General features: G+C 59.8%; 58 protein-coding genes (2 of these 58 only partly in view). 19 read left to right on the top strand and 39 right to left on the bottom strand.

The genetic code is table 11. The features are described 5' to 3' along the window. Positions 1-1043: the 3' portion of a TraB/GumN family protein gene (locus EM858_RS09735; RefSeq protein WP_127756561.1), read on the top strand. It extends 55 nt beyond the left edge of the window; only the last 1043 of its 1098 coding nucleotides appear in the window; its start codon lies off the left edge, out of view; it ends in the stop codon at positions 1041-1043. On the opposite strand, the gene EM858_RS09730 is transcribed toward EM858_RS09735, so the two are convergent. From EM858_RS09730 to sdhC, 16 genes are all read right to left on the bottom strand, one after another. After that, positions 1027-1515, bottom strand: coding sequence for a DUF2867 domain-containing protein (locus EM858_RS09730; protein WP_127756560.1), 489 nt, complete (start codon positions 1513-1515; stop codon positions 1027-1029). The two genes, EM858_RS09735 and EM858_RS09730, sit on opposite strands and share 17 nt — an antisense overlap. A gap of 79 nt (positions 1516-1594) precedes the next feature. Beyond that, positions 1595-2095, bottom strand: a complete 501-nt coding sequence (locus tag EM858_RS09725) for a cytochrome b (RefSeq protein WP_078052379.1) — start codon at positions 2093-2095, stop codon at positions 1595-1597. A gap of 127 nt (positions 2096-2222) precedes the next feature. Then, the gene (gene lpdA / locus EM858_RS09720) at positions 2223-3629 is read right to left on the bottom strand and encodes a dihydrolipoyl dehydrogenase (RefSeq protein ID WP_127756559.1); all 1407 of its coding nucleotides are present in this window, start codon (positions 3627-3629) and stop codon (positions 2223-2225) included. 66 nt (positions 3630-3695) lie between these two features. Continuing rightward, positions 3696-4337: a LysE family translocator gene (locus EM858_RS09715; RefSeq protein ID WP_120947543.1), complete on the bottom strand. Its 642-nt coding sequence runs from the start codon at positions 4335-4337 to the stop codon at positions 3696-3698. Positions 4338-4347: 10 nt separating this feature from the next. Next, positions 4348-4758, bottom strand: a complete 411-nt coding sequence (locus EM858_RS09710) for an MAPEG family protein (protein WP_127756558.1) — start codon at positions 4756-4758, stop codon at positions 4348-4350. A 23-nt stretch (positions 4759-4781) separates the two neighbouring features. Further along, on the bottom strand, positions 4782-6014 hold the full coding sequence (gene odhB / locus EM858_RS09705; RefSeq protein ID WP_035263525.1) for a 2-oxoglutarate dehydrogenase complex dihydrolipoyllysine-residue succinyltransferase: 1233 nt from the start codon (positions 6012-6014) through the stop codon (positions 4782-4784). Positions 6015-6067: 53 nt separating this feature from the next. Then, the gene (locus EM858_RS09700) at positions 6068-9064 is read right to left on the bottom strand and encodes a 2-oxoglutarate dehydrogenase E1 component (protein ID WP_080815669.1); all 2997 of its coding nucleotides are present in this window, start codon (positions 9062-9064) and stop codon (positions 6068-6070) included. A gap of 178 nt (positions 9065-9242) precedes the next feature. Then, positions 9243-10145 carry a succinate--CoA ligase subunit alpha gene (gene sucD / locus EM858_RS09695; RefSeq protein ID WP_127756557.1) on the bottom strand — a complete coding sequence of 301 codons (903 nt, stop codon included), beginning with the start codon at positions 10143-10145 and terminating at the stop codon, positions 9243-9245. A gap of 17 nt (positions 10146-10162) precedes the next feature. Further along, the gene (sucC, locus tag EM858_RS09690) at positions 10163-11356 is read right to left on the bottom strand and encodes an ADP-forming succinate--CoA ligase subunit beta (protein WP_127756556.1); all 1194 of its coding nucleotides are present in this window, start codon (positions 11354-11356) and stop codon (positions 10163-10165) included. A 31-nt stretch (positions 11357-11387) separates the two neighbouring features. After that, positions 11388-12350: a malate dehydrogenase gene (gene mdh, locus EM858_RS09685; RefSeq protein ID WP_003523512.1), complete on the bottom strand. Its 963-nt coding sequence runs from the start codon at positions 12348-12350 to the stop codon at positions 11388-11390. A 178-nt stretch (positions 12351-12528) separates the two neighbouring features. After that, entirely contained in the window at positions 12529-13692 is a 1164-nt protein-coding gene (gene zapE / locus EM858_RS09680; RefSeq protein ID WP_127756555.1) for a cell division protein ZapE, read from the bottom strand. Between the two features lie 92 nt (positions 13693-13784). Continuing rightward, positions 13785-14327 carry a protease inhibitor Inh/omp19 family protein gene (locus EM858_RS09675; RefSeq protein ID WP_080815662.1) on the bottom strand — a complete coding sequence of 181 codons (543 nt, stop codon included), beginning with the start codon at positions 14325-14327 and terminating at the stop codon, positions 13785-13787. Positions 14328-14532: 205 nt separating this feature from the next. Then, the gene (locus tag EM858_RS09670) at positions 14533-15312 is read right to left on the bottom strand and encodes a succinate dehydrogenase iron-sulfur subunit (RefSeq protein ID WP_080815660.1); all 780 of its coding nucleotides are present in this window, start codon (positions 15310-15312) and stop codon (positions 14533-14535) included. 15 nt (positions 15313-15327) lie between these two features. Further along, positions 15328-17169, bottom strand: a complete 1842-nt coding sequence (sdhA, locus tag EM858_RS09665) for a succinate dehydrogenase flavoprotein subunit (protein WP_127756554.1) — start codon at positions 17167-17169, stop codon at positions 15328-15330. A gap of 7 nt (positions 17170-17176) precedes the next feature. After that, a complete protein-coding gene (gene sdhD / locus EM858_RS09660) occupies positions 17177-17557 on the bottom strand; it encodes a succinate dehydrogenase, hydrophobic membrane anchor protein (RefSeq protein ID WP_020010869.1) in 381 nt (126 codons plus the stop codon). A gap of 11 nt (positions 17558-17568) precedes the next feature. Beyond that, positions 17569-17961, bottom strand: a complete 393-nt coding sequence (gene sdhC, locus EM858_RS09655) for a succinate dehydrogenase, cytochrome b556 subunit (RefSeq protein WP_080815656.1) — start codon at positions 17959-17961, stop codon at positions 17569-17571. Between the two features lie 306 nt (positions 17962-18267). Between sdhC and EM858_RS09650 the strand changes: the two genes are divergently transcribed. Continuing rightward, on the top strand, positions 18268-18648 hold the full coding sequence (locus EM858_RS09650) for a hypothetical protein (RefSeq protein ID WP_164865391.1): 381 nt from the start codon (positions 18268-18270) through the stop codon (positions 18646-18648). A 48-nt stretch (positions 18649-18696) separates the two neighbouring features. Here EM858_RS09650 and EM858_RS09645 read toward each other — a convergent pair whose 3' ends face one another. The 5 genes from EM858_RS09645 to tsaD all read right to left on the bottom strand — a co-directional run bounded on the left by EM858_RS09645 (position 18697) and on the right by tsaD (position 22236). Continuing rightward, entirely contained in the window at positions 18697-19341 is a 645-nt protein-coding gene (locus EM858_RS09645; protein WP_127756553.1) for a methyltransferase, read from the bottom strand. A gap of 7 nt (positions 19342-19348) precedes the next feature. Continuing rightward, a complete protein-coding gene (locus EM858_RS09640) occupies positions 19349-19792 on the bottom strand; it encodes an EVE domain-containing protein (protein WP_127756552.1) in 444 nt (147 codons plus the stop codon). A gap of 6 nt (positions 19793-19798) precedes the next feature. Next, a complete protein-coding gene (locus EM858_RS09635; RefSeq protein WP_003523501.1) occupies positions 19799-20092 on the bottom strand; it encodes a YciI-like protein in 294 nt (97 codons plus the stop codon). A 63-nt stretch (positions 20093-20155) separates the two neighbouring features. Then, positions 20156-21139, bottom strand: coding sequence for an NAD(P)H-dependent glycerol-3-phosphate dehydrogenase (locus EM858_RS09630; RefSeq protein WP_127756551.1), 984 nt, complete (start codon positions 21137-21139; stop codon positions 20156-20158). Beyond that, positions 21139-22236 carry a tRNA (adenosine(37)-N6)-threonylcarbamoyltransferase complex transferase subunit TsaD gene (tsaD, locus tag EM858_RS09625; RefSeq protein WP_127756550.1) on the bottom strand — a complete coding sequence of 366 codons (1098 nt, stop codon included), beginning with the start codon at positions 22234-22236 and terminating at the stop codon, positions 21139-21141. Before tsaD ends, EM858_RS09630 begins: the two co-directional genes overlap by 1 nt. Positions 22237-22309: 73 nt before the next feature. On the opposite strand from tsaD, the gene hemC reads away from it, so the two are divergent. From hemC to EM858_RS09595, 6 genes are all read left to right on the top strand, one after another. Continuing rightward, positions 22310-23239: a hydroxymethylbilane synthase gene (gene hemC, locus EM858_RS09620; protein ID WP_127756549.1), complete on the top strand. Its 930-nt coding sequence runs from the start codon at positions 22310-22312 to the stop codon at positions 23237-23239. Positions 23240-23243: 4 nt separating this feature from the next. Then, complete coding sequence (locus tag EM858_RS09615) at positions 23244-23984, top strand: uroporphyrinogen-III synthase (protein WP_127756548.1); 741 nt, start codon at positions 23244-23246, stop codon at positions 23982-23984. 73 nt (positions 23985-24057) lie between these two features. After that, a complete protein-coding gene (locus EM858_RS09610; RefSeq protein ID WP_127756547.1) occupies positions 24058-25524 on the top strand; it encodes a COG4223 family protein in 1467 nt (488 codons plus the stop codon). Positions 25525-25528: 4 nt separating this feature from the next. Next, on the top strand, positions 25529-27145 hold the full coding sequence (locus tag EM858_RS09605; RefSeq protein ID WP_127756546.1) for a heme biosynthesis protein HemY: 1617 nt from the start codon (positions 25529-25531) through the stop codon (positions 27143-27145). Between the two features lie 14 nt (positions 27146-27159). After that, the gene (locus tag EM858_RS09600; RefSeq protein WP_020813557.1) at positions 27160-27648 is read left to right on the top strand and encodes a TerB family tellurite resistance protein; all 489 of its coding nucleotides are present in this window, start codon (positions 27160-27162) and stop codon (positions 27646-27648) included. Next, complete coding sequence (locus EM858_RS09595; protein WP_003523491.1) at positions 27638-28369, top strand: glutamine amidotransferase; 732 nt, start codon at positions 27638-27640, stop codon at positions 28367-28369. Before EM858_RS09600 ends, EM858_RS09595 begins: the two co-directional genes overlap by 11 nt. Positions 28370-28483: 114 nt before the next feature. Here the strand turns inward: EM858_RS09595 and EM858_RS09590 are convergent, their stop codons facing one another. Further along, on the bottom strand, positions 28484-29716 hold the full coding sequence (locus EM858_RS09590) for an MFS transporter (RefSeq protein ID WP_127756545.1): 1233 nt from the start codon (positions 29714-29716) through the stop codon (positions 28484-28486). Positions 29717-29961: 245 nt separating this feature from the next. Here EM858_RS09590 and EM858_RS27095 point away from each other — a divergent pair, with 245 nt between their 5' ends. Beyond that, the gene (locus EM858_RS27095) at positions 29962-30252 is read left to right on the top strand and encodes a YggT family protein (RefSeq protein WP_003523487.1); all 291 of its coding nucleotides are present in this window, start codon (positions 29962-29964) and stop codon (positions 30250-30252) included. Beyond that, positions 30249-30560 (top strand): DUF167 domain-containing protein, encoded by a 312-nt coding sequence (locus EM858_RS27090; protein ID WP_164865381.1) that lies wholly within the window; start codon positions 30249-30251, stop codon positions 30558-30560. Before EM858_RS27095 ends, EM858_RS27090 begins: the two co-directional genes overlap by 4 nt. A gap of 105 nt (positions 30561-30665) precedes the next feature. Here EM858_RS27090 and ppa read toward each other — a convergent pair whose 3' ends face one another. The 4 genes from ppa to EM858_RS09565 form a co-directional block, all read right to left on the bottom strand. Further along, the gene (gene ppa, locus EM858_RS09580) at positions 30666-31199 is read right to left on the bottom strand and encodes an inorganic diphosphatase (RefSeq protein ID WP_003523485.1); all 534 of its coding nucleotides are present in this window, start codon (positions 31197-31199) and stop codon (positions 30666-30668) included. A 168-nt stretch (positions 31200-31367) separates the two neighbouring features. Next, on the bottom strand, positions 31368-31874 hold the full coding sequence (locus EM858_RS09575) for a GNAT family N-acetyltransferase (protein ID WP_127756543.1): 507 nt from the start codon (positions 31872-31874) through the stop codon (positions 31368-31370). A 216-nt stretch (positions 31875-32090) separates the two neighbouring features. Continuing rightward, the gene (gene typA, locus EM858_RS09570; RefSeq protein ID WP_003523483.1) at positions 32091-33911 is read right to left on the bottom strand and encodes a translational GTPase TypA; all 1821 of its coding nucleotides are present in this window, start codon (positions 33909-33911) and stop codon (positions 32091-32093) included. Between the two features lie 163 nt (positions 33912-34074). Next, a complete protein-coding gene (locus tag EM858_RS09565) occupies positions 34075-36135 on the bottom strand; it encodes a M3 family metallopeptidase (RefSeq protein ID WP_127756542.1) in 2061 nt (686 codons plus the stop codon). Positions 36136-36327: 192 nt separating this feature from the next. On the opposite strand from EM858_RS09565, the gene EM858_RS09560 reads away from it, so the two are divergent. From EM858_RS09560 to EM858_RS09550, 3 genes are read left to right on the top strand one after another with little or no spacing between them, the layout of a single operon-like run. After that, entirely contained in the window at positions 36328-36555 is a 228-nt protein-coding gene (locus EM858_RS09560; RefSeq protein ID WP_127756541.1) for a hypothetical protein, read from the top strand. Next, complete coding sequence (locus tag EM858_RS09555; protein WP_020813564.1) at positions 36513-36971, top strand: MarR family winged helix-turn-helix transcriptional regulator; 459 nt, start codon at positions 36513-36515, stop codon at positions 36969-36971. The genes EM858_RS09560 and EM858_RS09555 overlap by 43 nt, the downstream gene beginning before the upstream one ends. 5 nt (positions 36972-36976) lie before the next feature. Continuing rightward, positions 36977-38173 carry a multidrug effflux MFS transporter gene (locus EM858_RS09550; RefSeq protein ID WP_183232596.1) on the top strand — a complete coding sequence of 399 codons (1197 nt, stop codon included), beginning with the start codon at positions 36977-36979 and terminating at the stop codon, positions 38171-38173. A gap of 54 nt (positions 38174-38227) precedes the next feature. Here EM858_RS09550 and EM858_RS09545 read toward each other — a convergent pair whose 3' ends face one another. Beyond that, complete coding sequence (locus tag EM858_RS09545) at positions 38228-39451, bottom strand: argininosuccinate synthase (protein WP_003523477.1); 1224 nt, start codon at positions 39449-39451, stop codon at positions 38228-38230. A gap of 314 nt (positions 39452-39765) precedes the next feature. Here EM858_RS09545 and EM858_RS09540 point away from each other — a divergent pair, with 314 nt between their 5' ends. Next, a complete protein-coding gene (locus EM858_RS09540; RefSeq protein ID WP_031234585.1) occupies positions 39766-40620 on the top strand; it encodes an SDR family NAD(P)-dependent oxidoreductase in 855 nt (284 codons plus the stop codon). 129 nt (positions 40621-40749) lie between these two features. Beyond that, the gene (locus EM858_RS09535) at positions 40750-41397 is read left to right on the top strand and encodes a LysE family translocator (protein ID WP_127756539.1); all 648 of its coding nucleotides are present in this window, start codon (positions 40750-40752) and stop codon (positions 41395-41397) included. A gap of 40 nt (positions 41398-41437) precedes the next feature. On the opposite strand, the gene EM858_RS09530 is transcribed toward EM858_RS09535, so the two are convergent. From EM858_RS09530 to EM858_RS09500, 7 genes are all read right to left on the bottom strand, one after another. Beyond that, positions 41438-42232: an ABC transporter ATP-binding protein gene (locus EM858_RS09530; RefSeq protein ID WP_127756538.1), complete on the bottom strand. Its 795-nt coding sequence runs from the start codon at positions 42230-42232 to the stop codon at positions 41438-41440. Further along, entirely contained in the window at positions 42229-43110 is an 882-nt protein-coding gene (locus tag EM858_RS09525) for an ABC transporter permease (protein ID WP_080792418.1), read from the bottom strand. Before EM858_RS09525 ends, EM858_RS09530 begins: the two co-directional genes overlap by 4 nt. Positions 43111-43217: 107 nt before the next feature. Continuing rightward, positions 43218-44171 (bottom strand): ABC transporter substrate-binding protein, encoded by a 954-nt coding sequence (locus EM858_RS09520; protein ID WP_003523186.1) that lies wholly within the window; start codon positions 44169-44171, stop codon positions 43218-43220. 109 nt (positions 44172-44280) lie between these two features. Beyond that, entirely contained in the window at positions 44281-45453 is a 1173-nt protein-coding gene (gene rlmN / locus EM858_RS09515; RefSeq protein ID WP_127756621.1) for a 23S rRNA (adenine(2503)-C(2))-methyltransferase RlmN, read from the bottom strand. Between the two features lie 266 nt (positions 45454-45719). Continuing rightward, positions 45720-46223, bottom strand: a complete 504-nt coding sequence (locus EM858_RS09510) for an invasion associated locus B family protein (RefSeq protein ID WP_003523183.1) — start codon at positions 46221-46223, stop codon at positions 45720-45722. Between the two features lie 296 nt (positions 46224-46519). Next, on the bottom strand, positions 46520-46900 hold the full coding sequence (locus EM858_RS09505; protein ID WP_003523181.1) for a YkvA family protein: 381 nt from the start codon (positions 46898-46900) through the stop codon (positions 46520-46522). Positions 46901-46951: 51 nt separating this feature from the next. Next, a complete protein-coding gene (locus EM858_RS09500) occupies positions 46952-47257 on the bottom strand; it encodes a 4a-hydroxytetrahydrobiopterin dehydratase (RefSeq protein ID WP_003505045.1) in 306 nt (101 codons plus the stop codon). Between the two features lie 58 nt (positions 47258-47315). On the opposite strand from EM858_RS09500, the gene EM858_RS09495 reads away from it, so the two are divergent. Then, entirely contained in the window at positions 47316-47795 is a 480-nt protein-coding gene (locus EM858_RS09495) for a low molecular weight protein-tyrosine-phosphatase (protein WP_080815627.1), read from the top strand. On the opposite strand, the gene thpR is transcribed toward EM858_RS09495, so the two are convergent. Next, positions 47729-48322 (bottom strand): RNA 2',3'-cyclic phosphodiesterase, encoded by a 594-nt coding sequence (gene thpR, locus EM858_RS09490; protein WP_127756537.1) that lies wholly within the window; start codon positions 48320-48322, stop codon positions 47729-47731. The two genes, EM858_RS09495 and thpR, sit on opposite strands and share 67 nt — an antisense overlap. Positions 48323-48390: 68 nt before the next feature. After that, complete coding sequence (locus EM858_RS09485) at positions 48391-49041, bottom strand: arylesterase (protein WP_127756536.1); 651 nt, start codon at positions 49039-49041, stop codon at positions 48391-48393. A 91-nt stretch (positions 49042-49132) separates the two neighbouring features. Here EM858_RS09485 and EM858_RS09480 point away from each other — a divergent pair, with 91 nt between their 5' ends. From EM858_RS09480 to EM858_RS09470, 3 genes are all read left to right on the top strand, one after another. Further along, a complete protein-coding gene (locus EM858_RS09480) occupies positions 49133-49843 on the top strand; it encodes an ABC transporter ATP-binding protein (RefSeq protein WP_035263238.1) in 711 nt (236 codons plus the stop codon). Further along, positions 49840-52401, top strand: a complete 2562-nt coding sequence (locus EM858_RS09475) for an ABC transporter permease (protein ID WP_127756535.1) — start codon at positions 49840-49842, stop codon at positions 52399-52401. The genes EM858_RS09480 and EM858_RS09475 overlap by 4 nt, the downstream gene beginning before the upstream one ends. A gap of 218 nt (positions 52402-52619) precedes the next feature. After that, complete coding sequence (locus EM858_RS09470; RefSeq protein WP_127756534.1) at positions 52620-53357, top strand: Bax inhibitor-1/YccA family protein; 738 nt, start codon at positions 52620-52622, stop codon at positions 53355-53357. 113 nt (positions 53358-53470) lie between these two features. Here EM858_RS09470 and EM858_RS09465 read toward each other — a convergent pair whose 3' ends face one another. The 3 genes from EM858_RS09465 to acnA all read right to left on the bottom strand — a co-directional run. Next, positions 53471-53863 (bottom strand): DUF2794 domain-containing protein, encoded by a 393-nt coding sequence (locus EM858_RS09465; protein ID WP_003523170.1) that lies wholly within the window; start codon positions 53861-53863, stop codon positions 53471-53473. 400 nt (positions 53864-54263) lie between these two features. Then, positions 54264-55004 (bottom strand): thioredoxin family protein, encoded by a 741-nt coding sequence (locus EM858_RS09460; protein WP_127756533.1) that lies wholly within the window; start codon positions 55002-55004, stop codon positions 54264-54266. Between the two features lie 190 nt (positions 55005-55194). Further along, positions 55195-55797 carry the final stretch of an aconitate hydratase AcnA gene (gene acnA / locus EM858_RS09455; protein WP_127756532.1) on the bottom strand. The gene runs 2091 nt beyond the window's last position, so 603 of the gene's 2694 nt are visible here — the last part of the coding sequence; the start codon falls outside the window, past its right edge — the gene reads right to left on this strand; the stop codon is at positions 55195-55197.

The following is a 55797-nucleotide window of genomic DNA, read 5'->3' as shown; positions in this document are numbered from 1 at the left end:
GCGACGCCCTGCTGTGGCTGCTTGCCGCCCTGCATGTCACCGCCGTCGCAATCCTGCTCATGACCTTGCTTTCGCTGGGGCAAGCGGAAGCCGCGCAGCAGCAGATCACCTGCACCGGCAGCGACATTCTCGTGGAAATGCGCAAGACCGATCCGCAGACCTTCGCAAAGATCGAGCAGGAAGCGGCGGCGATCCCGAACGGCAAGGGCAATTTCTGGCGCATCGAAAAGGCCGGAACGCCCACATCCTATCTTCTCGGCACCATGCATGTCACCGATCCGCGTGTTCTGGAAATGCCTGCCGCCGCCAGCCCCGCCTTTGAAAAAGCCGCGACGGTAATCGTGGAATCGGACGAAATCGTCGACGACAAGAAGGTCGCGGCCTCGCTGCTGAGCAAGCCCGAACTCACCATGTTTCTGGATGGCAAATCGATCACCGACGTCCTGTCGCCGGAAAATGTCGCGCGTCTGGAAAAGGGTCTCAAGGAACGCGGCATTCCGCTGAACGCCGTTTCGCGCATGAAGCCGTGGATGCTTTCGAGCTTCGTCGCCCTTCCCGCCTGTGAATTCGCCCGCAAGGCCACCGGCCTCTCCTTTCTCGACAAGAAGCTGGCCGAAGATGCCATCGCGGACGGAAAACACCTTGTCGGGCTGGAGACCATGGTGGAGCAGCTGACGGCCATGTCCGAGCTGCCGATGGAATTTCATCTTCAGGCGCTGATCGAAACGCTCGAACTGGGCGACCGCATGGATGACATCATGACAACCATGACCGATCTCTATGTCGCCGGCGATATTGGCATGACCATGCCCATGCTGAAAAGCCTGGACACCAAGAAGGCGGCGGCTGAAAACGAACAGGGCTATGCCGCCTTCGAGCAGCGCATCATCACCGACCGCAACCATGTCATGGCGGAACGGGCGGCCCCCGAGCTTGCCAGGGGCAATGTTTTCATGGCCGTCGGCGCACTGCATCTGCCGGGCGAGGAAGGCCTTGTCGAACTGCTGCGCGCGGAAGGCTTTACCCTCACGCGGGTCGATTGACCCGCTCACTCCCGATGCTGACTGGACGGACATTGGCGCAGAACGGCCGCATCGTCGCCGGCACGATCCGACGGTGAAACGGTCCGACGACAAAAAGATAGAGCCGCCCAAACAGGTTCTTGCGCCTGACGATGGTGGTGATACTCACCATCTGGCGGCTCCCCTTCTCTTCGAGATCGACGACGATCCGGAAATCGAGATGGCGGTCATCGAAACCCAGCACAGTCCGCTGGGGCGTGGAGGACAGGACTGGAAAACCGCCCGCCGACGTCCCAGCTACCATTTCGACCGTTCTTAAACCGAAAAGCGCCACCACGCGGTTTCGAAGCGCCATGAGGCTGCGGATCCATGCCGGAGGATGATCGAGAAGGAGCCTGCTGACATCGAGTGAGGACGGCTCCGGCGTCACCATCTCTCCCTGATAGCGATCCCGCCAGTCGGCGCCCGGCAATATGTCTTCGATATCCTGCATTCCCGAACCCCGGCCGCACCATGCGGCAAGGGTAACCTTCCTCTTTTTCCGAGGAACCGGAAACGCGACAAACCGCCGCTTAGCCGTGCGTCATGCGCTTCAGGACATTGGTGCGCCAGTAGAACTGGTGAACCAGAACAGCGACGACGTGGCCGGCGATCAACACCCACATCAGCGCCTTGAAGGGACCGGAATGCAGCTGCCCGGCCGGCTGAGCGCCGAAGTAATAAGCGGCAATACCGGACAGGGGCAGGACGAGGAACAGGGCATAAAAGGTGAAATGCGCCACCTTCGCCGCAATCTGAAACGGCCTCGGTTCTTCGGCGGGATGCGGCGGCACGCCCTGGAAGAAGCGTAGACAGAGGCGCAGCACTGCAAGCAACAGAATGGTGAAGCCGACATAGGCGTGAATATTGGCCGAAGATACCTGTTCCGGCGTCAGTGTTTCGCCCCGCCGCATCAGTCGGTAGGCATGTTCCATCCCATCGGGAAACAACAGGTTGAAGAAGATCAGAAGCGCCATCGCCCAATGAATGATGCGCTGCGGAACGGTGAAGGAAACTTGACTTGGAAACGCCATTTTATTGCCTTTTATCAAAAGGTTAGACAGGCTGTGGCGCGAGTATGGAAAACCCCGGCCTGCATGGCAAGCCGGGGTTTGGCAGATGACTGAAATTTAATATTGGAGCAGCGGGCTCCAACACCGATTACATGTGGATCGGCTTGAAGAAGGTCGCGAGCGCCGCTTCCTTCACGGCTTCCGACATGGTGGGATGCGCATGGCACGTACGGCCGAGATCTTCCGAAGAGCCGCCGAATTCCATCAGCACGGTGATTTCGTGGATCATTTCGCCAGCGCCGAAGCCGACGATGTGGCCGCCGAGAACCCGGTCGGTTTCCTTGTCGGCAAGGATCTTCACGAAACCATCCGTCACCTGCATGGCGCGGGCGCGGCCATTGGCGGTGAAGGGGAACTTGCCGACCTTGTAGGCGACGCCAGCGGCCTTCAGTTCTTCCTCGGTCTTGCCGACGGAAGCGATTTCAGGCTGCGTATAGACCACGGCCGGAATGACGTCGTAATTTACGTGGCCGCGCTGGCCGGCGAGGATTTCCGCGAGAGCAACGCCCTCGTCTTCCGCCTTGTGCGCCAGCATCGGGCCCTTCACCACGTCGCCGATCGCATAGATGCCATCGACATTGGTCTTGTAGTGGCCGTCGATTTCAACGCGGCCGCGGCTGTCCAGTACGACACCGGCTTCCGCAAGGCCGAGACCTTCGGTGTAGGGCTTGCGGCCGGTGGAGATCAGCACGACGTTTGCTTCCAGCGTCTCGGCAGCGCCGCCCTTGACCGGCTCGAACACGACCTTTGCACCGGCGGCGGTCTTTTCAACAGCCGTCACCTTGGCGCCGAGCTTGAAATCGAGACCCTGTTTGGCCAGCAGACGCTGGGACTGCTTGGAAACTTCACCATCCATGCCGCCGAGAATATTGTCGAGATATTCGACGACGGTAACCTTGGCGCCGAGACGCGACCAGACCGAACCAAGCTCGAGGCCGATGACACCGCCGCCGACGACGATCAGCTTTTCCGGAACCTTGGAAAGAGCGATCGCGCCGGTGGAGGAAACGATGACGGTTTCATCGATATCGACCTGAACGCCCGGAATGCCGGCAACATCAGAACCGGTGGCGATGATGATGTTTTTCGCTTCGATTTCTTGGCTCTCACCCTTGTCGTTGGTGACGGAAACCTTGCCGGCGGAAACAACCTTGCCCGTGCCCTGGAAGGCATCGATCTTGTTCTTCTTGAACAGGAAGGCGACGCCATCGACATTGGCCTTCACCACGCCGTCCTTATGGCCCATCATCTTTTCAAGGTTCAGCTTCGGCGCGGCGACTTCGATACCGAGCGAATCGACGCCATGGGCAACATGGGCAAAGGTTTCGGACGCGTGCAGCAGCGCCTTCGAAGGGATGCAGCCGACATTGAGGCAGGTGCCGCCATAGGTCGCGCGCTTTTCGATGACAGCGACCTTGAGGCCCAGCTGTGCCGCCTTGACCGCGCAAACATAACCGCCGGGGCCCGTGCCGATTACAACTACATCATATGCCATGTTCGTTTTCCTGATTGATGTCGGGCAAGATACCGATCATTGCCCTGCTTGCGTTTGACCTGAAATTCAGGCCGCTTTTTCCGTTGCGAGTTTTATACCGAGAGCGATGAAGACCACGCCGCTGGTGCGGTCGATCCATTGGCTGGCGCGCTGAAATGCGGCGCGCATGCGCGGCGTCGTCATGAACAGGCTGACGCCGACGAACCACAGGATAAGGCAGCTCGCCATGACGAAGCCGTATCCGAACTTGATGGCGACCGGCGTGTGAGCATGAACCACCGTCGAAAAGATCGACAGGAAGAAAAACACCGGCTTGGGGTTGAGTGCATTGGCGGCAAAACCGAGCGTGAAAGCCTTAAGCGCCGTCTGGCTGCTTTTCGCCTGAACGCCTTCACCTTCAGCGGCGGGCAGTTCGGTCTTGCCGGCGCGCAGCGCCTTGATGCCGATATAGATCAGATAGGCGACGCCCAGCCATTTGACGATGTTGAAGAGATAGATCGACTGGGAAATGATGAGACCAAGCCCGAGGATCGTATAGGTGACGTGGAACATCAGGGATGTGCCGACACCGAAGCTGGTGATGATCGCCTGTTTGCGACCGTGCACCATGGCCTGGCGCATGACCATCGCGAGATCCGCGCCGGGCGAGACGATCGCAAAGGAGAAGATCGCCATCAGGGATGCAAGTTCGATGAGATATTGATGCATAGGCTCGACCTCAGATCAGCGCGACAAGCATGAGGACCAGACCGCCAAGGGACACGACCCACGCGATCGACCGCACATAGGGCACGCCTGCCAGATAAAGCGGGATGTAGACGATGCGCGCCATGGTCCATATCCAGCCGCCCGTCAGCCCCCAGCCGGAAGCGTCACCGGCGATCGCAAGAGCGAGAGTGAGACCGACGAAAGCCGGATAGGTCTCGCGAAAATTATCCGAGGCGCGCTGCGCACGTCCAGCAAACACCCCTTTGAGGTCCTGCCGCATATCGCGCGCGCCCGCATTCCAGGCAAGGCCGAGTTCCCGCGTGGCGGACATGGCCTGAAGGCAGATATGCAGGAGAAGAAGAATGACGCTGAGCGCCAGCAGGAACACGAAAGGTCCATTCCCGCCGGCCAGGTTTTCCATCCCTCTTCTCCCCTGTTTCAGTCTTAGAGATCAAGAACCAGACGTTCCGGATCTTCCAGGCTTTCCTTGACGCGAACGAGGAAGGTCACGGCTTCCTTGCCGTCAACGATACGGTGATCGTAGGAGAGCGCAAGATACATCATCGGACGGATGACGACCTGACCGCCGATGGCGACCGGACGCTCCTGGATCTTGTGCATGCCGAGAATGCCCGACTGCGGCGCGTTGAGGATCGGCGAAGACATCAGCGAACCGTAGACACCGCCATTGGTGATGGTGAAGGTGCCACCCTGCATGTCGGCCATGCCGAGCGAACCGTCACGCGCTGCCTTGGCAAGACGGCCGAGTTCCTTTTCGACACCGGCGATGGAGAGCTGGTCGGCATCGCGGATGACCGGAACGACGAGGCCCTTGTCGGTGCCGACAGCCATGCCGACATGACAATAGTTCTTGTAGATGATGTCGGTGCCGTCGATTTCCGCGTTGACGGCCGGCAGTTCCTTCAGCGCGTGGGTCACGGCCTTGGTGAAGAAGCCCATGAAGCCGAGCTTGACGCCGTGCTTCTTCTCGAACACGTCCTTGTAACGGTTGCGCAGGTCCATGACCGCGCTCATGTCCACCTCGTTATAGGTGGTCAGCATGGCGGCGGTGTTCTGTGCGTCCTTCAGGCGACGGGCGATCGTCTGACGCAGGCGGGTCATCTTCACGCGCTCTTCGCGAACGGCATCCTGCTCCGCGGAAACCGGGCGGGGGGCAGCAGCCGGAGCCGGAGCGGCGGCCGGTGCCGAAACGCCCTTGGCGACAGCGGCGAGAACGTCACCCTTCAGAACCTGACCGCGCTTGCCCGAACCGTCGACCTGATCGGCGGACAGGTTGTTTTCAGCAAGCAGCTTGCCGGCGGCAGGTGCGGGCGGCATGGAGCCGGTTGCCGGTGCGGCAACGGCGGCAGGCGCCGGTGCGGCAGCTGCAGCAGGCTTTGCCGGTTCGGCAGCCGGTGCGGAGGTTGCAGCGCCGGCAGCACCTTCGGCGATCTGGCCGAGAAGCGCGTCGAGACCGACAGTTTCGCCGTTCTGCGCAACGATTTCGGTGAGAACGCCGGATGCAGGCGCCGGGACTTCGACGGTAACCTTGTCGGTTTCCAGTTCAACGAGAGGTTCGTCGGCCTTGACGGTATCGCCGACCTTCTTGAACCAGGTGCCGACGGTCGCTTCGCTGACGGATTCGCCGAGGGTTGGTACGCGGATTTCAGTGGCCATGATCTAGTTCCGTTATTCAGGTGTCTTTTTTGCGGGGCGATGCGGGAGAGTTCTCACTCTCCCAGCGCGTCTTCCAGGAACGCAGCAAGCTGCGCCAGGTGCTTGGACATCAGGCCGGTCGCCGGAGAGGCGGCAGCCGGACGGCCCGTGTAACGGACCTTCTGGTACTTGGCGTCGATATGCGCCAGAACCCATTCCAGGTAAGGATCGATGAACGACCACGCACCCATGTTCTTCGGCTCTTCCTGGCACCAGACCATTTCCGCATTGCGGAAGCGCGACAGCTCGTTGATGAGCGCCTTGGCCGGGAACGGGTAAAGCTGTTCGATACGCAGCAGGTAGATATCGTCGATACCGCGCTTTTCGCGTTCCTCGAGCAGATCGTAATAGACCTTGCCCGTGCACATGACGACGCGGCGGATCTTCGAATCCTTCTGCAGCTTGATCGGGCCGTCCTTGATGACTTCAGCATCGTCCCACAGGAGACGGTGGAAGGAAGACTCGCCTGCAAGCTCGGCCAGCGAAGAGGTGGCGCGCTTGTGACGCAGCAGCGACTTCGGCGTCATCAGGATCAGCGGCTTGCGGAAGTCGCGCTTCACCTGGCGGCGCAGGATGTGGAAGTAGTTGGCCGGCGTCGTGCAGTTGGCAACCTGCATGTTGTCTTCGGCGCACATCTGCAGCCAGCGCTCCAGACGGGCGGACGAATGTTCCGGGCCCTGACCTTCGTAACCATGCGGCAGAAGGCAGACGAGACCGGACATGCGCAGCCACTTGCGTTCACCCGAAGAGATGAACTGATCGAACACCACCTGCGCGCCGTTGGCGAAGTCGCCGAACTGGGCTTCCCAAAGGGTCAGCGCATTCGGACGGGCCAGCGAGTAGCCATATTCGAAACCGAGAACGGCTTCTTCCGAAAGCATCGAGTTGATGACTTCGTAACGGGCCTGCGTCGGCGAAAGGTTGGCGAGCGGAATATAACGCTCTTCGGTCTCCTGATCGTAGAGGACCGAGTGACGCTGCGAGAAGGTGCCGCGTTCGCAATCCTGACCGGAAAGACGAATCTTGTGGCCGTCAGCAACGAGCGAACCGAACGCAAGCGCTTCCGCCATTGCCCAGTCGATGCCTTCGCCCGTCTCGACCATCTGCGAGCGGTTTTCCATGAAGCGCTGGATCGTGCGGTGGGCGCTGAAACCTTCCGGAATGGTCGACAGCTTCTTGCCGATTTCCTTGAGCTGCTTCATCGGCACGCCGGTCTTGCCGCGACGCTGCTCATCGGCATTGTCGGCGGCGCGCAGACCCGACCACTGGCCGTCCAGCCAGTCGGCCTTGTTCGGCTTGTAGGACTGGCCTGCCTCGAATTCCTGCTCGAGATGGGCGCGCCAGTCGGCCTTCATCTTCTCGAATTCGCCTTCGTTCATCAGGCCTTCCGCGATCAGGCGGTCGGCATAGATGCGCGCGACTGTCTTGTGGCCACGGATAACCTTGTACATTTTCGGCTGCGTGAACGCCGGCTCGTCGCCTTCGTTATGGCCGAAGCGGCGGTAGCAGAACATGTCGATGACGACAGGCTTGTGGAACTTCATGCGGTATTCGGTCGCAACCTTGGCCGCATAGGTGACCGCTTCCGGATCGTCGCCGTTGACGTGGAAGATCGGCGCTTCGATCATCTTGGCGACGTCGGACGGATAGGGCGACGAACGCGAGAAGGCCGGGTTCGTCGTGAAGCCGATCTGGTTGTTGATGATGAAGTGCATGGTACCGGCAACGCGGTGGCCGCGCAGACCGGAAAGGCCGAGAATTTCCGCAACAACGCCCTGACCCGCAAAAGCGGCATCGCCGTGCAGCAGGAGCGGCAGCACCTTGGCGCGCTCGGACAGCGGAATGATGTCGCCGTCCCACACCTTGGCCAGCTGGTCCTGCTTGGCGCGGGCCTTGCCCATGACAACGGGATTGACGATTTCAAGGTGCGACGGGTTCGCCGTCAGCGACAGGTGAACCTTGTTGCCGTCGAATTCGCGGTCGGAGGACGCACCGAGGTGGTACTTCACGTCGCCCGAACCTTCGACATCGTCAGGCTTGAACGAACCGCCCTTGAACTCGTGGAACACGGCGCGGTGCGGCTTGCCCATGACGTTGGTCAGAACGTTCAGGCGGCCACGGTGGGCCATGCCGAGAACGACTTCTTCCAGGCCTTCCTGCCCGCCGCGCTTGATGATCTGCTCGAGCGCCGGGATCAGCGATTCACCGCCATCGAGGCCGAAACGCTTGGTGCCCTTGAAACGCACGTCGAGGAACTGCTCGTAGCCTTCGGCTTCGACCAGCTTGGACAGAATGGCCTTCTTGCCTTCCGCCGTGAAGGCGACGCCCTTATCCGGACCTTCGATGCGCTCCTGAATCCAGCCTTTTTCTTCCGGGCTGGACATGTGCATGAATTCAACACCGATGGTGGAGCAGTAGGTGCGCTCCAGAATATCGATCATTTCACGCACGGTCGCATATTCGAGGCCGAGCACGTTATCGATGAAAATCTTGCGGTCGTAATCGCTTTCCTCGAAGCCGTAGGACTTCGGCGAAAGCTCGTTATAGTCCTCAACGGCAACGGCAATGCCGAGCGGGTCGAGCTTGGCATGCAGGTGGCCGCGCATGCGGTAGGCGCGGATCATCATGATGGCGCGAACGCTGTCACGGGTCGCCTGCAGCACTTCGGCTTCGCTGACCGGCTTGCCGGTATCGGCGCTCTTGGCCTCAGCCTTCGCCTGAACCTTTTTCTCGATGGCCTTTTCGACCGTGGCCCAGTTGCCATCGAGTGCGGAAACCAGTTCGCCATTCGCCGGGATCGGCCAGTTGGCGCGCTTCCAGGAGGCGCCCTTGGCCGCCTTCTTCACATCTTCCGGGTTATCGGACAGTGCCTTGAAGAAGCTCTGCCACTCCGGCGACACGGAAGAGGGGTCCTCTTCGTACCGGGCATAGAGCTGCTCGATATAGGCTGCATTCGCGCCGTCCAGAAACGACGTGATCTGAAACTGCTCGTTCGCTTCTTGCCTTGCCATTGTGTTCTTGCGGACTTGTCCGTCCGCCTCCTCGATGCCGTTAGGGCCGTTCGCCGGCCTGCCGCTTTGATTATTGCTGTCTGCCGCCGGGGCGGTATGCCGTTCTGTCTGTCGTTCCTTGCGGCATCGGGCAGCGTGGCATTGAAGCCACGCCGCCCGTTACCGATGTCATGTGGTCTCAGCCCTTGAGGACTTCAACCAGCGTCTTGCCGAGGCGCGCCGGGGAAGGCGACACCTTGATGCCGGCCGCTTCCATGGCTGCGATCTTGGACTCTGCGTCACCCTTGCCGCCGGAAACGACAGCGCCGGCGTGGCCCATGGTGCGGCCCTTCGGAGCCGTACGGCCCGCGATGAAGCCGGCCATCGGCTTCTTGCGGCCCTTCTTGGCTTCGTCGATCAGGAACTGCGCCGCATCTTCTTCAGCCGAGCCGCCGATTTCGCCGATCATGATGATCGACTGCGTGGCTTCGTCAGCGAGGAACATTTCCAGCACGTCGATGAACTCGGTGCCCTTGACCGGGTCGCCGCCGATGCCGACAGCCGTCGTCTGGCCGAGGCCTTCGTTGGATGTCTGGAACACGGCTTCATAGGTGAGCGTGCCCGAACGCGAAACGATACCGACCGAACCCTTGCGGAAGATGGAGCCCGGCATGATGCCGATCTTGCATTCTTCCGGCGTCAGGATACCCGGGCAGTTCGGGCCGAGCAGGCGCGACTTGGAGCGGTCGAGGCGAGCCTTGACGCGAACCATGTCCATGACCGGGATACCTTCGGTGATGCAGGTGATGAACGGAATTTCCGCGTCGATGGCTTCGATGATGGCGTCTGCTGCACCTGCCGGCGGAACGTAGATCACGGATGCGTCTGCACCGGTCTTTTCCTTGGCTTCGGCAACCGTTGCGAAGATCGGCAGGCTTTCACCCTTGGAGCCGGTCCAGGTTTCGCCGCCCTTCTTCGGGTGAATACCGCCGACCATCTGCGTGCCGTAATAGGCAAGCGCCTGTTCGGTGTGGAAGGTGCCGGTCTTGCCGGTCAGACCCTGAACAAGGATCTTCGTGTCTTTATTAACAAGAATAGACATTATTTCCGGTCCCTCAATTAGCCGTTGATCGCCGCGACGATCTTCTTGGCTGCGTCGTCCAGATCGTCAGCAGCCGTAATCGCAAGGCCAGATTCGTTGAGAAGCTTCTTGCCAAGTTCGACGTTGGTGCCTTCGAGGCGAACAACGAGCGGAACCTGCAAACCGACTTCCTTCACCGCGGCAATCACGCCTTCGGCGATGACGTCGCACTTCATGATGCCGCCGAAGATGTTGACGAGGATACCCTCGACCTTCGGGTCGGCCGTGATGATCTTGAAGGCTGCCGCAACCTTCTCCTTGCCGGCGCCGCCGCCGACGTCGCAGAAGTTAGCCGGCTCTTTGCCGTAAAGCTTGATGATGTCCATCGTCGCCATGGCAAGACCTGCACCATTGACCATGCAGCCGATGTTGCCGTCGAGCGCCACGTAAGCGAGGTCCCACTTGGATGCTTCGATTTCCTTGGCGTCTTCTTCGGTCTCGTCGCGCAGCGCCTTGACATCGTCATGGCGGAACAGCGCGTTGCCGTCGAAGGACATCTTGGCGTCGAGAACGCGCAGATGGCCATTTTCCATGACGATCAGCGGGTTAACCTCGAGGAGAGCCATGTCCTTCTCGTTGAAGGCCTTGTAGAGGATCGGGAAGAGCGACTTTGCGTCTTCGGCTGCAGCACCCTCAAGCTCGAGAGCCTTGGAGATTGCGGCAACGTCAGCCTCGCTCACACCCTTTTCCGGGTTGATGGCAATGGTGTGGATTTTCTCGGGCGTGTCGTGGGCGACAGCTTCGATGTCCATGCCGCCTTCCGTGGAAACCACGAAAGCAACCTGACCGACTGAACGATCAACCAGCAGCGAGCAGTAAAGTTCGCGGGCAATGTCGGCACCGTCTTCGATGTAGAGACGGTTGACCTGCTTGCCGGCTTCACCGGTCTGCGCCGTTACCAGCGTGTTGCCGAGCATGTCCTTGGCGTGGGAAACGACTTCGTCGATGGACTTCGCCAGACGAACGCCGCCCTTGGCGTCCGGGCCGAGTTCCTTGAACTTGCCCTTGCCGCGGCCGCCAGCGTGGATCTGGCTCTTGACGACGTAAAGCGGGCCGGGAAGCTGCTTGGCGGCAGCTTCAGCTTCTTCGACCTTGAGAATGGCGACGCCTTCAGCAACCGGCGCGCCGTAGCCCTTCAGAAGAGCCTTGGCCTGATATTCGTGAATATTCATGGAATAATCCCTGTTTGGAGCCGCTAGGCTATTACTTCAGCGACGGAGCGATGTTGACGCAGGCTTCGCAAAGACCAGCGACAGCGCCGACGGACTTCTGGAAGGCGGCTTCTTCTTCCTTGTTCAGTTCGATCTCGATGATGCGCTCGATACCGCCGGCACCGATGATGGTGGGCACGCCGACATACATGTCGTCGACGCCATACTGGCCCGAGAGGTGGGCAGCGGCGGGCAGAACGCGCTTCTTGTCCTTGAGGTAGGATTCAGCCATTTCGATTGCCGAAGCGGCCGGCGCATAATAGGCCGAACCGGTCTTCAGCAGGCCGACGATTTCCGCACCGCCGTCACGGGTGCGCTGGATGATCTGCTCGAGGCGCTCGGCGGTCAGCCAGCCCATCTTGACGAGATCGGTCAGCGGAACGCCGGCAACGGTGGAGTAACGTGCGAGCGGCACCATGGTGTCGCCGTGGCCGCCTAGAACGAAGGCGGTGACGTCTTCAACCGAAACGTTGAATTCTTCGGCGAGGAACAGGCGGAAACGGGCGCTGTCGAGAACGCCGGCCATGCCGACGACCTTGTTCTTCGGCAGGCCGGAGAACTTCTGCAGCGCCCAGACCATGGCGTCGAGCGGGTTGGTGATGCAGATGACGAAAGCATTCGGGGCATATTTCTTGATGCCGGCGCCGACCTGTTCCATGACCTTGAGGTTGATGCCGAGAAGATCGTCGCGGCTCATGCCCGGCTTGCGGGCAACGCCAGCGGTGACGATGCAGACGTCAGCGCCTTCGATGGCGGCGTAATCGGAAGCGCCGGTGAGCTTTGCATTGAAGCCTTCAACCGGGCCGGACTGGGCAATATCCAGACCCTTGCCCTGCGGGATGCCGTCGGCAATATCGAAGAGGACGATATCGCCCAGTTCCTTCAGGCTGGCGAGATGCGCCAGCGTGCCGCCGATCATGCCAGAACCAATAAGTGCAATTTTTTTGCGAGCCATCGAATGCTTCCTCTTGAGCTTCAATTCAATTTCACCGCGCCAAACCGGCAGCCAAATTGTCGCACTCCGATTAGCCCCATTGGCTAAAATTGGCAACAGATTCTTTTCTGGTGAATATTTTCAATCGTTTAGATCATTATTTTCTTACGTAAACGTAAGAAAATACGTCACGAAAGTGTCAAACTTTCTGGCGTTTTTCGTGGTGCAGCGCCAGATAATCCGCGCTGCGCATTTCAAACAGGCGCGAGGCGGTGCGATCGAACTCGAAACCTTCGGTCCCCTTGCGCTTGCCGAGCAGGTCTTCCGGCATGGCGGCAGCGGAGGCAAAAAGCCGGACGCTGTGGTCGTAAAGCGCATCGATGAGGATGATGAAACGCTTGGTCTCGTTGCGCTTGTCCGCGTTCAAGAACGGGATATGATCGATGAAGACCGTGTCGAAACGATTGGCGATGGCAAGGAAGTCGGAAGCCCCAAGCGGCTTTTCGCAAAGATCGGAAAAGGAAAAGCGAGCGACCCGACCGCTGGCGCGCGGCACCAGAATGGAACGGCCCTTCATGGGTATCTCGGTCGGTGCAACGAGGTGACCGGCAATCATGTGCCGCCAGGCCATGTCCATCGCCTGATCCGCCGAACCGTCGAGCGGCGTGACATAGACGGGAAGGCTTTCCAGCTTCTCCATCCGGTAGTCGGTGGGGCTGTCCAGCGTCACCACCTCAACATGCTTCTTCAAGAGATCGACGAAAGGCAGGAACAGGCCGCGATTGAGACCATCCTTGTAGAGATTGTCCGGCACGACGTTGGAGGTCGTCACCAATGTGCAGCCATTGGCGAACAGCTCGCTGAACAGCCGCGCAAGGATCATCGCATCGGCAATATCCGTGACCGTAAATTCGTCGAAGCATAAAAGCTCAGCCTCCGCCAGGAGCTGGGCCGCAACGGGCGGAATCGGATCGGCCTGTTTGGTTTCGCCATTCTTCAGCTTCTGCCGATGCGCATGCACACGATTATGCACATCCGCCATGAATTCATGAAAATGGCAGCGCCGTTTGGAGGAAACCGGCGCCATCTCATAGAACATGTCCATCAGCATCGTCTTGCCGCGGCCGACGCTGCCATAGACATACAGCCCCTTGACGAAGGCGGCAGGCCCGGACTTGCGCGCAAACATCCAGCCGAGCGCGCTCTTCTTCTTGGCGGGCTTGCGCGCCTTCAGATCGGCAAGGATACGGTCCAGATGCGCCGCCACGCCAAGCTGGGCGGCATCGGCCTGCAAGGTGCCAGCTGCCGTCAATGCGTTGAGCTGTTCAACGACACTATGATTGTAATCGGGCAAGGGCTTCATGGATAAACGCCTCGGACGCGGGCGCACAAAGGCACCCGCGACGAATGGACAGGCTTAGAGCGAAAAGAGCGCTCCGGCTGCACCGGAAAGACTCATCGGCTGAGGCTGAGCGGCTGGCCGCTATTGGTCGTGCCATCAAAGCGCGCATCGGCGCTCTTGTAGACGCGGCCAATCGTGTCACCCGAACGGTTCTTGAAGAGAACCATCTTGCCGGACACTTCCCAGGACCCCATCGCCGTCAGCTCGCCCGCGCAACCGCGCGTGCCGCCACGCGAGCCGCTGCCGAGATTGGTGAGCGTCAGGAACATGTCGCAATTGGCGCCGCCATTGGAAACGCGCCAATTGCCGACCATGGATTCCTTGGTAACGTCAAGTGCGGCCGCCGGCGGAGCGGCAGAAGCGACATTGGTTCCACCGGGGGCCGCCGAAGCAGGTGCCGACGGGAACTGGCCGCCCGTGGCGCCACCGGGCGGCGGCAGGGCGCCGGACTGCACGGAGGGGACCGGCTGCGCCTGCAAAGGCGGCGTATAACCGGGATTGTTGCTGCCGTTGTTGTTGTAATCGTAGGAGGTACGTTGGCAACCGGCGAGAGTCATCACAACCGCAAGGCCCGTCACCACATATCTGAATTGCATATCAAGCTCCCGATTCTCTCGCTTCCGGAAAGATCATGATCAAACAAGAAGGCTGAATTATTACCAAAGCCTTATCTTGCGCAAGCGATGGCCGGGATAATTACCATTTCGGTCGATTTTTACCGAATTTTCCCACGCCGGGTTGTAAAAAGGGCCGCGGTCGAGACCGCAGCCCGCTAGATTTTCTGTCGTCAGCGAATCGCCTTTAAACGCGGCGCTCGACCATCATCTTCTTGATTTCCGCGATCGCCTTGGCCGGGTTCAAGCCCTTCGGGCAGGCCTGCGCGCAGTTCATGATGGTGTGGCAGCGATAGAGACGGAACGGGTCCTCGAGATTGTCCAGACGCTCGCCGGTTGCCTCATCGCGGCTGTCGATCAGCCAGCGATAGGCCTGCAGCAGAACGGCCGGACCGAGATAACGGTCGCCATTCCACCAGTAGCTGGGACAGGAGGTGGAGCAGCAGGCGCAGAGAATGCACTCATAAAGACCGTCGAGCTTCAAGCGGTCCTCATGGCTCTGCTTCCATTCCTTGGCGGGCGTCGGCGAAACCGTCTTCAGCCAGGGCTCGATGGAGCGATGCTGGGCGTAGAAATTCGACAGATCGGGAACGAGGTCCTTCACGACAGGCATGTGCGGCAGCGGATAAACCTTCACCGTGCCGTTGATCTCTTCCATGCCCTTGGTGCAGGCGAGCGTGTTGGTGCCGTCGATGTTCATGGCGCAGGAACCGCAAATGCCTTCGCGGCAGGAGCGGCGCAGCGTCAGCGTCGGGTCGATATTGTTCTTGATGTAGAGAAGCGCATCCAGAACCATCGGTCCGCAATCATCGACGTCGATATAGAAAGTGTCGATGCGCGGGTTCTGGCCGTCATCCGGGTTCCAGCGATAGATGCGGTATTCGCGCACATTCTTGGCGCCGTCCGGCTTCGGCCAGACCTTGCCTTCGCTGATCTGGGAATTCTTGGGGAGAGCGAGTTCAACCATATCCAGTTCCTCAAATCAGTAGACGCGCGCCTTCGGCTCGATCTTTTTAGGATCGATGCCGTCGGCGATGAGGTCGGTGTGAACAGGGCGGTAGTCGAGCTTGACGTCGCCTTCCGGGCTGACCCAGGCAAGCGTGTGCTTGCGCCAGTTCACGTCGTCGCGACCGGCGAACGGACCATCGACGAAATCCTCGCGGGCGTGCGAACCGCGGCTTTCCTTGCGCGCTTCCGCGCCATAGACCGTGGTGATCGCGTTGGCCATGAGGTTGTGCAGCTCGAGCGTCTCGACCAGATCGGAGTTCCAGACCATCGAACGGTCGGTGACCTTGACGTCAGGCAGTTCCTTCCAGATGGCGGAAAGACGCTGGCAACCGCTTTCCAGCGATTCCTGCGTGCGGAACACGGCCGCATCGTCCTGCATGGCGCGCTGCATCTTGTCGCGCAGCACCGCCGTCGGCCTCGAGCCGTTGGCGTAACGCAGGCTGTCGAAGCGCTCCATGATCCTGTCGCAGGCAGCCGTATCGAGAGCGGGAACAGCCTCGTCACGATTGATGACCTGAGCGGCGCGGATCGCGGCTGCACGGCCGAAGACCACGAGGTCGATCAGAGAGTTGGAACCGAGGCGGTTGGCGCCGTGAACGGAGGCGCAGCCGGCTTCGCCAACAGCCATCAGGCCGGGCGCGATGCGCTCCGGGTTGTTGGCATCGGCATTCAGCACTTCACCCCAATAGTTGGTCGGAATGCCGCCCATATTGTAGTGAACCGTCGGCAGGACCGGGATCGGCTCGCGGGTCACATCGACACCGGCAAAAATCTTCGCGCTTTCGGAAATGCCCGGAAGACGCTCATGCAGGATCGCCGGATCGAGGTGATCGAGATGCAGGAAAATGTGGTCCTTGTTCTTGCCGACGCCGCGGCCTTCACGGATTTCCATCGTCATGCAGCGCGAGACAACGTCACGCGACGCAAGGTCCTTGGCGGAAGGCGCATAACGCTCCATGAAGCGCTCGCCTTCGGAGTTGACGAGATAACCGCCTTCGCCGCGCGCGCCTTCGGTAATCAGGCAGCCTGCGCCGTAAATACCGGTCGGGTGGAACTGAACGAATTCCATGTCCTGAAGCGGCAGGCCAGCGCGGGCGATCATGCCGCCGCCGTCGCCGGTGCAGGTATGGGCCGAGGTCGCCGAGAAGTAGGCGCGGCCATAACCGCCGGTCGCCAGCACCACCATCTTAGCGGCAAAGCGATGGATTGTGCCGTCATCGAGGTTCCAGGCGACGACGCCGGTGCAGCGGCCATCCGGAGACATGATGAGGTCGAGCGCGAAATATTCGATGAAGAATTCCGCATTGTTACGCAGCGACTGGCCATAAAGCGTGTGCAGAATGGCGTGGCCGGTACGGTCGGCGGCGGCGCAGGTGCGCTGCACCGGCGGGCCTTCGCCGTAATTCTGCATGTGACCGCCGAACGGACGCTGGTAGATCTTGCCTTCTTCGTTGCGCGAGAAAGGCACGCCGTAATGCTCAAGCTCATAGACCGCCTTCGGCGCTTCCATGGCGAGATATTGCATCGCGTCGACGTCACCGAGCCAGTCGGAGCCCTTTACGGTGTCGTAAAGGTGCCACTGCCAACAGTCGGGCGTCATGTTGGTGAGCGATGCGGCAATGCCGCCCTGCGCCGCAACCGTGTGGGAGCGCGTCGGGAAAACCTTGGTGATGCAGGCCGTGCGGAAACCCTGTTCCGCCATGCCGAGCGTTGCGCGCAGACCCGCGCCGCCGGCGCCCACCACGATCACGTCATAGGAGTGATCGACATAGGTGTAGGCCTTGCCATTCTGGGAAGGTGAACTGATCGATGCCATGGCGGACTTATCCTGCGAATGCGATTTTCAGAATGGCGAAGATGGAAAGGCCGCCAATCAAAATCGCGAAAAACATATTGAGCATCAGAAGAACGAGCTTCGAAACCTCGGCGTGAACGTAGTCTTCGATGATGACCTGCATGCCGAGCTTCATGTGAATGAGGCCGGAAACCAGCACCAGAGCCATGATGACCGCGACGAGCGGGTTAGACAGCGCGGCAACGACTTCCGGATAGGGCGCGCCGGCGTATTTGATGAGAAAGACCACGAAGAAGAGGAGCAGCGGAACGTTGGCGACCGCAGTCACGCGCTGACGCCAGAAATGGTCGGTGCCTTCCTTGGCGGAGCCGAGGCCGCGAACCTTTCCGAGAGGTGTACGCATATCCATGAAAAATCTCCTCAGCGCACGATCAGGGCAATGACCCAGATCAGCGCGGTCAGACAGATCGACACCACCCACGAGGCCTTTGCCAGCTTGGTGGTAAAGTGCTTCTCGAAACCATAGCCCAGATCCCACATGAAATGGCGAAGGCCGCCAAGCATGTGATGAACCAGAGCCCAGGTATATCCGATCAGGATGAGCCTGCCGACGATCGTACCCATCGCCCAGTTGACCCAGTCGTAATAGGCCGGACCCGAGGCGATGGCGATCAGCCACCAGGCAACCAGAAGCGTTCCGAAATAAAGCGCGCCGCCTGTGATGCGGTGCACGATGGAAGCAACCATCGTCGGAATCGGCTTGTAAATTTGAAGATGCGGCGACAGAGGCCGGTTATTAGTCGCATTCGCCATCAGAACCTCGCGGCGTTTTCCCGTGCGCCCACCAGACAGGACGCCCCCAAGCAACAGCACATGACGAAAGAATGTGCATTGCACCAACCGCGACGTTTAATCACATGGGAGCATCACGACAAGCACATTTCATGGCCGATTCCAATTTAATCGATTGGTTCACGAATTTTTTTTGGAATTTTTTTGCGTCAAAATAAAAAATCGAGCGTTTCCAAGATTTACGCCCCTAAAATATTTACCTTTACGTAATTCATGAATCGTGTAATTTACCTTTGGTTAACCAAGAAAATCCGGAGAATGAGGCTCATGTTACAGCGCCGAATCGCCGCTTTGACCATGATGGTCGCAGGCGTCATTTTCACCGTGGCGCCTCCAGCGGCGGCAGAGAATTCTTATGGCCGCCGTGATTATCAGCACAACTATCAACACCGTCAATCGCAGGTAAGCTTCTCCACGGACGGGCTGCCATCCACCCTCCCCGGCGGCACTTACGTCGGTGCGATATCGGCGCTGCGCGTTCGCGGCAATGGCAATTATTTCGCAATTGGCGGCCGGCTTTCACGGAAAAGCGCAACGGTTGCGACGGGCGCGCAACTTGCGCCAAAAGCGAAAATCATCGATGTCCGTGCTGCGACCGCTGGCGACGCCTGCGCCTACGAGCATGGTGTCTGCATTATTCGGCCATAGAGTATTTCCGGCAAGAAGCGGTTTTGCTGCAAATGCGCGATGCGCTGATCAGATGAAACGCCACACCGTGGTCTTCTTCACTTCGCTGTCTTCCAGCGCCCGCGTCACAGGCACCTGATAGGTCGCCTCCGCGCGGAGCCGCTCTTTGGGCAAATAAGCGCGTCCGGGATCGCCGACGAGAACGCTCACGCCTTTTTCCGTCAGTTCCAGAAACCACGGTACGAGAAGATCGGCAAAGGCGCGGTCGTAAAACACGTCGCCGGCCAGCAGAACATCCGCCTCAACCGGTTTTCCAACCAGATCAAGCCCGGTGAAAGCAATGTCCACGTTATTGAGAGCCGCGTTCAGCCGAATGGCCGTCTCTGTCCACGGATCGATATCGGCCGCCAGAACAGTATCCGCGCCCGCCTTTGCCGCAGCGATGGCGACCAGACCGGAGCCGCTGGCGAAATCCAGCACGCGCCTGCCGGAAACGCTGTCGGGATGATCGAGAACGTAGCGGGCAAGCCCCTGCCCGCCGGCCCAGGCGAAGGCCCAGAAGGGCGGCGGCAGGCCGATCGCTTCCAGCTCCTCCTCCGTCTTCAGCCACAGCTCATGGGCTTCAGTGGCGAGATGAAGACGCAACTCCGGCACATGCGGCGGATGCATGATGGCGGTATTGTCGAGAATGAAGCGTTCGGGATCGGTCCTCAACGAAGCATCAGTCCGGTGACTTCGGCGGGTTGGCGAGACCGCCCATGCGGCAGATCTCGAGATATTCCTCTTCCGTCACCGGCTGCACGGAAAGCCGCATGGAAGTAACAAGCGACATCTTCGCCAGCTTGGGGTTGGCCTTCACATCCTTCAGCGAAACGGGCTGCGGCATGTCGCACACGGCGCGGATATCCACGCAATCCCATTTCAGATCGCCTTCGGCGGTCGAGTCCGGATGCGACAACGCGCAGACTTCGACGATGCCGACGACATCCAGCCCCTCATTGGAGTGGTAGAAGAAACCCTTGTCGCCGATCTTCATGGCGCGCATGTTGTTGCGCGCCTGATAATTGCGCACGCCGGTCCATTCTTCGCCCGCCTCGCCCTTGGCCTTCTGCATTTCCCAGGACCATTTGAACGGCTCGGACTTGTAAAGCCAGTAATTCGCCATGTCCGGTCATGCTCCCGGATTGTTGAAGACCCAATTATAGGGCTTCACGTCAACGCTTTCGAACAGGCCGGCCTTGGCGTAGGGGTCGGCATCGGCGAGAGCCTTCGCGGCATCGATATCGGCGGCGTCAACAATCACGAGGCTGCCGTTCGGCTTGCCTTCGGCATCCAGAAACGGGCCGGCGATCTTCAGCGTGCCCTCGGCATTCAGCTTGTTCAGATGCTCCAGATGCGCCGGGCGCGTTTCCATGCGCACATTCAGATGGCCGGGCTTGTCCTTGCAGATAAAGGCAAACAGCATTTTCGTCTCCTCGTTAAAACATGTCTTCCAAACGCGTCAGCGGTTTGGAGCGAAGACCCGCCCTCATTCGGTGGTGATGGGCCGTGTCATCAATTGTTGCATGGCGCTCGCCACATCCAGATTGCCGTCAATGATAGCGGCCACCGCTTCGGTAACCGGCATGTCGACAGCGTGACTTTCCCCGAGCCGGGCGGCGACGGCTGCCGCGAAAGCGCCCTCCACCAGCCCGCCGGACATATCCTTACCCTCACCCCGGCCGAGCGCGATACCGAAACGCAGGTTTCGCGACTGGTGGCTGGTGGCGGTTAGCACCAGATCGCCAAGGCCCGAGAGGCCGCGCACCGTGTCCGCCTTTCCACCCATCCCAACGATGAGACGCGACATTTCGGCAAGCCCGCGCGAAATCAACGCCGCCCGGGCGGAATCGCCAAGACCCGCGCCTTCGACGATGCCGGCGGCAATGGCAAGAACATTCTTCAGCGCCCCGCCAAGCTGCACGCCGATACGGTCGGTCGAGGCATAAAGCCGGAAGGTCTTGCCGGAAATCGTGGTCGCAAGCCGCTCGGCTATCGTCGCATCTTCCGCCGCAATCGCCATGGCCGTGGGCAAACCACGCGCTATGTCAGCCGCAAAGCCCGGACCGGACAGAACCGCAATCGGATGATGCGGCAGTTCCGCCTCCAGAAGTTCCGTCAGCAGCCGGCCGGAGCTGCGGTCGATCCCCTTGGCGCAGGTGACAATGATTGAGTCATTAGCCAGATAAGGGCCGTAATGACGCGCCGCATCGGCATGAGCCTGCGAGGGCATGGCGAAGAGGACGATGCCGGCGCCGGCCAGAACATCGGGCTCGGCGGAAAATTCAAGCGCATCCGGCAGATCGACGCCCGGCAGTGCCGCCTCGTGCACGCGGTCGCTCCTGAGGTCGGCCATCAGGGACGGATCGCGGCCGAGCAGGGTCACGTCATGCCGGTTTTCCAAAGCGATGACGACGGCGAGCGCTGTTCCGAAGGCGCCGGCGCCGATGACGACGATTTTCTCCCGCTGCATCAGGCCTTGGCTCCCCTTTTACCGAAACCGATCAATGTCTCCGCCCTCCCATCCAGCGGCCAGCGCGAACGCGGCGGGATTTCGAGCGGATCGGGGTCCCGGCCGTCCGCCATGCGCTCCAGCCCCGCCCAGGCGATCATCGCGGCATTATCCGTGCAGAGCCGGTGCGGCGGCGCGACGAAGCGGAAGCCATGGGTATCGCAAAGCGATTGCAGCGTCTGGCGGATTTCCTGATTGGCGGCGACGCCGCCGGCGACGACCAGAGCAGGCTCGGTTTCTGTATGCGGAAATTCCTGCCTGAAACGGGCAAGGCCACGACCGATCCGATCCTTGAGCGTGCGCGACACCGCTTTCTGGAACGAGGCGCAGATATCGGCAATATCCTGCACGGAAAGCGGCGCGATGGCGGTCGCCGCCTGCCGCACCGCCGTCTTCAGGCCGGAAAAGGAAAAATCGAGCCGTGCTTCGCCGACCATGGGACGCGGAAGCGGAAAACGGTTCGGATCACCCTTCGCCGCCGCCTTCTCGACCGCAGGCCCGCCGGGATAGGGCAGGCCCAGAAGTTTCGCGGTCTTGTCGAAGGCCTCCCCCAGCGCGTCATCGATGGTGGTGCCCCAACGCTCATAATCGCCCACGCCACGCACCAGCACCAACTGGGTATGGCCGCCGGAGACGAGCAGCATCAGATAGGGAAAAGACAGACCATCGGTGAGGCGCGCCGTCAGCGCGTGGCCTTCCAGATGGTTGATGGCGTAAAGCGGCTTGCCGGCCGCCTTGGCGATGGCCTTGCCCGTCATCAAACCCACCAGCAGGCCGCCGATGAGGCCGGGGCCGGAGGTGGCGGCGATGGCGTCGACATCGGCAAGGGTCACACCCGCCTGCTCCAGCGCTTCTTCCACCAGCGTATCCAGCGCCTCGACATGGGCGCGCGCGGCAATTTCCGGCACTACGCCGCCATAGGCGCTGTGTTCCTCAAGCTGCGACAAAACGACGTCGGAGACAATCTCGCCATGGCCGTCCGCATGCCGAACCACAATGGATGCGGCGGTTTCGTCGCAGCTTGTCTCTATGCCGAGAATACGAAGAAAGGGGGTCATCAAATCTGTTCGTTCATTGCGATCATGCGCTGAGTTGGTCTAAGACAACTCCGGTAACAATGGATAGACGCGGATGCAAACAAAACCTTTCCGAATCGGCACGCGCGGCAGCCCGCTGGCGCTCGCGCAGGCTTACGAGACGCGCAACCGGCTGATGGCGGCGCATGGGCTGCCGGAAGAAATGTTCGAAATCGTCGTGCTGTCCACCAAGGGCGACCGGATAACCGATCGCGCTTTGTCGGAGATCGGCGGCAAGGGCCTGTTTACCGAGGAGCTGGAAAGCCAGCTTCTGTCCGGCGAACTCGATATGGCCGTGCATTCCTCCAAGGACATGCCGACCCTTCTGCCCGAAGGCCTCTATCTGTCCGCTTTCCTGCCGCGCGAAGACATACGCGATGCCTTCATCGGCCGCACCGCACCCAAGCTGCTGGAGCTGCCGCAGGGCGCCGTTGTCGGCTCCGCATCCCTGCGCCGCCAGGCGCTGATCCGCCGCCTGCGGCCGGATCTGAGCGTCATCATTTTTCGCGGTCAGGTCGATACCCGCCTGCGCAAGCTGGAAGAAGGTCAGGCGGATGCGACGCTTCTCGCCTTTGCCGGCCTGAAGAGACTTGGTAAGGACAATGTGCCGACGGAAATTCTCGACCCGAAGGAATTCCCTCCTGCTCCGGCCCAGGGGGCTATCGGCGTGGAAAGCCGCATCGGCGATACGCGCATGGACGAGCTGCTCGCTCCCATAAACGACAAGCCCACTCATGATGCCGTGACCTGCGAGCGCGCCTTTCTGGCAGCACTCGATGGCTCCTGTCGCACGCCGATTGCCGGCTACGCCACCTGCCATAGTGAGGAATTGCATTTTTCCGGACTGATCCTCACTCCCGATGGCCAGACGAGCCACGGCATCGAAATCTCCGGCAACCGCCGCGATGCGGCAAAGCTCGGCCGGCAGGCCGGCGAAGACGTGCGCGCCAAGGCGGGCAGCAATTTCTTCGAAGGCTGGAGCTGAGACGATGCGGATCGTCGTCACCCGACCGCAGCGTTCGGGCGAAAGGACGGCCGCAAAGCTTGAAGCGCTTGGCCACGAACCGGTCCTTATTCCGCTGTTTTACCCTGCCCATCATGGGGAACGCGCCGTCTCCGCGCTATCCGCCCCGCTGGCGGCCATCGCGGTGACCAGCGCCGAGGCGCTGCGGGCGCTGGAAACATCACGGGACGGGCTGGCACCCTATCTGTCAAAACCGCTTTTTGCCGTCGGCGGAGCAACGGCGGAAGCAGCGGAAAAAACCGGCTTCGAACAGATTTTCACCGCCTCCGGCGACGCCGTGAGTCTGACCGCGCTGGTGACTGAGCACCAGACTCTGTTTGCCAAAGAAGAACCCCTGCTCTATCTCGCCGGCAGGCCCCGTGGCGCTGTCTTCGAGGAAGGCCTTGCCGCCGCCGGCATTCCCTTCAGAACGGTCGATTGTTACGAGATGCTACCCTCCGACATTTCGGAGACGATGCTTGAGACGGCGCTTGCCGAAAGCGCTGCCGATGTGGTCCTGCTCTATTCATCGGAAGCGGCGCGGGCCTTTTTCCATCACGTATCGACGGAAAAATACGTGGCGGCGCTGGCAACGACACAATTCATCTGCATCAGCCGCAACGTGTTTTCTCTCGTTCCGGAAATCTTCCGCGCAAACGCCAAGGCCGCCGAAGAACCGAGCGAGGCCGCGATGTTTGAACTTCTACGCCATAACCCTGGAACCTAATTCGAGCTCGCCTCTTTCCTTTGCCGCCGTCACTGACTAGGTTTAGATTACTGCAGGCAGAAATGAGGTTGTCATGGTATCGGGAAAGCCGCCACGCCACTCCAAGTCCAAAGCCGAACCGGTCACCATCGACCTGGACGCGAAAGACGTGAAAGCAATTTCCGTCGACGTGGACGCTGCCAAGACGGACGAAAAGCCCGGCGACAAAACACCTGAGGCCACCGCAGAGCCCGGAGTTTCGGACACAAAGCCCGAAGCAGCCGCAACGGGCAACCCCGCCCCCATCTGGGACCAGCCCAAGAAAACCCCTATCGAGCCCGAACCCAATGTCGGCAAAGCGGAATCCGTAGCCACGGCACCGAAGGCTGAGAGCGCCGCAGACAACCAGCCCGCAGACAGGCAGAAAGAGCCCGTCTCGCCGGCCCCTGTTCCGCCCAAAGCCGATACAAAACCGTCGACGGGCACCATTGGCACGAGCGCCGCTGCGGCTGCAGCAACGGCTGCGAAGCCGGCCTTCGGCTCCACAGCGTCCTCCAGCGCATCCAGCGGCGCCACCGCCGCAAAACCAACGACGGCGACCTCCGCCTCAGGGCCGGCAAAGCCCTCCACACCGCAGCAGGCGGAACGCAAACAGGCCGCGACCTCCGGCCTGATCGCGGCAGGTATCGTCGGCGGCCTTGTGGCGCTCGCCGCCGCAGGCAGCATGCAATATGCCGGCATCCTGCCCTCCTTCAATGCAGGCACGACGGGAAGCGAGGAAATCGCCGCACTGAAAACCGATCTCGGCAGCTTGCGTCAGCAGCTTGCCAATGCGCCGGCCGCCGACACCTCAGCGCTGGAACAGCGCGTCGCAACCCTCGAAGGCGCAAAGGGTGAGGCTCCGCAGGTGGATGGGCTGTCGGAAAAAATCGCCGCGCTGGAATCCACCCTCCAGTCGGAGCGATCCGCGCAGGCATCGGCGACGGCGGAACTGACACGCCGTCTTGCGGATGCGGAAGCCAAGATCAACGAGCCTCGCGACGATATCGAAGTCGCCCGCGCCATCGCTTCCGCCGCCCTGAAGGCCGCGATCGATCGTGGTGGGCCGTTCCTGACGGAACTCGACACGCTCTCCAAGGTAACGCCCGACGATCCGGCCATAGCATCGCTGCAATCCTTCGCCGCAACCGGGGTGCCGTCACGTTCGGAACTGATGCAGAAATTTCCTGACGTCGCCAATGCGATGCTTTCCGCCATCAACCAGCCTGACCCCAATCAGGGCATCATGGAACGCCTGACCGAAAGCGCCTTTTCGTTGGTAAAGGTGCGCCCGGTCGGAAATATCGAGGGCGAGACCCCGGACGCCATGATCGCGCGCATGGAAAACAAGCTGCGCAACGGCGACCTGCAGGGCGCAGCACTTGAGTGGAACGGTCTTCCCGATGCCGCCAAGGGGGCATCCGCCGATTACAAGAAATCGCTGGATGCGCGCATCGAGGTCGAAAATCTGGTCGGCGGCACGTTGAACCGCGCCATCACCAGCACCGGCAGGCAGGGGTAAGGGCATGACCAGAATTCTGACTTTCGCCGTTATCGTTCTGGCTCTCGGCTTCGGTTTCTCCTGGCTGGCCGACAGGCCGGGTGTGCTTTCCATCGTCTGGCAGGGCCAGCTGATCGAAATGAGCCTGATGGTCGCCGCCTCCATCATCGCGGCGCTGGTCGCCGCCGTCATGCTGGTCTGGTGGATCGTCAATGCTATCTGGACCTCGCCCAATGCCGCCCGTCGTTATTTCCGCGCCCGCAAACGCGACCGGGGTTATCAGGCGCTTTCCACCGGGCTCATCGCCGCCGGGGCCGGCAATGCCATCCTCGCCCGCAAGATGACGGCCCGCACTCAGGGGTTACTCAGCGCCGATCAGGAGCCGCTGATCCACCTGCTCGATGCGCAGGCGGATCTCATCGAAGGCAAGTATGACGAGGCGCGGCGCAAATTCGAAGCCATGGCCCGCGATCCCGAGACTCGCGAACTTGGCCTTCGCGGCCTTTATATCGAGGCCCGCCGTCAGGGCGCCTATGAAGCCGCCCAGCAATATGCCGAGGATGCTGCGGAAAAGGCCCCCTATCTGCCCTGGGCCGCGCAGGCGACGCTGGAAAACCGCTGCCGCAACGGACAGTGGGACGATGCTATCCGCCTGCTCGACCAGCAGAAGGCGGCCGGCGTTATCGAACGCGGTGAGGCGGAACGTCTGAAAGCCGTGCTTCTTACCGCCAAGGCCGGCGAAAAGCTGGAAAGCGATCCGGTTGGCGCGCGCGAGGACGCCAAGCACGCTCTCAAGCTTGCCAAGAGCCTGGTTCCGGCAGCGCTGATCGCGGCGAAATCCTATCTCCGGGAAGACAATCTGCGCAAGGCGGCCACGGTTCTGGAACCCGTCTGGAAGAACGATCCGCACCCGCAGATCGCCGAACTTTATGTCCGGGCACGCAGCGGCGATACCGCCATCGACCGGCTGAAACGGGCCGAGCGGCTGGAAAGCCTGAAGCCCAACAACATCGAATCCCTGTTCGCGGTGGCACAGGCGGCGCTCGACGCCAAGGAATTCGCCAAGGCGCGGGCTAAGGCCGAGGCCGCCGCCCGGATCGAACCGCGCGAGAGCATCTTCCTCTTGATGGCAGATATCGAGGAGGCCGAAACCGGCGATCAGGGCCGTGTGCGCTATTGGATGGCGCAGGCGCTGCGCGCGCCGCGCGACCCCGCCTGGGTGGCAGACGGCGTCGTTTCGGAAAAATGGCTGCCCGTCTCGCCGGTCACTGGCCGTCTCGATGCTTTCGAATGGAAAGCGCCTTTCGGCCAGCTCGAAGCGCCCGTCGAAGACCTGACAATCGAAAACGCGATTGCCGCAGCACCCGCACGGGCCGAACCGGCCGCGAAGACGATCATTGTCGAAGCCGCGCCGGAGACACGCGTCGAACCGAAACCAGCCCCGGCCGCACCGATCGAGGTCAAGCCGGCCGTATCGGTCCCGCAGGAGAAAAAGCCGGTCACAATCGAAGCGCCAGTGGAAACCGATGCCACGGATGAAAAAGCGGAAGCCGTGCCGTTTTTCGGCGGCGCGCCAGATGATCCGGGCGTCAAGAAACCCGGCGCGGAAGCCGAACCCAAGACCCGGCTCAAACTCTTCTGACGAACAGGATATCGATGTTCCAGCAAATACAGTCGTTTATTCAGAACCTCGTTGGCCCGCATGGGGATGATTTCAGCCCGGACGATCTGAGGGTGGCGGTGGCCGCCCTCTGTTTCCAGGTCATGGAAGCGGATGGCACCGTCTCGAAAAGCGAGCGTGACCGCCTGCGCGAAATCCTGCAGGATTATTATCATCTCGATGCCGGAAAGCTGGACGCGCTTCTCGCCGCCGGCCAGGAGGCCGGCAAGGAAGCCGTCGATTATTACCGCTTCACCACCGATATACGCCGCCATCTGGATGAAGATCAGCGCGTGGAGCTTATTGGCATATTATGGGATATTGTCTACGCTGACGGCGAACGAAGCGAAATGGAAGACCATGTGATCTGGCGAGTCGCCGACCTGCTTGGTGTATCCGTGCGCGACAGGGTTCTGCAACGTCAGCAGGCCGCCACGAGGTCCGGGCCCGCTGAAGAAAGCGAAAACGAAGACGATGCTGTTTGACCCTTCCAGGCAACAGAGAAAACAACCATCGCTGCTCATCGTCCTGCATCAGGAACGTTCCACGCCCGGCCGCGTCGGCCAGATGCTGGTGGAAAAAGGCTATCGTCTGGATATAAGGCGCCCTGCGCTCGGCGATGACCTGCCGCAAACGCTGGAGAAACACGCGGGCGCCATCATCTTCGGCGGCCCGATGAGCGCCAACGATTCTCATGACTACGTCAAAGCCGAAATCGATTGGTTGAAGGTGCCGTTGAAGGAAAACAAGCCCTTTCTCGGCATCTGTCTCGGCGCGCAGATGCTGTCCAAACATCTCGGCGGCAAGGTGGAGGCCGACAGGGAGGGCAAGGTGGAGATCGGCTGGTATCCGCTTCATGCCACCGAACATGGGCGGCTTCTGATGCCGCATTGGCCGAAGATGGTCTATCATTTTCACAAGGAAGGGTTCGAGCTGCCGCGCGGAGCCGAACTTCTGGCCTCGGGCGAAACCTATCCCAATCAGGCCTACCGCTACGGAAAAAACGCCTGGGGCCTGCAGTTTCACGCCGAACTGACCCGCGCCATGATGCATAGCTGGGTGGTGCGCGGCGCGCAGCGCTTCGGCATGCCCAATGCGCAGGTGGGCAGCCAGCATCTGGAAGGCCGCATGCTGTTCGACACGCCGCTCAGGGCATGGCTCGGCAATTTCCTCGATCTGGTTTTTGAGGGCAAGGCGCAGCGCTAGAGCATTTCCAGTAAAAGTGCGCAGCGGTTTTACGTCCGGAAAATGCGTAAAAATAAAAGTTAGATCGTTTTTGCGATTCGAAGAAAAGCCAAAACGATCTAAGACCCATCGCCATCAGTGCGGCGCGTCCAGATTATCGATCTTGCGCAGCTTGGAGAAACCGAGCGCCCAGATGACCGCCACAGCAAGCGTGCCCGCCCCGCCGATGATAACGGCCGGTACGGCCCCGACGACATGCGCCATGGTGCCGGCGCGGAACTCACCCAGCTCGTTCGATGCGCCGACGAACACCATGTTCACGGCATTCACACGCCCGCGCACCTCATCCGGCGTCCACAGTGCGATCAGTGTTTCCCGCACATAAACCGACACCATGTCGGATGCGCCCATGACCACCAGCGCAGCGATGGACAGCCACGCGGTTTGCGAAAGCCCGAAAACCACCGTGGAGATGCCGAAGAGGCCGACGCCGGTAAACATCAGCAGGCCGGCGTGGTGACGAATGGGCTTGAAGGCCAGAATGACCGCAACGGTGATGGCCCCAATACCGGGCGCTGCCCGCAGAAGCCCGAGACCCCATGGCCCGAGCGTCAGCACTTCCTTGGCAAAAATAGGCATCAGCGCAACCGCGCCGCCCAGCAGCACCGCGAAAAGATCGAGCGAGATCGCACCGAGAACGATTTTTTCCTGCGCGATGAATTTGAACCCGGCAAGCATGGTTTCAAGGCTGATGGCTTTTGCCGGGCCGCGTTGTTCCGGCTTGCGGATCGTCACCGCAAGCGTGGCCGATACAATGAAGAGCACGAATGCCACACTATAGGCGACCGAAGCACCGAGGCCATAAAGCAGGCCGCCGGCGACGGGACCGAGAATGGACGCCATCTGCCAGGAAGAGGAATTCCAGGCGATGGCGTTGGGCAAATCCTCCACCGGCACGAGATTGGGCGCCAGCGACTGGACCGCCGGTCCCATGAAGGCGCGCTCTATGCCGAAGACGACAAGAATGGCGAAGACCGGCCAGGGGGAAAAGCTGTGCGTCAGCGTAAGACCCAGAAGAGCGACAGCGCACAGCGCGGCAATCAGCAGGCATATGGCCATGATGCGCCGACGATTGTGCCGGTCGGCGACCGTTCCGGTGACGAGGATCAGAAGCAGCGACGGCAGAAACTGGAAAAGACCGATCAGACCGAGATAAAAGGCGTTGCCGGTCACCTCATACATCTGCCAGCCGACCGAGACGCTGACGATCTGGATGGCGAAGGCGGAAAAAAACCGGGCGCTGAAAAAGCGGCGATAGGAACTATGCCGGAATGCACCGAAACGGTTTTCGGCGGAAGGGAGGGACATCGGCTGGGTGCTCGCGAGACAATATGAGAGCTTTGCAATAGAGCGATATCACAGGAATCGCCAGCCCTCACCAGCGGGATGACGAAAAGTGTGAGCGGTTTCGTCTAAAATCCCGCTGCAAAGCCATGAACCAGATTGTGATGACCGTCGGTCGATCAGACCAAAGATCATTACGATCCGGCGCGACACTTGCCGGTTCACGGTTCAATGTCTAAATGTCTTGCAACCAAGATACGGAGATATTGATGCTTGCCCTGTTTCAGACCATCGATCTGGCCTTGAACCTCTATACGTGGGTGCTGATCGCCAGCGCTATTTTTTCCTGGCTTTACGCCTTCAACGTCATCAATTCCCGCAACCAGTTCGTGAACGCCATCGGCAGCTTTCTGTTCAATGTCACGGAACCGGTTCTGCGCCCCATCCGCCGCATTCTGCCCAATCTCGGCGGCATCGACATTTCGCCGATCATCGTGCTCTTGATCATCTTCTTCATCCGCTCCTTCATGTGGAACACGCTTTACCCGATGGTCGCTTGAGCGGCTGCTGGCAGAAGCACAGTGACCATGTCCGCCTGACCGTCCGCCTCACACCCAATGGCGGGCGGGACGCCATCGACGGCGTGGAAAAGGATGCGGAGGCAAACGCGCATCTGAAGGCCCGCGTCAGCGCCGTGCCGGAAGGCGGCAAGGCCAACAAGGTCCTGATTGTTTTGCTGGCGAAAAAACTCGGCCTGCCGAAATCCTCCATCAGCTTCATTTCAGGTGAAACGGCGCGTAAAAAAATCCTCCGGATCGACACCGACCCGGAGGATTTCGAAGAGCTATTCAAAAAGCTCGAAAACTAAAGCGCATCGCGTTTAATCTGATTCATGCGACGCGCTTTAGATCTTTGTTTTTAAACATGTCTTTGTCCCAAAACCGCTGCACACTTTTGGGAGACATGCTTTAGATCAGCCCTGCGCCTTGTAGCGCTCGATGGCTTCGACGATCAGCTTCTTGGCGACGTCGACATCCTGCCAGCCGCCCATCTTCACCCACTTGCCGGGCTCCAGGTCCTTGTAGTGCTCGAAGAAGTGCTCGATCTGCTTCAGTGTGATTTCCGGCAGGTCGGTGTAGTTGTGGACCTTGTCGTAACGGCGCGTCAGCTTCGGAACCGGCACGGCGAGGATCTTCTCGTCCTTGCCGCCGTCATCTTCCATGATCATTACGCCAATGGGGCGGACATTGATGACGCAGCCCGGAACCAGCGGACGGGTGTTGCAGATGAGAACGTCGATCGGGTCGCCATCGTCGGACAGGGTGTGCGGTACGAAACCATAGTTACCCGGATAGGTCATCGGCGTGTAGAGGAAGCGATCGACGATCAGCGCACCGGCATCCTTGTCCATCTCGTACTTGATCGGGTGTCCACCGACCGGCACTTCAACGATGACATTCACGTCATCCGGCGGATTCTTGCCTACGGAAATTGCATCGATACGCATTCGCTTCCCTCATTCGACGGGTTGGATTTGGTTTTCGATACTGGGAAAGTCGCCGCATTGCAACATGGCTTTGGGCGGATAAGGCAGAATGCGGGATTTGAGGCTATCGCATTTGCGCATGGCCGGCCGCGAGAATGAACCCAAGGCCAAATCACCCGGCATTGTTTGTCAGTTCCAGACGAAACCGATCTTGCGAAGCGACTTGCCGTCGAAATCTTCCATGCCTTCGGCAATATCGCGGCCACCGTGCGAGCGGAAAAAGCGATTGGCCACATCGCTGTCTTCAAGGCACCAGACAACGATGCCGTTGCAGCCAAGCGAGGTCAGCAGTCTGCGCGCTTCCGTAAACAGCAGCGAGCCAAGCCCGATGCCCTGATATTCCGGCCGGAGATAAAGTTCGTATATCTCGCCGTCCTGCGGCAGCCCGCGGGCCCGGCTGAGGCCCAGCGTCGCATATCCGGCGACCACACCGGCCACCTCCACCACCAGCATGGTCGCGGAGCCTTTGGTCGCCTTCTTCCACCAGATTTCTCCACGACGCTCGAGCATCTGCGTCAACGGCCGATGCGGGATAAGCCCGGCATAGGCCTGTTGCCAAGACAGACGGTGCGCCTCGGAGATGGCGCGCGCATCATGCGGTTCAGCACGGCGAACATCGATGGATAACGTTTTCATAACGCGATTCTGGCCCCGGCCACGGAAACTTACCAGTCATAAAGGTTAACGCCGGCAAGCTTACCCACAGCCTATTCATGTGGACGACCGGTAAAAATTAACGCATCCTTAACCTTTGGCACAAGCGCCTTTCGACTCATGCACACATAAAAACGAACGCATAAAAAAACCCGGCTCGAGGCCGGGTTCTTTCAAATTCGTAACGACAAGCCGTAATCAGACAGCGAGCTTGGCCTTTTCAAAACGCTTGCGATCGTTGGCGTCCAGGAACATCTTGCGCAGACGGATGGACTTCGGCGTGACTTCCATCAGCTCATCGTCCTGAATCCAGGAAAGAGCGCGATCGAGCGTCATGCGGATCGGCGGCGTCAGCTTCACGGCCTCATCCTTGCCGGCAGCGCGGATGTTGGTCAGCTGCTTGCCCTTGAGCACGTTCACTTCGAGATCGTTATCGCGAGAGTGAATACCGATGATCATGCCGGCATAAACCTTCTCACCCGGCTCGATGATCATCGGGCCGCGATCTTCCAGGTTGAACATGGCATAAGCGACAGCTTCGCCCGAACCGTTCGACAGGAGAACGCCGTTCACGCGGCCGGCAATCTGGCCCTTGAAGGGCTGATAGTCGTGGAACAGACGGTTCATGATCGCCGTGCCGCGCGTATCGGTCAAAAGCTCCGACTGGTAGCCGATCAGGCCACGGGTCGGCGCATAGAACTTCAGACGAACGCGGTTGCCGCCGGAAGGACGAAGCTCGGCCATTTCAGCCTTGCGCTCGGACATCTTCTGGACGACGACGCCGGAATGTTCTTCATCAACGTCGATCACGACTTCTTCGATCGGCTCCAGCAGGGTGCCGTTCTCATCCTTGTGCATCACGACGCGCGGACGCGAAACGGCAAGCTCGAAGCCTTCGCGACGCATGGTTTCGATCAGAACGGCCAGCTGCAATTCGCCACGGCCGGAAACGAAGAACGAATCCTTGCCTTCGGCTTCTTCGATCTTCAGCGCAACGTTACCTTCGGCTTCCTTGAACAGGCGGTCACGGATAACGCGGCTCGTGACCTTGTCGCCTTCGGTGCCAGCCAGCGGGCTGTCGTTGACGATGAACGACATGGTAACGGTCGGCGGGTCGATCGGCTGGGCGGTCATCGCCTCGGTGACGGAGGGGTCACAGAAGGTGTCGGCAACAGTACCCTTGGAGAGGCCTGCAATGGCGACGATGTCGCCGGCATGGGCTTCTTCGATAGACGTGCGCTCAATGCCGCGGAATGCGAGGATCTTGGAGATGCGGCCGTTTTCAATAACCTTGCCATCCTGGCCGAGAACCTTCACGGCCTGGTTAGGCTTGATGGAGCCGGAAGCGATGCGGCCGGTGATGATGCGGCCGAGGAAGTTGTTGGCTTCAAGGATGGTGCCGATCAGTCGGAACGGACCTTCTTCAACCTTGGGCTCCGGAACATGTTCGAGAACCAGATCGAGCAGCGGCGCAAGACCCTGATCCTTCGGACCTTCCGGGTTGACGTTCATCCAGCCGTCACGGCCGGAACCGTAGAGGATCGGGAAGTCGAGCTGCTCATCGGTGGCATCGAGGTTTGCGAAAAGGTCGAAGACTTCATTGATAACTTCTTCGTGGCGGCCATCCGGGCGGTCGATCTTGTTGATCGCGACGATCGGGCGAAGACCAACCTTCAGCGCCTTGCTGACCACGAACTTGGTCTGCGGCATCGGGCCTTCCGAGGAGTCGACCAGAACGATCGCACCGTCCACCATCGACAGGATACGCTCGACTTCGCCGCCGAAGTCGGCGTGGCCGGGGGTGTCGACGATGTTGATGCGGACACCCTTCCACTCCACCGAGGTCGCCTTGGCGAGAATGGTGATGCCACGTTCCTTTTCGAGGTCGTTGCTATCCATCACGCGCTCGGCGACACGCTGGTTGTCGCGGAACGAGCCGGACTGCTTCAGAAGCTCGTCCACGAGCGTCGTTTTTCCATGGTCAACGTGCGCGATGATCGCGATGTTGCGAAGTGCCATTGTTCAAAATCTCTGAGGTTGGGCGCTATATTGATGAGAAACGCCAATTTAGTTTGGCGCGCTCATAACCTTTTTTTTGCAAATGCGAAAGGGGGGGCCTTGTCATAAGCCCCCTGCGCTCAGGTTCTAGCTCAGAAATGTGACAGTCTTTTATACCGGACCCTTATACCAGACCACGCTTCAAAAGCATGGCGTCCGGGCTTGGCATCTTGCCGCGAAAAGCAAGATATGCCTCTTCCGGATCGATGGAACCGCCGACGGAATAGATATTGTCTTTCAACTTGCGCGCCATCTCGCCATCGAAGGGGTTGCCGGTTTCCTCAAAGGCCGAAAATGCATCGGCATCCAGAACTTCCGACCACATGTAGGAATAATAGCCGGCTGAATATCCGTCGCCCGAAAAAACGTGCTGGAAATGCGGGGTCGCATGCCGCATGACGATAGACTTCGGCATGTTCAGGGTGGAGAGCACCTCACCCTGCACGACCATCGGATCGCTCACGTTTTCCCGCGTGTGGAACGCCATGTCGACAATCGCCGAAGAGGTGAATTCCACGGTGCTGAAACCGGCATTGAAGGTCTGGGCGGCCAGAACCTTGTCCAGCAGCGCCTTCGGCATCGGCGCGCCTGTGTCATAATGCAGGGCATATTTTTCCAGAATTTCCGGCACCGTCAGCCAATGTTCGTAAAGCTGCGACGGCAATTCGACGAAATCGCGCGAGACGCCCGTTCCGGAAACGGAAGGGTAAGTGACATTCGACAACATGCCATGCAGCGCGTGGCCGAATTCGTGAAACAGCGTACGTGCATCGTCGAGCGAAAGCAGCGCCGGTTTGCCTTCAGCCGGTTTGGCGAAATTACAGACATTGTAGATGATCGGGATTTCTCCGACCGTGCCGTTCTTCAAGGGCAGCTTGTGCTGCGACTGGAAAGAGCTCATCCACGCGCCGGAACGCTTGGAGGGACGGGCGAAATAATCGCCGAGGAACATGGCCTTCAGATCGCCCTTTTCATCGAGGATTTCGAAAACCCGCACATCCGGGTGATAGGCGGCAATGCCTTTGACTTCGACCGCTCGAATCCCGAACAACCGCCCGGCCACATCGAAGCAGGCCTCGATGATCTTTTCGAGCTGCAGATAAGGTTTCAACTCCGCCTCGGAGAAGCTGAATTTCCGTGCCCGCAGCTTTTCGGCATAATGCCGCCAGTCCCAGGGCAGCACTTCGTGATTCCTGCCCTCCTCGGCGATGATGGCGGCCAGTTCGGCCTCTTCCTCGCCCGCACGGCGCACGGCCTTTTCCCAGACCTGCCCTAAAAGGCCGTTCACGGCATCGGGCGTCTTCGCCATCGTGTCATCAAGCTTGTAGGCGGCGAAATTCGCGTAACCGAGAAGCTTTGACTTTTCCTTGCGCAGTTCAAGCGTGCGGTGGACGATATCGCGATTGTCTGTCTCGCCGCCATTCTCACCGCGCGCCACCCAGGCCCTGAAGGCCTGCTCGCGCAGATCGCGGCGTTCGGAAAAGGTCAGGAAAGGCTCGATGATGGAGCGGGAAAGGGTGACGGCAAATTTGCCGTCCTCGCCATGCTCACGGGCCGCACCCGCCATCGCGTCGCGCAGGAAGCCGGGAATGCCGGCAAGTTCCTCTTCCGTGGAAAGCAGAAGCTTCCAGTTCTTTTCATCCGCCAGCACATTCTGCCCGAATCTCGCACCGAGACCGGCAAGCTCCTCATTGATCGCCGCAAGACGCTCCTGCCGGTCCTTCGGCAGCTTGGCGCCGGAGCGCACGAAACCCTTCCAGTGCCGCTCAAGAACACGGCTCTCCTCGCCCGTCAGCCCAAGCGCCTCGCGGTTTTCCCACAATCTATCGATGCGCTTGAACAGCGCCTCGTTCATGCCGATCTTCGAATAGTGCCGCGACAGTTTCGGTGCGATCTCCCGCTCCAGCGCCTGGATCACACCATTGGTGTTGGCGCCCGCCCTGTTCCAGAACAGCGCCGAAATGCGCGAAAGATCGTCTCCGGCGATTTCGAGCGCGGTCACGGTGTTTTCGAAGCTCGGGGTCTCAGCATTGCCGGCAATCGCATCGATTTCCTGTTCGTGGGACAGAAGGGCGGCATCGAAGGCCGGAGCGAAATCCTCATCCCTGACCGCATCGAATTTCGGCAGACCATTGTGGCCGTTCCAGTCAACGAGTGCGGGATAAAGCGCGGTCTTGGATGGCATTTCATCTTCCTTGTACAATTCCGGTTTAAGCCCATATGGGCACGCCTCCAGCGGCAATTCAATGCCGGACTTTGGTGCAAGGAAGATTGGCCACGACCTGATTTTTGCTTTTGCCCCGACTGCCCGGCACAGACGCCGGATACCTATGGCAGGTGGCCCATGTAAGGGACTTGACCGGCGATATGGACCGGCATGGCGGATGAAATAAAACGCCGGATGTCCGATCTTCTTTGCTTTGGCGTAACAATCGTCGATTATGTTGCCGACCGTAACGCAATCGAACTGACACATACTTTACTCGATTTTCAACAATATGATTTATGCGCCATTGATTATCGCCGGGATTTTAGTAAGGCTGACTTACGAAAAGGCGAAGCATGGGCACTAAACGCGAAAAAGACTCGTTGGCATTTTTACTGAACAGCGGCGCACGCCTGCTGAACAGTGCGTTTGAGCGCCGAATTTCTGAAGCCGGACTGGGCCTGACGCCCGGCGAAGCCCGCGCATTGCTGACGGTTGCCGTCGTTGATGGCAGCAAACAGTCGGATATCGCCGCCCGGCTCGGCATCGAGCCGATGACGATCTGCGCCTATCTCGACAAGCTGCAATCTCTCGATCTCATCGAACGCCAGCAGGACCCGCAGGACAGGCGCTCCAAGCGCATCGTGCTGACAAAAAACTCCACCGACATGCTGGAAGCCGTGCGCCAGGAAATCGATGAACTCGTCCGTCACGCCACGCAGGGTCTGAACGAAGAAGAAGTCGCGCTTTTCCGCAGCTTCCTGCAGACCCTTCGCAACAATCTCCAGCCGGAACAGCCGGGCCAGAGCTGCTGATCGCAATGTCGCCAGAAACGATCATGTCCAGAAAGCGCACGGCCATACTCGGTGCGTTGCTGACGGCGCTGGCGCCGATTTCCATGGCCATCTACACACCGGCCATGCCGGAACTGACGCGGGTTTTCTCCACCACGGAATCCGCCGTCAAACTCAGCCTCTCGCTTTATTTCGCCGGTTTCGCCATGGCGCAACTGCTCGCCGGCCCGGCATCCGACGCCTTCGGGCGGCGAAAGGCGAGCCTCGTCTTCCTGTCCATCTTTCTGGGCGGCGGGCTGCTGGCGATCTTCGCTCCAACAATTGAAGTGCTGCTCTTCGCCCGGCTTGTTCAGGGCATTGGCGCCTCCGTCGGCATGACGGTGGCGCGCGCCATCGTGCGCGATCAATTCACGGGCGCCGAAGCCTCCAGCATCATGAACCTCATTGGCATCATGCTGGCCGTTGGCCCCGCCATGGGCCCGACCATCGGCGGGCTTTCGCTTGCGGCTTTTGGGTGGCAATCGGTATTTTTCCTCATGGCCGGCCTCGGGGCCATCGCCATCTTCTCCGTCGTGGTCTTCCTGCGCGAGACGACGATCCCGGACAAGAATCTGATCCGCCCGCGTCGCCTCCTGTCGGCCTATGGGACATTGCTCACCGAGCCGCGTTTTCTTCTCGCCGCACTGGTGCTCGGCGGTTCCATCGGCGCGCTTTATGCGCAGGCGACCATGCTGACCTTCATCCTCATCAACAAGGTCGGCATGACACCCACCGCCTTCGGCATCGGCATGCTGATGCAGACCGGCGCTTATTTCTTCGGCTCAATCGCCCTGCGTTATATCGCACCGCGGCTGGGCGACCGCCGTTCGGTCGTCCTCGGCCTCTGTTTTTCGGGAACAGGCGGTCTCCTTATCCTGCTGTCGGTGTTCCTGATACCGCCATCCTTTCTTTCGATCATGGGACCCGTGGCGGTGGCGACGGTCGGCATCGCCTTATTGACGCCATCCATGGTGACGGCGGCCCTCGCACCTTTCCCGCATATTGCCGGCTCGGCATCGGCGATGATGGGCTTCATTCAGATGGGGTCGGGTTTTGCGGGCGGCGCCGCAGCCTCGCTTATCGGTTCGCCTTTGACCGGCTTTGGCATCATCATCCCCGTGATGGAATTCACCGCAATCGCCAGCTACATCGGCTTCCGCATCGTCTCCAGACGAGAGACATGAAAAAACCCGCCGGCGTCGCCGCCAGCGGGTTTCATTATTTCCATTCCAGCAGAATTACTTGCTGATATTGCGCTTTGCGAGCGTGCGCAGACGCAGCGCGTTGAGCTTGATGAAGCCTGCCGCATCCTTCTGGTCATAAGCGCCGTGGTCGTCCTCGAAAGTCACCAGCGCGTCGGAATAAAGCGACTTGGCGCTCTCGCGGCCGGTCACCATGACATTGCCCTTGTAGAGCTTCAGCGTCACTTCGCCTTCCACATGTTCCTGGCTCTTGTCGATCAGGGCCTGGAGCATTTCGCGCTCTGGCGAGAACCAGAAGCCGTAATAGATGAGCTCGGCATAACGCGGCATCAACTCGTCCTTGAGGTGGGCTGCACCCCGGTCAAGCGTGATGGATTCGATGGCGCGGTGCGCGGCAAGCAGGATCGTGCCGCCGGGCGTCTCGTAAACGCCGCGCGACTTCATGCCGACGAAGCGGTTCTCAACCAGATCGAGACGGCCGATGCCGTTTTCGCGGCCATAGTTATTCAGCGTCGCAAGAAGCGTCGCCGGCGACATTTCAACGCCGTTGATGGAGCAGGCATCGCCCTTGCGGAAACCGACCTTGATGACGGTTGCCTTGTCGGGCGCGGCTTCCGGGGAAATGGTGCGCATATGCACATATTCCGGCGCTTCCTGTGCCGGGTCTTCCAGAACCTTGCCCTCGGAGGAGGAGTGCAGCAGGTTGGCGTCGACCGAGAAAGGCGCCTCGCCCTTCTTGTCCTTGGCAACCGGAATCTGGTGCTGTTCGGCAAAGTTCAGGAGGTCGGTACGGCTCTTGAACGTCCAGTCGCGCCAGGGAGCGATGATCTTGATATCCGGGTTCAGCGCATAGGCCGAAAGCTCGAAACGGACCTGGTCGTTGCCCTTGCCGGTGGCGCCATGGGCAATGGCGTCGGCGCCGGTCTTCTTGGCGATTTCGATCAGGTGCTTGGAAATCAGCGGACGGGCAATGGAGGTGCCGAGCAGATAGACACCTTCATAAACGGCGTTGGCGCGGAACATCGGGAATACGAAATCACGCACGAACTCTTCGCGGACGTCCTCGATGAAGATTTCCTTGATGCCCAGCATCTCGGCCTTCTTGCGCGCCGGCTCAAGCTCTTCGCCCTGGCCGAGATCGGCCGTGAAGGTCACGACCTCCGCGCCGAGTTCCGTCTGAAGCCATTTCAGGATGATCGAGGTGTCGAGGCCGCCGGAATAGGCGAGAACGACTTTCTTAACGTCTTTCGGAAGTGCCATAGTGATGTCCATCTGCATGATGACGGCATTGGGACACCGCCATTTCCTTGGGATTTCGGCACTTTTACAGTGCAACCCGAAATGTGTGAAGCGCTTTTCCGTGAGATAAGCGACAAAACAATTGATGGGCGGGTACGACAGCGGGCGATGATCGGGCGCATCGATGGGAACGAAGCAATTGTCACATGCATTATGAAAATTCGCGCTTTATCATAAGCGGCGCGATCGACTTGAAGACCGTGAATGAAGCCACTCAGGTTCAGGCAACGTTGCAAACCGCTGGAAACAGCCGAAACGACGCGAAGGAGAAACCTATGACGACCATCCACCCCGCATTCAAGGAAGATAATGTCGCTGTCATCACCGGTGCGGCATCCGGCATCGGACTTGCCGCCGCCCGCAAATTCGCCGGTTTCGGCATGAGTGTCGTGCTCGTCGATCTCGACGGCGACAGGCTTGCCGCAGCCCATGCGGATATTCTGGCCGTCGCCAAGGACGGCGAAGCGCAGATCGTCGCCATCCCGACCGACATATCCAAACTCGATGAGCTGGAGGCGCTGGAGCGCGCCGTGATCCAGCGTTTCGGACGCGTTCACGTTCTGATGAACAATGCCGGCATCCAGCCCGGCAGCGCCATTTTCGGCCCGCAGGCCAATTGGGAAAAAATCATCAACGTCAATCTGATGGGCGTCGTGAACGGCAGCCGCGTTTTCGGCCAGGGCATGATCGCCCATGGCGAGCCGGCGCTCATTATCAATACCGGCTCGAAACAGGGCATCACCACGCCTCCCGGCGATCCCGCCTATAACGTCTCGAAGTCCGGCGTCAAAACCTTCACGGAAGCGCTTCAGCACGAATTGCGCAATATTCCGAACGGCTCGGTTTCCGCCCATCTTTTGATCCCCGGTTACGTTTTCACCGGCCTCACCGCCCATGGCAGGACGGAAAAGCCGGAAGGCGCATGGACCGGCGAGCAGACCGTCGACTTCATGGTCGAAAGCATCGGCCGGGGTGATTTCTACATTCTCTGCCCGGATGGCGAGGTGGACCGCCCGACGGACGAAAAGCGCATTCTCTGGGCGGCCTATGACATCGTCCAGAACCGCCCGCCGCTGTCGCGCTGGCACACGGAATATTCCGCCGCCTTCACCAGCTTCCTGAAAAACTGAATGTTCCGGGCCGCCGCGATGTAACCGTTGCGGCGGCTTTTCGCGTCGATGCATTGACGCTCAAAAACATTGGCAGAAGCGCGAAATCGCGTTAAGCACGGCAATCTCCAGATTTTACGGGTGCCCGCGATGGATTTCGTTCCAGGCCTGCCAACATTGATAGCCTTCACCATCGCCATTCTGCTTCTGGCGGTGACGCCGGGGCCTGACATGACGCTGTGGATCAGCCGCTCTCTGCGCGAGGGCCGGGCAGCGGGTTTCATGACGCTTGTGGGAACCAATATCGGCATCACCGTGCACACGATGCTGGTCGCCTTTGGCGTCGCCGCCCTCATCGTCGCTTCACCGACGGCTTTCATGATCCTGAAGACCGGCGGGGCTGCCTATCTGGTCTGGCTCGCCATTCAGGCGATCCGCAAGGGCTCGGATTTCGTGATGGTGAAGAGCACCGGCGAAAAAGCGCAGTCCTCCCTCAAATCGGCACTGTTGAACGGCATATGGGTCAACCTGCTGAACCCGAAGATCATCATCTTTTTCATGACCTTCCTGCCGCAATTCGTCAGCGCATCCGACCCGCACGTGACCGGCAAGCTGATCTTCCTCGGCATCTGGTCGATCATCGTCGCGCTGCCGATCGGCATCGGCATCGTGATCGCCGCAGATGTTCTTTCAGCCTGGCTGCAACGCAACCGGAAAATTCTGCGCGGACTGGATTATACGATCGCCGGCGTCTTTTCGCTTTTCGCCGTCAAGATTTTCTTCACGCAGGCGCGCTGACGGCAAACAAAAAAGGCGCCTTGCGGCGCCTTTTTTACAATCAACCGATCAGCAACTCATCGTCATCGAGCTTCTGGCCGCGTATCTTGCGGAACATATCGATCAGGTCCTCGACCTCGAGATCCTTGCGGCTATCGCCGGAGACGTCGAGCACGATCTCACCGGCATGCAGCATGATCGTGCGGGTGCCATAATCCAGCGCCTGACGCATGGAATGGGTGACCATCAGCGTCGTCAGCTTGCGCTCCGACACCACCTTACGGGTCAGCTCCATCACAAATTCGGCCATGCCGGGATCGAGAGCAGCAGTATGTTCATCGAGCAGCAGCACATCCGAGCCGGACAGCGTCGCCATGACGAGCGAGACCGCCTGCCTCTGACCGCCGGACAGAAGGTCCATGCGGTCCTTCAGACGATTTTCCAGCCCGAGATTGAGCGAAGCGATGCGTTCCTTGAAGAAATCCCGACGGCCGCGTCCAAGCGCCGGCAAAAGGCCGCGACGCTCGCCGCGCGACGCCGCCAGCGCCAGATTTTCCTCGATGGTGAGCGCGCCGCAGCTGCCCGCCAGCGGGTCCTGAAACACGCGCGCTACTCGCCCCGCCCGGCTGGCGGTCGGCTTGCGGGTAACATCGGCGCCGCCGATCATCACCCTGCCCGCCGTCGGCAGGACATCGCCCGCCAATACGCCGAGCAGCGTCGATTTACCGGCGCCATTGGAGCCGATGACGGTGACGAAGGAGCCATCGTCGATGGTAAGATCGATCTTGGAGAGCGCCTGCTTCTGCAGCGGCGTGCCGCGTCCGAAGACGACCTGGATGTCGGAAAGGGAAATCACGATGTTGCTCCCCCGCGGCGCAGTCGGGGCAGGATCAATGCGATTGCCACCAATACCGCCGTTACGAAATTGAGATCGGATGCCTTGAGACCCAGTACATCGCTCGACAAAGCGAGCTGGATGGCGAGACGATAGGCGATGGAGCCGAAGACGCAACCGATCAGCGCGATCAGAATGCCGCGCGCACCGAAAAGTGTTTCGCCGATGATGACGGCGGCAAGGCCGACGACGATGGTGCCGACACCGGAGGTCACATCCGCAAAGCCGTTGGTTTGCGCAAACAGCGCGCCGCCGAGAGCGACCAGCGCATTCGAAAGCGCCATGCCGAGGTAAATCTGGTTGCCGGTCTTCACACCCTGCGCCCGCGCCATCCGGGCATTGGCGCCCGTCGCGCGCATGGCAAGGCCCGCATCGCTTTCAAGGAAACGCCAGACGAGGATGACCGCGACCAGCACCAGCGCGCCGACGAACAGCGGCCGCACCAGATATTCCGACAGGCCGAGGCCGTAAAACGGCGATATCATCGTGTCCTGATTGAGCAGCGCGACATTCGGCTTTCCCATCACGCGAAGATTGACGGAAAACAGCGCGATCATCGTCAGGATCGAGGCAAGCAGGTTGAGGATCTTGAAACGAACGTTGAGCGTCGCGGTCACGATGCCGGCGGCGGCACCGGCCACCATCGCAATCGCCGTCGCGACCCAGGCATTCAGACCGGCGATGATCAGCACGGCAGCCACGGCGGCGCCGAGCGGAAACGAACCGTCCACGGTCAGGTCAGGAAAATCAAGCACCCGGAAAGCGAGATAAACGCCGATCGCCACGAAAGCGAAGACCAGTCCCAGCTCCACGGCACCCCAGAAGGCGATTTGGCTCACGGTAATGTCCTTGTTATTGCCGCCATCAGGCGGAGACGGGCACCGTCTCGTGCCACGTAAAACGGGCGGCGAATTTGCCGCCGCCCGTTATTCAGTCTGGTTTCGGTTCAGTCGATGACCTTGGTGGCGCGCTTGGTGATGCTTTCCGGGAAGGTGACGCCAGCTTTTTCAGCGGCCTTCTTGTTGATCACCAGATCAGTGCCGACAGCAACGGTTGCCGGAATATCGCCCGGCTTTTCACCCTTGAGAATACGGACGACGACGGCGCCGGTCTGCTTGCCCACGTCGAAATAGTTGAAGCCGAGGGCAGCAACCGCACCGCGGGCGACGGAATCCGTATCGGCGGCGTAAAGCGGGATTTTGGCTTCGGAAGCAACGCCGGCAGCCGCTTCGAAAGCGGAAACGATGGTGTTGTCGGTCGGAACGTAGATCACATCGGCCTTACCCACCAGTGCGCGGGTTGCACCCTGCACTTCTGCGGACTTGGTGGCGACGGATTCAACAACCTTGAGACCCGCCTTCTCGGCTTCGGCCTTCAAGAGGGCCAGCGTCGAAACGGAGTTGGCCTCGGCCGAATTGTAGATGAAACCGATGGACTTGGCGTTCGGCGAGATTTCCTTGATGAGCGCCAGATGTTCGCCAACCGGCAGCATGTCGGAAAGGCCGGTCACGTTGCGGCCGGGCTTTTGCATGTCCTTGACGAGCTGTGCGCCGACCGGATCGGAAACCGCCGTGAAGACGACCGGAATGTCCCGCGTGGCGGCAACGACGGCCTGCGCGGACGGCGTGGAGATCGGCACGATGACGTTCGGCGCATCGCCCACGAACTGGCGCGCGATCTGCGCCGCGGTGCCGGGATTGCCCTGCGCGGACTCGTACAGGAACTTGAGGTTCTCGCCTTCCTTGTAACCGGCTTCGGCAAGAGCCGCCTTGACGCCATCACGGGCAGCGTCAAGTGCCGGATGTTCGACGATGGCGGTGACGGCGACGGTGACGTTTTCAGCCTTGGCCGGCAGAACGAGGGCGCTCGCGGCAGCGAGAGCCAGAATGAATGCGCGCATGGATATCCTCCTGTTGGTTCCCTGTTTTCGTCTTCTTAGGAACAAGACAGCCCGAAATCAATCGGAGAACAGCTGCAAAACAAGCTTTCAGGCGGCAATTGCGGCTTATTCAGTCATCCGCGCCGTGGTTGGCGATCATCATCGCCTCGAAAGCCAGCCTTTCGGTCTTGCGCATGCGCTCCGATTCCGACTTCAGCTGGCCGCAGGCGGCAAGAATATCGCGGCCGCGCGGCGTGCGGATCGGCGAGGCATAACCGGCCTGATTGATGAAATCGGCGAACTTCTCGATCTGCGCCCAGTCCGAGCACTGATAGTTCGTACCCGGCCATGGGTTGAACGGAATGAGGTTGATCTTGGCCGGAACGCCCTTCAGAAGCTGCACCAGCATCTTGGCGTCTTCCAGACTGTCATTGACATCCTTCAGCATCACATATTCGAAGGTGATGCGGCGGGCATTGGAAAGGCCCGGATATTTGCGGCAGGCCTCGATCAGCTCCTTCAGCGGATATTTCTTGTTGATCGGCACCAGCATGTCGCGCAGCTCATCGCGCACCGCATGCAGCGAAATCGCCAGCATGACGCCGATCTCATCGCCGGTGCGGAAGATTTCCGGCACAACGCCCGACGTGGAGAGCGTTACGCGGCGCTTGGAGAGCGAGAGGCCGTCACCATCGGTCGCGATCAGAAGCGCGGTCTTCACGTGCTCGAAATTATAGAGCGGTTCGCCCATGCCCATCATCACGATGTTGGACACCTTGCGGCCTTCGCTCGGCACATAAGCGCCAACCGGTGTCGAACCATCCGGAAAATCGCCGAGCCGGTCCCGCGCCAGCAGCAGCTGGGCAAGAATTTCCTCGGCCGTCAGGTTGCGCACTAGGCGCTGCGTGCCGGTGTGACAGAAGGAACAGGTCAACGAACAGCCGACCTGGCTCGATATGCACAACGTACCGCGCCCTTCCTCCGGAATATAGACCGTTTCAATCTCGACGGGACGGCCGGCACCGCGCGGCGGAAAGCGCATCAGCCATTTGCGGGTGCCGTCATTGGAGATCTGCTCCTCGACGATTTCCGGACGGGCGATGGTGAAGGCCGCCTTCAGCTTCTCGCGAAGCTCCTTGGCGACATTGGTCATGTTGTCGAAATCCGAGACGCCGCGCACATAAAGCCAGTTCCACAACTGGCTGACGCGCATCTTCACCTGCTTCTGCGGCACGCCGATCTCGGCCAGCGCCTCGCCCATGTCCTCACGGGTCAGGCCGATCAGCGACGGCTTGCCGGACATGAGATCGCTATTGGCGATCAGCGGGGTTTTGACTGCCAGGCCGGCAGGGGCTTGCATTACGGACATCACGCTATCCCATCATTCCATGCATCGCACGACCGGCCTTTCGGATAGGCGGAAAATCGTCTGCATGTCGAGAAAATCAAAGGCGGAGCACTTTTCGCGCATCCGCCTGTCAATGTTGCCGCGCCTTTAGCATCAAACTGGCAAAAACGCAAATGGCCGGTCAATGACCGGCCATCGTTGAATGCGATAAAGCTTAAGGGTTACTTGCAGCTCTCGATCTGCTTGAGAGCCGCCGAAATACCCGAGAGCGAATAGGAATAGGAGGTCGCGGTGCCACGGCCGGAAACCGCCTTGACGGTCATCGACTTGCCGCCCTTCATGGCGGCAACGAGTGCCGGTTCTTCGGCAGCGTTTTCAACCCAGGCGGCCTTGTCCTTGGTGAACATGACGAAGTTCTTGTTGTCGATCGTCACATTGACCTTGGAGCCCTGCTTGAGCGGATAACCCACCATGGCCTGCGGCTCATAGGAAATGTTCTGGCCCGGACGCTGCGAGACGATGAAGAAGATATCGCCGTGATCGACGCTTGCCGGTTCCTTGGCGGTCGGAATGGAAAGAACGTAGCAGACGGTGCTGTTGCCCGATTTGTACGAATAGGCACCCCATGCATTGAACTGCTGGATGCGCGTGGGCGACTGTGCAGATGCTACGCCGACGCTGGTCAGCAAAATGGCCGCTGCGGTTGCTACACTTCTTACAAACATAGAATTTCCTGCCGGGTTATTGTCTTCCATTGGCCCGAAGCATCGGCGAGCCCAGTTTCTGGATCGGCCACGTTCAGGTGCGGATCGTCTTTTCTCATTGTGGTCGGGAAGCGGTTACCAAACCGTCAACAACACGCATAAAATGCCGGAAACGTCTTGCGGTGTTACAGATTGGCGACTCCCGACGCCCTGAGGAGAAGGGCGCGAAACACCCTTCCTCCGTGTGTATGACACATAAATTCAGGCAAGAATTTGTCGCCCGTCGGGCTCACCCGAACAGGCAGATCACAGAGGCGTTACCCGGCTTCCTGCTGCCGTTTCAGCATGGCGTCAGCCGCCTCGTAATGCTCCATCTTGATATGGGCGCGGATCATGGCGAGCGCTGCCGTGATGACGGCAATATCATCGGTGAATCCGATAACGGCCAGCACATCCGGCACGGCATCCATCGGCATGATGAAATAGGCGAGCGCCGCCAGAATGATACCCTTGGCGCGCAGCGGCGTATCGCGGTCGATCGCGCAATAATAGGCAGCCGCCGCATCGCGTGCGAAAGGCACCTTCGACATCACGCGCTTCAGCTTGGGCCAGAATTTCGCCCGCACCACAGTCTCACGCTCCTGCTGCCTGTCGGTTTCACCCGGCAGAAGAATTTCACCGATTTTCACATCATCCATGATCGACGGTCCTCCGGTCACGGCTATTATATGGGATTTAAGGTCCGCCGTTCAATTGCTTCGGCCCGCAGCCGCCTTCTGCATGGCTTCGGCCAGAAGAAAATCCCGCTCCGTCACACCCTGCGAATCATGGGTGGTAAGGCAGACCTTGACCCGCGAATAGACATTGGACCATTCGGGATGGTGATTGAGCCTTTCCGCGACAAGTGCGGATTCGGCCATGAAACCGAAGGCTTCCGCAAAACTTGAAAACTTGAAGGAACGGACGATCGCCGCTCCGTCCTCGCGCAGGGACCAGCCCTCGAGTTTCGACAGGGCCTGCCGGATGGCGTCCGGCTCGAGTCTGGGATATTTCATGAACTTGCCTCCGCTTGAGACCCATTAACGCTTCAACGATCGGATCGACGCATATTCCATGAAACATACAGCTATTCTTTTTGTCTGCATGGGCAATATCTGCCGTTCCCCGCTGGCCGAAGGGGTTTTGCGACACCTTGCCGACGGCGCGACCATGTCTGATCGGCTTACCATCGATTCCGCCGGCACCGGCGGCTGGCATGCGGGTGACGCACCCGATCCGCGATCCATCGCCATGGCGCGACGGCACGGCGTCGAAATTTCCCGGCAGCGGGCGAGACAGGTCACCCCTGCGGATTTCGAGACCTTCGACCTGATACTCGCCATGGACGAAAACAATCTGGCGAATCTGCTGCAATCGAGCCCGGAAAGGCAGCGACACAAGATCCATCTCTTCATGGATTATGCCACTGGCCGTCGCGAGAACGTCCCCGATCCCTATTACGGGGCCGAGGACGGGTTCCTCAAGGTCTACAACATGCTCTTGGCAGGGTGCAGATCGTTGCTCGAAAAGATGGAGCTGGACCGCGCCTCGTGAAGCGGAAACGCCTCTTCAACGATATAGGGTCCGCCGCCCACCGATTCCTTCGACGACATCAGCACGAAGCGGCCGACCGTGAAGGGCGAGGTGCGGAAGTTGCCGCGTCCGGAAAGATACTGCACCACATCGTCCACGCGACAGGAGCGCAACCGCGCCAGCGTGACATGCGGCATGAACTTGCGCGGATCGGGTGGGAGACCGATCCTTTGGCAGATCCGCTCGATTTCCGCCTGAAGCGCATGCATTTCCGGCGAGGGAGAAACCCCGGCCCAGATGGAATGCGGCTTCTTGGAACCGAAGGACCCCATACCGGTGAGACTGAGCTGGAATTCCGGTCTTTCGATCCGATCCAGCCTGTCCACGACCTCATCGGCGGTCCGTCCGTCGATGTCACCGATAAAACGCAGGGTTATGTGATAATTCTCCACATCGATCCACCGGGCTCCCGGCAGACCACCGCGCAACAATGAGAGGCTCATAGCCGCATTGCGCGGAATTTCGAGGGCGGTAAACAGTCTCGGCATGGCGAGCTCCCCGAATCTCTTGGCAGAACAAGCATAGCGAATCACGCAATGCAGACGGGCGCAAGTGCTTATTTTTTTTGCGCACCGATTGTCTTGATGAAGCTTTCAACAGCCGGCAAAGATTTCTCCACCATCATCGCCACACCTTTCGTATTGGGGTGCATCTTGTCATCCAGCTTCAGCGCATCGTCCGTCACCACGCCATCCAGAAAGAAGGGATAAAGCGACAGGTTGTATTTTCCGGCGAGCTTTGGAAAGATCGGATTGAAGCGCCTGGCATAATCATCGCCCATATTCGGCGGCGCCATAATGCCGACCAGCAACACGGCTATGTTGCGCTTCTGAAAACCGGAAATGATGGTGTCGAGGTTCTTTTCGGTCTGTTCGGGGGGAATTCCGCGCAGAGCGTCATTGGCGCCGAGTTCCAGGATGACCCCATCCGTACCATCGGGAACCGACCATTCCGCCCGCGCCAGACCGCCGGAAGAGGTATCGCCGGACACACCGGCATTGGCGATGGCGACATTGACGCCCTTGCCCTTTAATGCAGCCTCAAGCTGTGCGGTGTAGCTGTCGTTGGGGGGAAGCTGATAGCCGGCCATCAGGCTGTCGCCGAGTCCGACCAGCTGCAATGTCCGCTCCTGAGCCATGACAACAGTTGCGGAAAAGGCGGCGGCAAAAATGACGATGAAGTGAAACAGGGCAGCTTTAAATCTCATCACGGCTTTCCTAACTTGGTTCCCATTGTCTGAAATACCGACCGCATCGACCGCCAGACCGTTTTCATCACCCTATATAGGAACGAGAATTGTGACGAAAAGCATCATAGAGCTGAAGAAAGCCGACCTCACGCTCGGCAATGCCGCCGCCTCCGTTCACGTTCTCAAGAACATCGATCTTTCAATCGGAGAGAGCGAAGCGGTTGGTATCGTCGGCCCCTCCGGATCGGGAAAATCGACGCTTCTTATGGTGCTTGCCGGTCTCGAGAGGCTCGATAGCGGTGAAATCATCATCGCGGATACGGAACTGCACAAGCTCGGTGAGGACGCGCTGGCGGATTTCCGCGGCCGGAATATCGGCATTGTTTTCCAGTCCTTCCATCTGATCGCCAATATGACGGCGCTGGAAAACGTTGCGGTTCCGCTCGAACTGGCAAACACCCCGAACCCCTTCGAGATCGCCAGACGCGAGCTCGTCGCCGTCGGTCTCGGCGAACGCCTCAACCACTATCCCGGCCAGCTTTCCGGCGGTGAGCAGCAGCGTGTCGCCATCGCCCGCGCGCTTGCCCCCTCGCCGGCCGTGCTGATTGCTGACGAACCGACCGGCAATCTCGATACCGATACCGGCAGGCAGATCGCCGATCTTCTCTTTGCCAAACAGGCCGAACGCGGCATGACGATGATCCTTGTCACCCATGATCCATCGCTTGCCGCCCGGTGCTCACGCCAGATCAAGGTGCGCTCCGGCGAGATAGAGGGCGACAGCGCCACCTCCCATATGGCGCGGGCGGTGTCGGCATGACCGGATCCATTATCCCGTCTCTTGCCAATATCAGAAACGCCGCAAGGCTCGCGCGGCGCGAAATTCGCGGCGGGTTACGCGGCTTTTACATTTTCCTCGCGTGCATCGCGCTTGGAACCGGCGCCATCGCCGCCGTCAATTCCGTCTCGCGCGCGGTCACCAGCGCCATCGCCACTGAAGGTCAGTCCATATTGGCGGGCGATGTGCGTTTCGAACTGCGTAACAGGGAAGCGACCGCAGAAGAGCGGGCCTACCTTGATGGTTTAGGCACCGTTGCGGTGTCTACCGGTCTGCGCTCCATGGCGCGCCTTGGCGACGGGTCCGAACAGACCCTGACGGAAGTGAAGGCCATCGACGGCGCCTACCCGCTCTATGGCACCTTCGTTGCCGAGCCGAACCGACCGCTGAATGAGCTTCTGGCCGGGAACGGCGACACCTATGGCGCCATCGCCGCGCCGCTTCTGCTGGAACGGCTCGGCATCAAGGTCGGCGATGAAATCCTGCTCGGCAATGTGAAGCTGAAACTGACCGGCACCGTGGTCGACGAGCCGGATGCTCTCTCCGACGGTTTCGGTTTCGCGCCAAGGCTTATGCTCAGCCGCGACGCCCTTTTCGCCTCGGGTCTCGTTCAGAACGGCAGTCTTGTCGAGCATGCCTACAAGATCAGGCTGAACGATCCTTCGGCACGGTCAACGATGACCGATGCGGCCAACAAGGCCTTTCCCGATGCCGGCTGGTCCATCCGCACCAGTGACCGGGCGGCCCCATCGCTCACCGAAAACGTCAATCGCTTCTCGCAATTCCTGACGCTGGTGGGCCTCACCGCCCTCATCGTCGGCGGTGTCGGCGTTGCCAATGCCGTTCGCGCGTTTCTGGATTCCAAGCGCACCACCATCGCCTCGCTGAAATGCCTGGGTGCGCCGGCCTCGGTGGTCACCATGACCTATCTTTTCCAGATCGCCTTCATTGCCGCCGTCGGCATCGTCATCGGCCTTGTCGTCGGCGCCGTCGCGCCCCTCATCGCCATGCGGTTTCTGGAAGGCGTGTTGCCCGTGCCGGAAGAGCTCGCCTTTTACCCCGGCGCTCTCGGTCTCGCCGCCCTGTTCGGCCTCCTGACCACGTTCGCCTTCGCCATCGTTCCCCTTGGCCAGGCGCGTGAGGTTCCGGCAACCGCGCTTTTCCGCGAGCAGGGTTTCGAAGAAGGAAGCTGGCCATCCTGGCCCTATCTGGCCGCAACCGGCCTGCTGCTGGCGGCGCTTGCCGCCCTCGCCATTTTTTCGGCGGAAGACCGCTTCATCGCCTCGATCTTCCTTGCGGCCATCGCTTTTGCCTTCGTGGTGCTGCGACTGGTGGCTGCGGGCGTAAAGGCCATCGCCAAGCGCAGCCCGCGCGTTCATTCGGCTGCGCTCAGGCTGGCGATCGGTAATATTCACCGGCCGGGCGCACTCACCCCCTCGGTCGTTCTTTCGCTCGGCCTCGGGCTGACCCTCCTCGTAACGCTCACCCTGATTGACGGCAATCTGCGCCGCGAACTGACGGACAGCCTGCCGGAAAAGGCACCGAATTTCTTCTTCGTGGATATTCAAGGCAGCGAACTTCAGGGCTTCCGCGATCTTCTGAAGCGGGAAGCACCGGAAGGCGCGCTGACCGAAGTGCCGATGCTGCGCGGCCGCATTCTGGCGCTCAACGGCGAGGACGTCACGAAGATGGAGGTGCCTCCAGCTGGACGCTGGGTTCTGCGTGGCGACCGGGGCATCACCTATTCGCAGGATATCCCCGAAAACGCGACTCTCACAGAAGGAAGCTGGTGGGGACCGGACTATAGCGGCGAGCCGCTGGTCTCCTTCGCGGCCGAGGAAGCCGGGGAACTGGGTCTCAAGATTGGTGACACGGTGACCGTCAACGTGCTCGGCCGCAGCATAACGGCAAGGATCGCCAATCTGCGCAATGTCGAATGGGAATCCCTGTCGATCAATTTCGTCATGGTGTTTTCGCCGAACACCTTCCGCGGCGCGCCCCATGCATGGCTGGCGACACTCGCTGACCCTTCCGCTTCCGCCGCCGATGAAGGCCGTATCCTGCGCGCCGTCACCAACGCCTATCCGACTATCACCAGCGTGCGCGTGAAGGATGCGCTCGACGTCGTCAACCGGCTTGTCGGCCAGCTTGCCACCGCCATTCGCGCCGCTGCCGCCGTTGCCCTCATCGCCTCCGTCCTGGTGCTCGCCGGCGCTCTTGCCGCCGGAAACCGCGCCCGTACCCATGACGCGGTTATCCTTAAAACGCTGGGCGGCACGCGAAACCTGCTCATCCGCGCTTTCTCCTACGAATATATGATGCTCGGCCTCGCCACCGCCGTCTTCGCACTTTTCGCCGGCGGCGTCTCTGCATGGTTCGTGATCGCCCGCATCATGAAGCTGCCCTCCAGCTTCCTGCCGGATGTGGCCATCGGAACGCTTGTCGTCGCGCTCGTCATGACGGTGGGCATCGGCCTCATGGGCACATGGCGGATTCTCGGGCAGAAAGCGGCCCCGGTTCTCCGGCAGGCAGGTGAATGATCGTCGGTTGTGCACCGCTTAACTTTAACGATTAATTCTTTGTAATGATCGCCAAAACGTGAGCGCTTTTCGCGCATATGGTGTCTTTTCGCAGGGAAAAGGCCTTGTATAGAACACGTTCTGCCATCATATTCTTGATCAGGCTTGCTGAAGCTCCGCAGCGGCGCCCGGGAGGTATCCCGACACCGTAGCAATCACGGAGCTCAAAAGAGGAAACAATGGCTGACTTCAATAACTACCAGAACCGCATGGCGCAGAACCGTGCTCAGACTGGTGCGATGATCGATGAAGGTCTTCGCGCCTATATGCTCAAGGTTTATAACCTGATGGCGCTGGCTCTGGTCATCACCGGCGTTGCAGCGTTCGGCACCTATACGCTTGCCGCTTCCAACCCGGCTTTCGCCCAGCTGCTCTATGCGTCGCCGCTGCGCTGGGTCGTCATGCTGGCTCCGCTCGCACTGGTTTTCTTCCTTAGCTTCCGTATCCAGAACATGAGCGTTTCCGCCGCCCAGACAACCTTCTGGGTCTATGCGGCGCTGATGGGCGTCTCGCTGTCGGCGATCTTCCTGGTCTTCACCGGCCAGAGCATCGTGCAGACGTTCTTCGTGACCGCCGCTTCGTTCGGCGCACTCTCGCTTTACGGTTATACGACGAAGAAGAACCTTTCCGGTCTCGGTTCGTTCCTGATCATGGGTCTGTTCGGCCTGATCATCGCTTCCATCGTCAATATCTTCCTTGCATCTTCCGCACTGCAGTTTGCGATTTCCGCGATCGGCGTGCTGATCTTCGCAGGCCTGACCGCCTACGACACCCAGAAGATCAAGGAAATGTATTTCGATGCTGACGATGTTGCCGTCGCTGGCCGCAAGGCCATCATGGGCGCACTGACGCTGTATCTCGACTTCATCAACCTCTTCACCTTCCTCCTGCAGTTCCTCGGAAACCGCGACGACTAAGGTTAAGGGTTCGATTGCCAGACATACGAAAGGCGGCCCTTCGGCCGCCTTTTTATTTGGAAAGATTCTTCACACTTATCCGCCAGAGGCGGGCAGTCCGCTTTTGCGAAAGCTCACTCGATGAGCTTCAAAACCTTGTCGAAGACTTTCAGAACCTGCGGCAACTCATGCCCACGTTTGAGAATGCGGCCATCCGTATTCACCACGCAGTAGGCGCCCTGTTTGGCCGCCAGCTTGGGGTTTTTCTCGATCCTGAAAAGCGGCATTTCACCTGAACGCTTGAAGACGGAAAACACCGCCTTTTCCTTCAGGTGATCGATGGCGTAGTCACGCCATTCACCCTCTCCCACCATGCGGCCATAGATGCGCAGGATCGCATCCAGCTCGCGGCGGTGAAAGGTGACCGGCAAAGGGTCCTTGTTCTTTTTATATTCGCGGAGATCGATAACGGTGGAATTGTCACGTGAAGCGGTCTGCACCTGCTGCACATCCGGTTGATCGGTCATCCAATACCTCCGATTCCACCCAAATCATCCACGCAGTGTGAGCCTGAGAGGGCGAAATTGCAAGTCTTTGCACCGGTATGACGCACAGGGTAGGGAATTCCGGGAAAGGTCCGACAAGCCTTCGATGCGCAGCGGAACCGGAAGACGGCAGCACAGAATTGCGCCCGCCGATTCTGTGACGAGCGCTGCCAACGGCAAAAGCAGGGGTTAAAAATGGTAACCATTTAGGCAGCCATTTTCACATGGGCTGCCGTATTTCGGTCAAACCATGGCCCGAATTGGGTGGAATAGTCCTATTGTCAATTGATGCCTAGGCACCAAGATGACCCGGTCCGGTGCATTGACCCTTTACCCCCAGCCCCCAATGCCCGGACCGGATCTTCCATCGCCCGACAGGCGGTCAGGGGTTTTCATTTCCAAGCAGGATACTTGCGCCGACGATTGCCGCGGGATCGCCGCCGGCATTGGCCGTCTGCAACAGCACGGCGCAGCCGCCCTTTTTCACCTTGGCCACCACGCTCGCCGGAAGCTTCACCGTCATCGGCGAACCATCCCACATGCCGACTGTCTGCACATCATAGACGCTGTGCCAGTAGGACATTTTTTTCCCCTGGTTTTCGCCCTTCTGTACATCCACGGTCTGTTCGCGCGTGAAATAAGCGACGACGACATCGGCCTTGCCGCTGCCGGCGCCAATATCGATCTCCACCTCGTCACCGGTAAATTTCGACGAGACCGGCACGTTCAGCCCCTTGCCCTCGCGCTTGAACGCATCCAGCCTGTCATAGATGCCACGGACATCGGCACCCTTGACGTGGTCGCGGCCGTTCAGAATGGCCTGCGGCGTATAGACCCCGTTGCGGCCGAGCGCGCGCATATAACCATATTGCCGGTCGGTATTTTCCTTCGAGGCGAGCGAATCCGTCCAGCCGAGATAGTTCCAGTAATCGACATGGTAGGAAAGACCGACGACATCGCCCTTCTGGATCATCTTGCGCAGGGCTTCATCGGCCGGCGGGCAGGATGAGCATCCCTGCGACGTGAACAATTCGACGACGCCCTTCACGGCCTCCTGCGCCTGCGCGGAGGTGACGAGGAACGTGCCGAGAAGACATATCGACAGGGGGAATTTCAGCGGCATTACAAAAACCTTTGTCCGGAAGAGATCCAGACGAATTGATGCAATCAATCCTGCCGGGATGCAAACCGGAAAATAACGTCTATTGCCCTTCAATAGAAAGTCACGAAGGGGTGAGCGACAATCACAAAAAAAGAGACGATGAAACGCAAAGACGCCGGGATTTCTCCCGGCGTCTTTGATTGTTGAAGCTTTATGCGGCCAGATCGCGAAGAACGGTCTGCAAAATGCCGCCGTTGTTCATGTAGATCACTTCATCCAGCGTATCGATGCGGCAAAGAAGCGGAACTTCCTTCACCGAGCCGTCGCTATAGGTGATCTTGGCGATCTTCTTTTCACGCGGCCTGATTTCACCTTCGAGCCCATCGATCTCGACGATTTCATCACCCTTGAGGTCGAGGCTCGCCCAGGTCGTGCCTTCCTCGAAGACAAAGGGAACGACGCCCATGCCGACGAGGTTCGAACGGTGGATACGTTCGAAAGACTGCGCGATGACAGCCTTGACGCCGAGCAGGTTGGTGCCCTTCGCCGCCCAGTCGCGGGACGAGCCGTTACCATATTCGACACCGGCGAAGATGACGAGCGGGACGCCTTCCGCCTTGTATTTCATGGCCGCGTCATAGATCGACATCTCTTCCTTGGACGGATAGTGGATGGTGTAGCCACCTTCCTTGCCGTTCGGGCCGAGCATGTGGTTGCGGATACGGATATTGGCGAAGGTACCGCGCATCATCACTTCATGGTTGCCGCGACGCGTGCCGTACTGGTTAAAGTCGGCCACGGCGACGCCATGTTC

Origin of the sequence: Agrobacterium sp. CNPSo 2736, assembly GCF_004005385.1 — a bacterium.
GTDB lineage: Bacteria > Pseudomonadota > Alphaproteobacteria > Rhizobiales > Rhizobiaceae > Agrobacterium > Agrobacterium leguminum.
The sequence above is the reverse complement of the archived record's forward strand: the minus strand, read 5'-3'. Positions and strand labels throughout refer to the sequence as shown.

What these genes read in the sequence shown, in the direction of transcription:
- EM858_RS09495 (WP_080815627.1), top strand. Translation starts at nt 47,316, where the DNA reads ATGAAACATACAGCTATTCTTTTTGTCTGCATGGGCAATATCTGCCGT.
- EM858_RS09590 (WP_127756545.1), bottom strand. Translation starts at nt 29,716, where the DNA reads ATGTCCCTCCCTTCCGCCGAAAACCGTTTCGGTGCATTCCGGCATAGT.
- EM858_RS09475 (WP_127756535.1), top strand. Translation starts at nt 49,840, where the DNA reads ATGACCGGATCCATTATCCCGTCTCTTGCCAATATCAGAAACGCCGCA.
- EM858_RS09500 (WP_003505045.1), bottom strand. Translation starts at nt 47,257, where the DNA reads ATGAAATATCCCAGACTCGAGCCGGACGCCATCCGGCAGGCCCTGTCG.
- EM858_RS09465 (WP_003523170.1), bottom strand. Translation starts at nt 53,863, where the DNA reads ATGACCGATCAACCGGATGTGCAGCAGGTGCAGACCGCTTCACGTGAC.
- EM858_RS09560 (WP_127756541.1), top strand. Translation starts at nt 36,328, where the DNA reads ATGGCGGATGAAATAAAACGCCGGATGTCCGATCTTCTTTGCTTTGGC.
- EM858_RS09505 (WP_003523181.1), bottom strand. Translation starts at nt 46,900, where the DNA reads ATGGATGATGTGAAAATCGGTGAAATTCTTCTGCCGGGTGAAACCGAC.
- EM858_RS09700 (WP_080815669.1), bottom strand. Translation starts at nt 9,064, where the DNA reads ATGGCAAGGCAAGAAGCGAACGAGCAGTTTCAGATCACGTCGTTTCTG.
- rlmN (WP_127756621.1), bottom strand. Translation starts at nt 45,453, where the DNA reads ATGTCCGGCAAGCCGTCGCTGATCGGCCTGACCCGTGAGGACATGGGC.
- sdhA (WP_127756554.1), bottom strand. Translation starts at nt 17,169, where the DNA reads ATGGCATCGATCAGTTCACCTTCCCAGAATGGCAAGGCCTACACCTAT.
- sdhD (WP_020010869.1), bottom strand. Translation starts at nt 17,557, where the DNA reads ATGGATATGCGTACACCTCTCGGAAAGGTTCGCGGCCTCGGCTCCGCC.
- EM858_RS09485 (WP_127756536.1), bottom strand. Translation starts at nt 49,041, where the DNA reads ATGAGATTTAAAGCTGCCCTGTTTCACTTCATCGTCATTTTTGCCGCC.
- EM858_RS09545 (WP_003523477.1), bottom strand. Translation starts at nt 39,451, where the DNA reads ATGGCACTTCCGAAAGACGTTAAGAAAGTCGTTCTCGCCTATTCCGGC.
- odhB (WP_035263525.1), bottom strand. Translation starts at nt 6,014, where the DNA reads ATGGCCACTGAAATCCGCGTACCAACCCTCGGCGAATCCGTCAGCGAA.
- EM858_RS09575 (WP_127756543.1), bottom strand. Translation starts at nt 31,874, where the DNA reads ATGAAAACGTTATCCATCGATGTTCGCCGTGCTGAACCGCATGATGCG.
- hemC (WP_127756549.1), top strand. Translation starts at nt 22,310, where the DNA reads ATGCAAACAAAACCTTTCCGAATCGGCACGCGCGGCAGCCCGCTGGCG.
- EM858_RS09600 (WP_020813557.1), top strand. Translation starts at nt 27,160, where the DNA reads ATGTTCCAGCAAATACAGTCGTTTATTCAGAACCTCGTTGGCCCGCAT.
- EM858_RS09550 (WP_183232596.1), top strand. Translation starts at nt 36,977, where the DNA reads ATGTCGCCAGAAACGATCATGTCCAGAAAGCGCACGGCCATACTCGGT.
- EM858_RS09670 (WP_080815660.1), bottom strand. Translation starts at nt 15,312, where the DNA reads ATGGTTGAACTCGCTCTCCCCAAGAATTCCCAGATCAGCGAAGGCAAG.
- EM858_RS09610 (WP_127756547.1), top strand. Translation starts at nt 24,058, where the DNA reads ATGGTATCGGGAAAGCCGCCACGCCACTCCAAGTCCAAAGCCGAACCG.
- EM858_RS09605 (WP_127756546.1), top strand. Translation starts at nt 25,529, where the DNA reads ATGACCAGAATTCTGACTTTCGCCGTTATCGTTCTGGCTCTCGGCTTC.
- EM858_RS09510 (WP_003523183.1), bottom strand. Translation starts at nt 46,223, where the DNA reads ATGTTTGTAAGAAGTGTAGCAACCGCAGCGGCCATTTTGCTGACCAGC.
- EM858_RS09730 (WP_127756560.1), bottom strand. Translation starts at nt 1,515, where the DNA reads ATGCAGGATATCGAAGACATATTGCCGGGCGCCGACTGGCGGGATCGC.
- EM858_RS09675 (WP_080815662.1), bottom strand. Translation starts at nt 14,327, where the DNA reads ATGCAATTCAGATATGTGGTGACGGGCCTTGCGGTTGTGATGACTCTC.
- EM858_RS09650 (WP_164865391.1), top strand. Translation starts at nt 18,268, where the DNA reads ATGTTACAGCGCCGAATCGCCGCTTTGACCATGATGGTCGCAGGCGTC.
- EM858_RS09715 (WP_120947543.1), bottom strand. Translation starts at nt 4,337, where the DNA reads ATGCATCAATATCTCATCGAACTTGCATCCCTGATGGCGATCTTCTCC.
- sucC (WP_127756556.1), bottom strand. Translation starts at nt 11,356, where the DNA reads ATGAATATTCACGAATATCAGGCCAAGGCTCTTCTGAAGGGCTACGGC.
- EM858_RS09565 (WP_127756542.1), bottom strand. Translation starts at nt 36,135, where the DNA reads ATGCCATCCAAGACCGCGCTTTATCCCGCACTCGTTGACTGGAACGGC.
- EM858_RS09725 (WP_078052379.1), bottom strand. Translation starts at nt 2,095, where the DNA reads ATGGCGTTTCCAAGTCAAGTTTCCTTCACCGTTCCGCAGCGCATCATT.
- EM858_RS09615 (WP_127756548.1), top strand. Translation starts at nt 23,244, where the DNA reads ATGCGGATCGTCGTCACCCGACCGCAGCGTTCGGGCGAAAGGACGGCC.
- EM858_RS09595 (WP_003523491.1), top strand. Translation starts at nt 27,638, where the DNA reads ATGCTGTTTGACCCTTCCAGGCAACAGAGAAAACAACCATCGCTGCTC.
- thpR (WP_127756537.1), bottom strand. Translation starts at nt 48,322, where the DNA reads ATGCCGAGACTGTTTACCGCCCTCGAAATTCCGCGCAATGCGGCTATG.
- EM858_RS09630 (WP_127756551.1), bottom strand. Translation starts at nt 21,139, where the DNA reads ATGCAGCGGGAGAAAATCGTCGTCATCGGCGCCGGCGCCTTCGGAACA.
- EM858_RS09520 (WP_003523186.1), bottom strand. Translation starts at nt 44,171, where the DNA reads ATGCGCGCATTCATTCTGGCTCTCGCTGCCGCGAGCGCCCTCGTTCTG.
- EM858_RS09635 (WP_003523501.1), bottom strand. Translation starts at nt 20,092, where the DNA reads ATGCTGTTTGCCTTTATCTGCAAGGACAAGCCCGGCCATCTGAATGTG.
- ppa (WP_003523485.1), bottom strand. Translation starts at nt 31,199, where the DNA reads ATGCGTATCGATGCAATTTCCGTAGGCAAGAATCCGCCGGATGACGTG.
- mdh (WP_003523512.1), bottom strand. Translation starts at nt 12,350, where the DNA reads ATGGCTCGCAAAAAAATTGCACTTATTGGTTCTGGCATGATCGGCGGC.
- EM858_RS09460 (WP_127756533.1), bottom strand. Translation starts at nt 55,004, where the DNA reads ATGCCGCTGAAATTCCCCCTGTCGATATGTCTTCTCGGCACGTTCCTC.
- EM858_RS09555 (WP_020813564.1), top strand. Translation starts at nt 36,513, where the DNA reads ATGGGCACTAAACGCGAAAAAGACTCGTTGGCATTTTTACTGAACAGC.
- zapE (WP_127756555.1), bottom strand. Translation starts at nt 13,692, where the DNA reads ATGAAGCCCTTGCCCGATTACAATCATAGTGTCGTTGAACAGCTCAAC.
- EM858_RS09540 (WP_031234585.1), top strand. Translation starts at nt 39,766, where the DNA reads ATGACGACCATCCACCCCGCATTCAAGGAAGATAATGTCGCTGTCATC.
- EM858_RS09640 (WP_127756552.1), bottom strand. Translation starts at nt 19,792, where the DNA reads ATGGCGAATTACTGGCTTTACAAGTCCGAGCCGTTCAAATGGTCCTGG.
- EM858_RS09470 (WP_127756534.1), top strand. Translation starts at nt 52,620, where the DNA reads ATGGCTGACTTCAATAACTACCAGAACCGCATGGCGCAGAACCGTGCT.
- EM858_RS27095 (WP_003523487.1), top strand. Translation starts at nt 29,962, where the DNA reads ATGCTTGCCCTGTTTCAGACCATCGATCTGGCCTTGAACCTCTATACG.
- lpdA (WP_127756559.1), bottom strand. Translation starts at nt 3,629, where the DNA reads ATGGCATATGATGTAGTTGTAATCGGCACGGGCCCCGGCGGTTATGTT.
- sdhC (WP_080815656.1), bottom strand. Translation starts at nt 17,961, where the DNA reads ATGGCGAATGCGACTAATAACCGGCCTCTGTCGCCGCATCTTCAAATT.
- typA (WP_003523483.1), bottom strand. Translation starts at nt 33,911, where the DNA reads ATGGCACTTCGCAACATCGCGATCATCGCGCACGTTGACCATGGAAAA.
- EM858_RS09710 (WP_127756558.1), bottom strand. Translation starts at nt 4,758, where the DNA reads ATGGAAAACCTGGCCGGCGGGAATGGACCTTTCGTGTTCCTGCTGGCG.
- sucD (WP_127756557.1), bottom strand. Translation starts at nt 10,145, where the DNA reads ATGTCTATTCTTGTTAATAAAGACACGAAGATCCTTGTTCAGGGTCTG.
- tsaD (WP_127756550.1), bottom strand. Translation starts at nt 22,236, where the DNA reads ATGACCCCCTTTCTTCGTATTCTCGGCATAGAGACAAGCTGCGACGAA.
- EM858_RS09535 (WP_127756539.1), top strand. Translation starts at nt 40,750, where the DNA reads ATGGATTTCGTTCCAGGCCTGCCAACATTGATAGCCTTCACCATCGCC.